At 33.8% G+C, this 57671-nt stretch carries 57 protein-coding genes, 2 tRNA genes and 1 riboswitch (2 of these 60 cut by a window edge); of the genes, 29 read left to right on the top strand and 30 right to left on the bottom strand.

Annotated features, from left to right (window positions below; translation table 11 throughout):
- Window positions 1-178 carry the end of a 4'-phosphopantetheinyl transferase family protein gene (locus ASF10_RS02880; RefSeq protein ID WP_056245152.1) on the top strand. The gene continues 473 nt to the left of window position 1, outside the view, so the window shows 178 of its 651 coding nt (coding positions 474-651); the start codon falls outside the window, past its left edge; its stop codon occupies window positions 176-178.
- Between the two features lie 117 nt (window positions 179-295).
- Here the strand turns inward: ASF10_RS02880 and ASF10_RS02885 are convergent, their stop codons facing one another.
- The 3 genes from ASF10_RS02885 to ASF10_RS02895 form a co-directional block, all read right to left on the bottom strand.
- Window positions 296-712, bottom strand: a complete 417-nt coding sequence (locus ASF10_RS02885) for a group III truncated hemoglobin (protein ID WP_056245154.1) — start codon at window positions 710-712, stop codon at window positions 296-298.
- Complete coding sequence (locus ASF10_RS02890) at window positions 709-996, bottom strand: hypothetical protein (RefSeq protein WP_056245159.1); 288 nt, start codon at window positions 994-996, stop codon at window positions 709-711. Before ASF10_RS02890 ends, ASF10_RS02885 begins: the two co-directional genes overlap by 4 nt.
- 81 nt (window positions 997-1077) lie before the next feature.
- On the bottom strand, window positions 1078-1674 hold the full coding sequence (locus tag ASF10_RS02895; protein WP_056245162.1) for a Crp/Fnr family transcriptional regulator: 597 nt from the start codon (window positions 1672-1674) through the stop codon (window positions 1078-1080).
- 82 nt (window positions 1675-1756) lie between these two features.
- Here ASF10_RS02895 and ASF10_RS02900 point away from each other — a divergent pair, with 82 nt between their 5' ends.
- The 5 genes from ASF10_RS02900 to ASF10_RS02920 all read left to right on the top strand — a co-directional run bounded on the left by ASF10_RS02900 (window position 1757) and on the right by ASF10_RS02920 (window position 8035).
- A complete protein-coding gene (locus ASF10_RS02900; protein WP_056245164.1) occupies window positions 1757-2485 on the top strand; it encodes a geranylgeranylglyceryl/heptaprenylglyceryl phosphate synthase in 729 nt (242 codons plus the stop codon).
- 27 nt (window positions 2486-2512) lie between these two features.
- Window positions 2513-3136, top strand: a complete 624-nt coding sequence (gene pnuC / locus ASF10_RS02905) for a nicotinamide riboside transporter PnuC (protein WP_056245166.1) — start codon at window positions 2513-2515, stop codon at window positions 3134-3136.
- Window positions 3097-5211: a DUF4301 family protein gene (locus tag ASF10_RS02910; protein ID WP_056245169.1), complete on the top strand. Its 2115-nt coding sequence runs from the start codon at window positions 3097-3099 to the stop codon at window positions 5209-5211. The genes pnuC and ASF10_RS02910 overlap by 40 nt, the downstream gene beginning before the upstream one ends.
- Window positions 5211-5615, top strand: coding sequence for an alternative ribosome rescue aminoacyl-tRNA hydrolase ArfB (arfB, locus tag ASF10_RS02915; RefSeq protein WP_056245172.1), 405 nt, complete (start codon window positions 5211-5213; stop codon window positions 5613-5615). Before ASF10_RS02910 ends, arfB begins: the two co-directional genes overlap by 1 nt.
- Window positions 5616-5872: 257 nt before the next feature.
- Window positions 5873-8035 carry a TonB-dependent receptor gene (locus ASF10_RS02920; RefSeq protein ID WP_056245174.1) on the top strand — a complete coding sequence of 721 codons (2163 nt, stop codon included), beginning with the start codon at window positions 5873-5875 and terminating at the stop codon, window positions 8033-8035.
- A 54-nt stretch (window positions 8036-8089) separates the two neighbouring features.
- On the opposite strand, the gene ASF10_RS02925 is transcribed toward ASF10_RS02920, so the two are convergent.
- Window positions 8090-8503, bottom strand: a complete 414-nt coding sequence (locus ASF10_RS02925) for a Rieske (2Fe-2S) protein (protein ID WP_056245176.1) — start codon at window positions 8501-8503, stop codon at window positions 8090-8092.
- A gap of 155 nt (window positions 8504-8658) precedes the next feature.
- On the opposite strand from ASF10_RS02925, the gene greA reads away from it, so the two are divergent.
- On the top strand, window positions 8659-9135 hold the full coding sequence (gene greA, locus ASF10_RS02930; RefSeq protein ID WP_056245179.1) for a transcription elongation factor GreA: 477 nt from the start codon (window positions 8659-8661) through the stop codon (window positions 9133-9135).
- Window positions 9136-9219: 84 nt separating this feature from the next.
- Window positions 9220-9609 carry an HIT family protein gene (locus ASF10_RS02935; RefSeq protein WP_056245181.1) on the top strand — a complete coding sequence of 130 codons (390 nt, stop codon included), beginning with the start codon at window positions 9220-9222 and terminating at the stop codon, window positions 9607-9609.
- A gap of 140 nt (window positions 9610-9749) precedes the next feature.
- Here ASF10_RS02935 and ASF10_RS02940 read toward each other — a convergent pair whose 3' ends face one another.
- Complete coding sequence (locus ASF10_RS02940) at window positions 9750-10898, bottom strand: sensor histidine kinase (protein WP_056245184.1); 1149 nt, start codon at window positions 10896-10898, stop codon at window positions 9750-9752.
- Between the two features lie 164 nt (window positions 10899-11062).
- Here ASF10_RS02940 and ASF10_RS02945 point away from each other — a divergent pair, with 164 nt between their 5' ends.
- From ASF10_RS02945 to ASF10_RS02960, 4 genes are all read left to right on the top strand, one after another.
- Complete coding sequence (locus ASF10_RS02945; RefSeq protein ID WP_056245187.1) at window positions 11063-11938, top strand: flavin reductase family protein; 876 nt, start codon at window positions 11063-11065, stop codon at window positions 11936-11938.
- Between the two features lie 31 nt (window positions 11939-11969).
- Window positions 11970-12341, top strand: a complete 372-nt coding sequence (locus tag ASF10_RS02950; protein WP_017497965.1) for a DUF3127 domain-containing protein — start codon at window positions 11970-11972, stop codon at window positions 12339-12341.
- Window positions 12342-12628: 287 nt separating this feature from the next.
- Entirely contained in the window at window positions 12629-13285 is a 657-nt protein-coding gene (gene aat / locus ASF10_RS02955) for a leucyl/phenylalanyl-tRNA--protein transferase (RefSeq protein ID WP_056245190.1), read from the top strand.
- Window positions 13269-14063: an MOSC domain-containing protein gene (locus tag ASF10_RS02960; RefSeq protein WP_056245194.1), complete on the top strand. Its 795-nt coding sequence runs from the start codon at window positions 13269-13271 to the stop codon at window positions 14061-14063. The genes aat and ASF10_RS02960 overlap by 17 nt, the downstream gene beginning before the upstream one ends.
- On the opposite strand, the gene ASF10_RS02965 is transcribed toward ASF10_RS02960, so the two are convergent.
- The 12 genes from ASF10_RS02965 to ASF10_RS03025 all read right to left on the bottom strand — a co-directional run bounded on the left by ASF10_RS02965 (window position 14060) and on the right by ASF10_RS03025 (window position 23989).
- Window positions 14060-14770, bottom strand: a complete 711-nt coding sequence (locus tag ASF10_RS02965) for a HesA/MoeB/ThiF family protein (RefSeq protein WP_056245196.1) — start codon at window positions 14768-14770, stop codon at window positions 14060-14062. The genes ASF10_RS02960 and ASF10_RS02965 overlap by 4 nt on opposite strands.
- 59 nt (window positions 14771-14829) lie before the next feature.
- Window positions 14830-15957 carry a 2-iminoacetate synthase ThiH gene (gene thiH, locus ASF10_RS02970; protein ID WP_056245199.1) on the bottom strand — a complete coding sequence of 376 codons (1128 nt, stop codon included), beginning with the start codon at window positions 15955-15957 and terminating at the stop codon, window positions 14830-14832.
- A gap of 149 nt (window positions 15958-16106) precedes the next feature.
- On the bottom strand, window positions 16107-16883 hold the full coding sequence (locus ASF10_RS02975) for a thiazole synthase (protein ID WP_056245202.1): 777 nt from the start codon (window positions 16881-16883) through the stop codon (window positions 16107-16109).
- Window positions 16864-17502 (bottom strand): thiamine phosphate synthase, encoded by a 639-nt coding sequence (locus tag ASF10_RS02980; RefSeq protein ID WP_056245203.1) that lies wholly within the window; start codon window positions 17500-17502, stop codon window positions 16864-16866. Before ASF10_RS02980 ends, ASF10_RS02975 begins: the two co-directional genes overlap by 20 nt.
- The gene (locus ASF10_RS02985) at window positions 17492-18247 is read right to left on the bottom strand and encodes a hydroxymethylpyrimidine/phosphomethylpyrimidine kinase (protein ID WP_056245205.1); all 756 of its coding nucleotides are present in this window, start codon (window positions 18245-18247) and stop codon (window positions 17492-17494) included. The genes ASF10_RS02980 and ASF10_RS02985 overlap by 11 nt, the downstream gene beginning before the upstream one ends.
- Entirely contained in the window at window positions 18220-18804 is a 585-nt protein-coding gene (locus tag ASF10_RS02990; RefSeq protein WP_056245210.1) for a thiamine phosphate synthase, read from the bottom strand. The genes ASF10_RS02985 and ASF10_RS02990 overlap by 28 nt, the downstream gene beginning before the upstream one ends.
- Before the next feature lie 33 nt (window positions 18805-18837).
- On the bottom strand, window positions 18838-20661 hold the full coding sequence (thiC, locus tag ASF10_RS02995) for a phosphomethylpyrimidine synthase ThiC (RefSeq protein ID WP_056245594.1): 1824 nt from the start codon (window positions 20659-20661) through the stop codon (window positions 18838-18840).
- 294 nt (window positions 20662-20955) lie between these two features.
- Window positions 20956-21162, bottom strand: a complete 207-nt coding sequence (gene thiS / locus ASF10_RS03005) for a sulfur carrier protein ThiS (RefSeq protein WP_056245215.1) — start codon at window positions 21160-21162, stop codon at window positions 20956-20958.
- 85 nt (window positions 21163-21247) lie between these two features.
- Window positions 21248-21345: riboswitch (TPP riboswitch) on the bottom strand.
- A gap of 108 nt (window positions 21346-21453) precedes the next feature.
- Window positions 21454-22017, bottom strand: coding sequence for a DNA-3-methyladenine glycosylase I (locus ASF10_RS03010; RefSeq protein WP_056245218.1), 564 nt, complete (start codon window positions 22015-22017; stop codon window positions 21454-21456).
- Between the two features lie 70 nt (window positions 22018-22087).
- A complete protein-coding gene (locus tag ASF10_RS03015; protein ID WP_056245222.1) occupies window positions 22088-22528 on the bottom strand; it encodes a lipocalin family protein in 441 nt (146 codons plus the stop codon).
- A 142-nt stretch (window positions 22529-22670) separates the two neighbouring features.
- The gene (locus ASF10_RS03020) at window positions 22671-23312 is read right to left on the bottom strand and encodes a hypothetical protein (protein WP_056245225.1); all 642 of its coding nucleotides are present in this window, start codon (window positions 23310-23312) and stop codon (window positions 22671-22673) included.
- Window positions 23309-23989, bottom strand: a complete 681-nt coding sequence (locus ASF10_RS03025) for a queuosine precursor transporter (protein ID WP_056245228.1) — start codon at window positions 23987-23989, stop codon at window positions 23309-23311. Before ASF10_RS03025 ends, ASF10_RS03020 begins: the two co-directional genes overlap by 4 nt.
- Window positions 23990-24170: 181 nt before the next feature.
- On the opposite strand from ASF10_RS03025, the gene ASF10_RS03030 reads away from it, so the two are divergent.
- A complete protein-coding gene (locus ASF10_RS03030) occupies window positions 24171-26288 on the top strand; it encodes a M3 family metallopeptidase (protein ID WP_082472370.1) in 2118 nt (705 codons plus the stop codon).
- 490 nt (window positions 26289-26778) lie between these two features.
- Here the strand turns inward: ASF10_RS03030 and tsf are convergent, their stop codons facing one another.
- From tsf to ASF10_RS03060, 6 genes are all read right to left on the bottom strand, one after another.
- A complete protein-coding gene (gene tsf, locus ASF10_RS03035) occupies window positions 26779-27741 on the bottom strand; it encodes a translation elongation factor Ts (RefSeq protein WP_055096895.1) in 963 nt (320 codons plus the stop codon).
- A gap of 136 nt (window positions 27742-27877) precedes the next feature.
- Window positions 27878-28669, bottom strand: coding sequence for a 30S ribosomal protein S2 (rpsB, locus tag ASF10_RS03040; protein WP_056245232.1), 792 nt, complete (start codon window positions 28667-28669; stop codon window positions 27878-27880).
- Between the two features lie 176 nt (window positions 28670-28845).
- Window positions 28846-29232 (bottom strand): 30S ribosomal protein S9, encoded by a 387-nt coding sequence (gene rpsI / locus ASF10_RS03045; protein ID WP_007808909.1) that lies wholly within the window; start codon window positions 29230-29232, stop codon window positions 28846-28848.
- Window positions 29232-29687 (bottom strand): 50S ribosomal protein L13, encoded by a 456-nt coding sequence (gene rplM, locus ASF10_RS03050; RefSeq protein ID WP_056245235.1) that lies wholly within the window; start codon window positions 29685-29687, stop codon window positions 29232-29234. Before rplM ends, rpsI begins: the two co-directional genes overlap by 1 nt.
- A gap of 193 nt (window positions 29688-29880) precedes the next feature.
- Entirely contained in the window at window positions 29881-30693 is an 813-nt protein-coding gene (locus ASF10_RS03055) for a ferritin-like domain-containing protein (protein ID WP_056245237.1), read from the bottom strand.
- Between the two features lie 26 nt (window positions 30694-30719).
- Window positions 30720-31466 (bottom strand): ferritin-like domain-containing protein, encoded by a 747-nt coding sequence (locus ASF10_RS03060; RefSeq protein ID WP_056245240.1) that lies wholly within the window; start codon window positions 31464-31466, stop codon window positions 30720-30722.
- A gap of 196 nt (window positions 31467-31662) precedes the next feature.
- Between ASF10_RS03060 and ASF10_RS03065 the strand changes: the two genes are divergently transcribed.
- Window positions 31663-32688, top strand: a complete 1026-nt coding sequence (locus tag ASF10_RS03065; protein ID WP_056245243.1) for a LacI family DNA-binding transcriptional regulator — start codon at window positions 31663-31665, stop codon at window positions 32686-32688.
- A gap of 213 nt (window positions 32689-32901) precedes the next feature.
- Here the strand turns inward: ASF10_RS03065 and polA are convergent, their stop codons facing one another.
- On the bottom strand, window positions 32902-35742 hold the full coding sequence (polA, locus tag ASF10_RS03070; protein WP_056245245.1) for a DNA polymerase I: 2841 nt from the start codon (window positions 35740-35742) through the stop codon (window positions 32902-32904).
- A 350-nt stretch (window positions 35743-36092) separates the two neighbouring features.
- Between polA and ASF10_RS03075 the strand changes: the two genes are divergently transcribed.
- From ASF10_RS03075 to ASF10_RS03105, 7 genes are all read left to right on the top strand, one after another.
- Window positions 36093-36290 carry a hypothetical protein gene (locus ASF10_RS03075; protein ID WP_056245248.1) on the top strand — a complete coding sequence of 66 codons (198 nt, stop codon included), beginning with the start codon at window positions 36093-36095 and terminating at the stop codon, window positions 36288-36290.
- 50 nt (window positions 36291-36340) lie between these two features.
- A complete protein-coding gene (locus tag ASF10_RS03080; RefSeq protein ID WP_056245251.1) occupies window positions 36341-36523 on the top strand; it encodes a hypothetical protein in 183 nt (60 codons plus the stop codon).
- A 189-nt stretch (window positions 36524-36712) separates the two neighbouring features.
- Complete coding sequence (locus ASF10_RS03085) at window positions 36713-37387, top strand: response regulator transcription factor (RefSeq protein ID WP_056245255.1); 675 nt, start codon at window positions 36713-36715, stop codon at window positions 37385-37387.
- 9 nt (window positions 37388-37396) lie between these two features.
- Entirely contained in the window at window positions 37397-38722 is a 1326-nt protein-coding gene (locus ASF10_RS03090) for a sensor histidine kinase (RefSeq protein WP_241774887.1), read from the top strand.
- 120 nt (window positions 38723-38842) lie between these two features.
- A complete protein-coding gene (locus ASF10_RS03095) occupies window positions 38843-39031 on the top strand; it encodes a hypothetical protein (protein WP_056245262.1) in 189 nt (62 codons plus the stop codon).
- A 177-nt stretch (window positions 39032-39208) separates the two neighbouring features.
- On the top strand, window positions 39209-40444 hold the full coding sequence (locus ASF10_RS03100) for a metallophosphoesterase (RefSeq protein WP_056245265.1): 1236 nt from the start codon (window positions 39209-39211) through the stop codon (window positions 40442-40444).
- 74 nt (window positions 40445-40518) lie between these two features.
- Window positions 40519-40821 carry a thioredoxin family protein gene (locus ASF10_RS03105; protein WP_007803883.1) on the top strand — a complete coding sequence of 101 codons (303 nt, stop codon included), beginning with the start codon at window positions 40519-40521 and terminating at the stop codon, window positions 40819-40821.
- 22 nt (window positions 40822-40843) lie between these two features.
- Here ASF10_RS03105 and ASF10_RS03110 read toward each other — a convergent pair whose 3' ends face one another.
- A complete protein-coding gene (locus ASF10_RS03110; RefSeq protein WP_056245268.1) occupies window positions 40844-41479 on the bottom strand; it encodes a polysaccharide deacetylase family protein in 636 nt (211 codons plus the stop codon).
- A gap of 92 nt (window positions 41480-41571) precedes the next feature.
- Entirely contained in the window at window positions 41572-44853 is a 3282-nt protein-coding gene (locus tag ASF10_RS03115; RefSeq protein WP_056245270.1) for a DUF2723 domain-containing protein, read from the bottom strand.
- Between the two features lie 245 nt (window positions 44854-45098).
- Between ASF10_RS03115 and ASF10_RS03120 the strand changes: the two genes are divergently transcribed.
- Together ASF10_RS03120 and ASF10_RS03125 are read left to right on the top strand one after the other, a co-directional pair.
- Window positions 45099-45169: transfer RNA gene (locus tag ASF10_RS03120), tRNA-Gln, on the top strand.
- 97 nt (window positions 45170-45266) lie between these two features.
- A tRNA-Gln gene (locus ASF10_RS03125) sits at window positions 45267-45337 on the top strand.
- 98 nt (window positions 45338-45435) lie between these two features.
- On the opposite strand, the gene ASF10_RS03130 is transcribed toward ASF10_RS03125, so the two are convergent.
- From ASF10_RS03130 to ASF10_RS03140, 3 genes are all read right to left on the bottom strand, one after another.
- The gene (locus tag ASF10_RS03130; RefSeq protein ID WP_056245275.1) at window positions 45436-46242 is read right to left on the bottom strand and encodes a helix-turn-helix domain-containing protein; all 807 of its coding nucleotides are present in this window, start codon (window positions 46240-46242) and stop codon (window positions 45436-45438) included.
- A 61-nt stretch (window positions 46243-46303) separates the two neighbouring features.
- A complete protein-coding gene (locus tag ASF10_RS03135) occupies window positions 46304-47719 on the bottom strand; it encodes an aldehyde dehydrogenase family protein (RefSeq protein ID WP_056245276.1) in 1416 nt (471 codons plus the stop codon).
- A gap of 203 nt (window positions 47720-47922) precedes the next feature.
- On the bottom strand, window positions 47923-48747 hold the full coding sequence (locus ASF10_RS03140; RefSeq protein WP_056245279.1) for a universal stress protein: 825 nt from the start codon (window positions 48745-48747) through the stop codon (window positions 47923-47925).
- 175 nt (window positions 48748-48922) lie between these two features.
- Between ASF10_RS03140 and rimP the strand changes: the two genes are divergently transcribed.
- From rimP to ASF10_RS03160, 4 genes are all read left to right on the top strand, one after another.
- Window positions 48923-49387, top strand: a complete 465-nt coding sequence (gene rimP, locus ASF10_RS03145) for a ribosome assembly cofactor RimP (protein WP_056245600.1) — start codon at window positions 48923-48925, stop codon at window positions 49385-49387.
- A gap of 13 nt (window positions 49388-49400) precedes the next feature.
- A complete protein-coding gene (nusA, locus tag ASF10_RS03150) occupies window positions 49401-50648 on the top strand; it encodes a transcription termination factor NusA (RefSeq protein WP_041516381.1) in 1248 nt (415 codons plus the stop codon).
- A 48-nt stretch (window positions 50649-50696) separates the two neighbouring features.
- Window positions 50697-53585 carry a translation initiation factor IF-2 gene (infB, locus tag ASF10_RS03155; protein WP_056245281.1) on the top strand — a complete coding sequence of 963 codons (2889 nt, stop codon included), beginning with the start codon at window positions 50697-50699 and terminating at the stop codon, window positions 53583-53585.
- Window positions 53586-53742: 157 nt separating this feature from the next.
- Entirely contained in the window at window positions 53743-54252 is a 510-nt protein-coding gene (locus ASF10_RS03160) for a DUF4920 domain-containing protein (protein ID WP_056245284.1), read from the top strand.
- Window positions 54253-54647: 395 nt separating this feature from the next.
- Here the strand turns inward: ASF10_RS03160 and ASF10_RS03165 are convergent, their stop codons facing one another.
- The gene (locus ASF10_RS03165) at window positions 54648-55037 is read right to left on the bottom strand and encodes an SPOR domain-containing protein (protein WP_056245287.1); all 390 of its coding nucleotides are present in this window, start codon (window positions 55035-55037) and stop codon (window positions 54648-54650) included.
- A gap of 219 nt (window positions 55038-55256) precedes the next feature.
- Here ASF10_RS03165 and ASF10_RS03170 point away from each other — a divergent pair, with 219 nt between their 5' ends.
- Together ASF10_RS03170 and ASF10_RS03175 are read left to right on the top strand one after the other, a co-directional pair.
- Entirely contained in the window at window positions 55257-56588 is a 1332-nt protein-coding gene (locus tag ASF10_RS03170) for a c-type cytochrome (protein ID WP_056245289.1), read from the top strand.
- Window positions 56589-56620: 32 nt separating this feature from the next.
- Window positions 56621-57671: the beginning of a TAT-variant-translocated molybdopterin oxidoreductase gene (locus ASF10_RS03175; protein WP_056245292.1), read on the top strand. It continues 2015 nt past the right edge of the window; only the first 1051 of its 3066 coding nucleotides appear in the window; it begins with the start codon at window positions 56621-56623; its stop codon lies off the right edge, out of view.

The following is a 57671-nucleotide window of genomic DNA, read 5'->3' on the forward strand; positions in this document are numbered from 1 at the left end:
AAAAGGAATCAGTTTTAAAGACCATATAAAAGTAGGAGACTTTTCTCTTACCAAAAATCAAACAGAAGCGAGTCTGCATTTTGATAATTTGGTCAAAGATTTTGATGTGCATTACAAAGAAATAAAATCAGATGCATCCGGGCAGGATTTTACTTTGGTATATGCTTTTGAGAAGTAGTTTTTATTCTCAGTTTTCAGTTGCAGTTTTCAGAGGTTGACCACAATCTTGTCATTTCGACCGGAGGGAGAAATCACACAAGAAGCTCTACAAAGATTGGCGATTTTGTTAACGGAATTAATTTAAACTATCTGTAGAAAACTCACTCATTTTCTTGCGATGCTCAAACATACTCATAAACAAAAACGTACTCATTTTTCTAGCGCGTCGTTTTAGCGTATCCGCATTTTCACCTTCAAAATATTCTTCGATAGTCTGAAACCAGTGATTCAGCCAGATTCCAAATACTTCTGCCGTAATATTACTTTCAAAATGAGCGTCTACTTCATTGTGTACCGTTTGCGGATTGCCTTTGTATTTTTTTACTGCAAATAAATTAGTTTCCCAAAAATCAGTAAGTTTTTCCAGATGCGTTTCCCAGTCTTTAATCATCGTATTAAAATAAAAGCCGATCTCTTCATCGGCTCTTATCTTAGCATAGAACTGATGCACTAAATAGGAGATGTCAGCTCTGTTTTCTATTTGTTTTCTCATAGTATAAAACTGTTCAGAAATATAAATAAAACACTTAATAAAGCGCTTAAAATAATAAGGTTAAAAACTACTTTATGTTTCATTTGTGCCAGGATTGAAGTGTTAGCAAAAACGCAGGCTAAAACAATAATCGCCAGTTGAATCATTTGAACAATTGAGGTTCCGTGTGAAAGAATATACATTGCGGCTGCACCGCCTAAACAGCTTTGACCAATTACAGCCATTGCTGCAGAACCCATGTAATTTTTATTGAAATTTTCGAATGTTGTTTGATATAGTGTCATGATATTGTGATTTTTATACCACAAAGGTACATGCACAATACAACTCCATTTTATGACTTTAATCATAAAACAAGAACTTTTTTATCGGTATACTTTTCTGTTTATAATCTTCAAAATACCCTTTTTTTCTAACGCTTTTATAGTTCTAATTACGGTTTCGACCCGTAAACCGGTTAAGTCTCCAATTTGCTGTCTTGTAAAATTGATGAGGTATCCGTTTTCCTCTTTCTTAAAATTAAAATAAGCGATTCCGTGATCGATTAGTTTTAAAATGCGATGTTCGGGTTCTTGCGTAGACATCTCTGCCGCCATAACCGATTTGTAATACAATCGTTGCGCTAAATTCTCGATTATTTTAATACTGACCGTTGCGTTTTCTTCGAGCAATTGCATAAAGCTGCTTTTAGAAAGAAGCAGGATTTGAGCATCTTCAACGGCAATTGCATTAGCAGGATAATTTTGATTTAAAAATAAAGGAGGTTCTCCAAAAGATTGGCCTTTATAGAAAATACCCTGAATAAATTCACGTCCGTCATCATTGTAATTGCTCATTTTTACTTCGCCGGAAATTATTTGATAGTAATGCGTTGGAAGATTGCCTTCTTCAAAAATAATTTCATTTTTATCGAAAGATTTTTTCAGGGCGCCATATTTTTCCAACAAATCAATTGCAATCATAATTTTGTTTTAGCTATAACACAAATATAATTCATTCAAAATAGTTCTTCTACATTAAAAAACTTTTACTTTTACGCCCGTTATGAGACAAAAAATACCCAATATACACCAACAAATTTTGGAAGCGAAAAAGGATGGACAAAAATTACTTGCCATACTTTTAGATCCTGATAAAATTGTTTGGGAAAATTTAGATCATTTATTGCTTAAAATAAATCAATCTCCTGCAACACATGTTTTTGTGGGAGGAAGTATTGTAGAATCTACAATTTTAGAGGAATTAATTGCAGCATTAAAACAAAAAACAAATTTGCCTGTTGTAATATTTCCGGGTAATCCATCACAAATTTCACCTCAGGCCGATGCTATTTTGTTCTTATCGTTATTATCAGGCCGAAATCCGGATTATTTAATAGAATATCAGGTTCAGGCAGCACCAATTCTTAAAAAAACAAATCTTGAGGTAATCTCGACAGGTTATATTTTAATCGAAAGCGGCAATGAAACTGCCGTAGCACGTGTAAGCAAAACGAAACCATTAAACAGAGAAAATTTTGATTTGGTTTTAGCCACTGCACAAGCCGGAGAAATGTTAGGCAATCAATTGATTTATCTGGAAGCCGGAAGCGGGGCAAAGCAACCCGTTCCGCTGGAAATGATAGCGTTAATTGCTCAAAATGTTGATATTCCTATTATTGTTGGAGGAGGAATTGTAGATTTGCACGGAATTCAAAATGCCTATAAAGCAGGCGCAGATCTGGTAGTTATAGGAACTGCTTTTGAAAATGACAGCCATTTTTTTGAATCATAATAGAAACAATCCAAAACAACCCAAACAATGATAGATTTTTTTCTCGAAAGTTACAAAAATGCTCCTCTATGGCATATTGCTTTAGAGTTTCTGGTTTTTGTTTGTGGGATATTAAGCGTTTGGTTTGCTAAAAAAGAAAACATCTGGGTATATCCAACAGGGTTAATTGCCACTTTAATCTCAGTCTATTTATTATATGTTGCGGGTTATATTGGCGATATGATTATTAATGGATATTTCTCTATAATGAGTATATATGGTTGGTATGTTTGGGCAAAAGGAGGAACTGTAGAAGATAATCTGCCTATTACGAGAACTAATACTAACGAAAAAATAATTGGAGTTATACTGTTTTTTGTTACCATTTTTGTAGTTTTCGGAATTTATAAATATTTTGATTATGAGATCAAAAACGACAATTATGTCGATATGATTTCGTCAGGAATATTTTTCGCAGGAATGTGGTATATGGCCAGAAAAAAGATCGAAAACTGGACGCTTTGGATCATTGGTGATATTATTGTAGTGCCTCTTTATGCTTATCGCGGCTTGGGGATGTTGTCGCTTCAGTATTTAATTTTTACAATTTTGGCTATTTCAGCTTATTTAGAATGGAGAAAAATCTTAGACAGCAAAAAACAGCTATCATAAAAATTGCTTTATTTGGTCCTGAAAGTACAGGTAAAACCACATTGGCAAAACAACTTGCGGAATATTACGAAACCGAATGGGTTCCTGAATTTGCACGCGATTATTTGCAGAAAAAATGGGAAGAAAACCAACATATTTGCGTTGCAGATGATATGTTGCCTATTGCTTACGGTCAGGTTGCTTTAGAAAATAAAAAGCTTTCATCAGCAAAAAAATATTTGTTTTCTGATACCAACTTAATGGTTACCAAAGTTTTTTCTGAGATGTATTATGGTTATTCTGATCCGCTTTTAAACGAAGCAGCATTAGAACATGAATACGATTTGTTTTTTCTTACCGATATAGATGTTCCCTGGGAGAAAGATGATATAAGAGATACGCCTGATGGCAGAGAAACGGTATTTTCAGTATTTAAACAAACCCTGATTGATGCCAAAAAGCCTTTTATAACTCTTTCAGGCAATAAGGAAGATCGCTTGGCAAAAGCAATTTCGATTATTGATAATCTATCGATTGCAAAACAACACGGTATTTCATCAGCAGATTTTGTTCAGATTTATGATCATGGAATTTCTTTTGATAAAATTTTGAAACAGTTAGAAGTTTTTAAAAACGGAATACTAAAAAGCAACTTAATTAGTCCGGCTACAATTAATCATGGTATTTTAAGTTTGTCAGAAGCTGAATTTGAAGAAAAAGCTCGTTTTTTTGATCTACAGAAAGAAAAATTTAAACTAAAGAAATTTGTTCCCGCTTCAGGCGCTGCAAGTAGAATGTTTAAGTTTTTAAGCGCTTTTTTAAATGATTTTGATCTTCAGACAGAAACGATCAACGCTTACATCAATAGAAAAAAAGACAGCAATTTGTCTATTTTTATTGTTGCAATGGATAAATTTCCTTTTTTCGAAGCTTTGGATAAAAAACTGAGAGAGATTTACCCTGACTTTGAAACTTTAGACAGAGACTATAAAAACTATTATTTTATAAAAACATTACTGGCTTCAGATTATTTTGATTTTGCAAATAAGCCAAAAGCGGTTTTGCCATTTCATCAATATAAAACGCATATTGCAAACCCCATAGAAGAGCATTTGAATGAATGTGTGCATTATGCCACAGCAAATAAAATATCAAATTTACATTTTACTGTTTCTGAAATACATCAGGATTTGTTTGAAAATGAAGTTGAGATTCTTAAAGGTAAAGTTGAGGCAGTTTCCGGAGTTAAAATAGATATTGGTTATTCTTATCAGCATAAAAGCACAGATTCTATTTGCGTAGATGTAAAAAATATTCCGGTTAGGGACAAAGAGGATAATCTGGTTTTTAGACCAGGCGGACATGGAGCGCTTATCGAAAATTTAAATAAACTTGATTCAGATATTATTTTTATAAAAAACATCGACAATGTAATTCAAAACCATATTGATAAAATTTCATTGTATAAAAAAGCTTTGGCTGGCGTTTTAATTGAAGTACAACAAAAAGTTTTTGGATATTTAAATGCAATCGAAAAGCAGGAAATAAAAGAGAAAGATGTAGAAGAAATTGTTGCATTTTTATTACAGAAGCTAAATGTTGAATTAAATAGTGATTTTAATAAATTTACTTTTGAAAATAAGATCAATAAAATCAAAGATTTACTCGACAGGCCAATTCGGGTTTGCGGAATGGTAAAAAATGAAGGAGAACCCGGAGGAGGACCATTTTGGGTAATGAATGACAAAGGTTTAGTTTCTTTACAGATAGTGGAAACTTCGCAAGTAGATCTTGCAAATAAAAAACAACAGCAAATTCTTGCCGAAGCAACCCATTTTAATCCGGTTGATTTAATTTGCGGAATCAGAAACTACAAAAACGAAAAATTTGATTTATTGAAATTTGTAGATCAAAAAGCAGGGTTTATTGTAGAGAAAAGTGTTGAAGGAAAAATTGTTAAAAGCTACGAATTGCCAGGATTATGGAATGGAGCAATGGCAAATTGGCTCACTATTTTTGTTGCAGTTCCCTTGATTACGTTTAATCCTGTAAAAACGGTAAATGATTTATTAAAACCGGCTCATCAGCCTCAATAATGGATATAGAAAAAATCATATCAGAGTTAAGTTTTAAAGCCGTAAGAAGTAGTGGCGCAGGCGGACAAAACGTGAACAAAGTATCTTCAAAAGTAGTATTGACTTTTGATTTAAATGCTTCTCAGGCTTTGTCTGAAGAGGAGAAACTGCTTTTGCTTACAAATATTGCATCACGTTTGACTACAGAAAATATCCTGATTTTAAATTGTGACGAAGACAGAAGTCAGCTTAAAAATAAAGATATTGTCATTAAACGTTTTTTAGAAATTATCAAAAAAGGATTGTTTGTCCCAAAAATTCGTAAAGCAACCAAAATCCCAAAATCAGTAATTAAAAAACGAATCAAAGACAAAAAGAATATCTCTGAAATCAAACAATCCCGCAGAAAACCAAATTTAGATTAAGGAACATTTTTTGATTTTAATTAAATTAAAAATCTAATTGCCAAACCATCTGAATATCTAAAAATCTTTCCTAAATTTGCCCTGTCTCAAAGGGGTGCTCTAAATAACGAGCTGAGATCATACCCAAAGAACCTGAGCGAGTAATGTCGCTAAGGGAAAAAACGACAATTTTAGCGTGCACACTATATTTTGTCGTGAAACATTTATTAATTTAACAAAAAGAATAATTCCCCCTTTTATTCGTAATTTTTTTACGGATGAAAACATTTTTTGAAAGTACTGAGGTACTAAGTTACAAAGGTTCTAAGTCTCATGAATCGACAAGAATCAAACCTATTTTCTTTCTTCTATTTTCTTTTCTCTATTCTCTTTCCTCTATTTCACAAGAACAGGATTCTACAAAAGTCAATAAACTTGATGATGTGTTAGTTTCTGCCGTTCGTGTTACTACAAAAACACCGGTAAGTTTTAGTAATTTGGATAAAAAAGATATTAAATATCGAAATCTTGGTCAGGATATTCCAATCTTGATGAATTATTTACCATCTGTTGTAACTACTTCTGATGCAGGAAATGGTTTTGGTTATACCGGAATCAGAGTTCGTGGAAGCGATGCAACTAGAGTGAATGTTACCATAAACGGAATCCCGTATAATGATGCTGAAAGTCAGGGAACATTTTGGGTAAACATGCCAGATTTTGCTTCTTCTGTAGAGAGTCTGCAATTGCAAAGAGGAGTAGGAACTTCTACGAATGGTTCATCAGCTTTTGGTGCCAGTTTAAACATGTTGACAGATAATTATGCTACTAAAGCTATCGGAGAAGTTTCAAGTTCTTACGGAAGTTTTAATTCGAATAAAAATACAGTAAAATTTAGCACAGGTTTGTTAAATGATCATTTTGAACTTGCGGGCCGTTTGTCTACACTTAAATCAGATGGTTATATCGACAGAGCAAGTTCTGATTTAAAATCATATTTTCTGCAAGGTACTTATGTGGGAAAAACAACTTTGATCAAAGCATTGGTTTTTGGCGGAACCGAGAAAACATATCAATCCTGGAACGGAATCGACGCTGAAACGTTAAATAGCAACAGAACTTATAATTCGGCAGGGCAATATACTGATGAAGCCGGAAATACGCGTTATTATGATAACGAGACAGATAATTACAAGCAAGATCATTATCAGTTGCATTGGAGCGAATCATTCTCTGATAAATGGAGCAGTAACCTGGCGATACATTATACAAAAGGAAAAGGGTATTACGATAATTATAAAGAAGATGCTGATATGGCTGATTATAATTTACAGCCGGTTGGTGCAATAACTACAACCGATTTAGTACGTCAGAAATGGTTAGACAATGATTTTTACGGAACTACTTTTTCTGTAAAATACAAAGAAGAAAAACTGGATGTTATCTTAGGCGGTGGTTGGAATAGATATGAAGGCGATCATTTTGGAAAAGTAATCTGGGCAAGATATGCTTCTCAGTCAGAACCGGGAGATCATTATTATGATGATTCATCGACTAAAACAGATGGAAATATTTTTGCAAAAGCCAATTATCAGTTTACTGAAAAGTTGAGTTTTTATGGTGATTTGCAGTATAGAAATGTAAAGTATAAAGCCAATAGTAATGAAACAGGATTAGTTGATGATAATTTTGATTTCTTTAATCCAAAAGCAGGTTTGAACTATGAAATCAATGGCAGGAATACACTTTATTTTTCATATGCCAGAGCCAATCGTGAGCCTAACAGAACGGATTATGAAGGCGGAAATGTGAAACCCGAAAAATTGAATGATTTTGAATTGGGCTGGAGATTCAATTCAGAGAAATTTCAATTGAACTCGAATGTGTATTATATGGCATACAAAGATCAGTTAATCCTAACAGGAAGACTTGATGATGTTGGAGCTCCCATTCGTGCAAATACCGAAAAAAGTTACCGTTTAGGATTTGAAGTAGATGCTACAATCAAGCTTTCGGAGAAATTTATTCTTAGACCAAACTTTACATTAAGCAGCAATAAAAACCTTGATTTAGCAGTTGAAGGAGAATATTACGGAACAACTAATATTGCTTATTCGCCAAATGTTATCGCAGGAAACATTATTGTCTACAGTCCTTTAGAAAGCTTACATATCTCTTTATTGCAGAAATATGTAGGAGAACAATACATGAATAACATCGAATTACCGGCAGCTAAATTAGCAGATTACTTTGTAAATGATCTGAATATATCTTATGAAATAAAACCAAAATCGATTTTTAAATCTATTATGATTACCGGTTTGGTAAATAATATTTTAGATAAAAAGTATGTTTCAAACGGATATATGTATGACGTTTATCCATACTATTATCCTCAGGCAGGAATAAATTTTCTGGCAGGATTAACGCTGAAATTCTAGAATATTCAAAAATTAAAAAAGCCTGAAAATCTAAACTTTCAGGCTTTTTTAATTTTAATTATATACGTGAATTACCGTTCCTATAACTTCGACTCTATATTGTTTTAACGGATATTCTTTTCCGCCAAGTCCGGTAAACAAACTATATTCTGCTTTATCGCAAGAGCAAATTGCATTTATACCATTAATTGTCATAGCTGTGCATGAAGTCAACGCCTGATTAGGACAAGCTGCATCAAATGCATTATAACCACTTCCTGCATTAAAAATAATAACTCCCTTTGCACCGTAATTTGGAATAATAACGCCGTTGCTTACAAATTTAAGATTTGAATAAGCAGGCAAATTCATATCAACTGATAAATTAACAGAATAACTAGGAATGTAAGGATTTTTATTCCTGGTGTCATTATCACTACAAGAAAAAAGGATAGAAACAAATACGATTAAGAGCCAGAATTTTTTCATTATTTTAATAAGAATTAGTGAAACAAAAATAATTTATTTAGATTTGATTTTTATATGATTAACATATAATTATGTACTATTAAAAATAATAGTATATTTGTAATACAAAATCCCGTTCCGATGGGATTTTTTGTATTTATATAAACGACGAAGTTATGAGTAAAGTATCTTATTATACAGCAGAAGGATTAAAAAAGTTAAAAGATGAGTTGGAGCATTTAAAAAGTGTAATGCGTCCAAAGGCATCTCAAGATATAGCAGAAGCAAGAGACAAAGGTGATTTATCTGAAAACGCCGAATATGATGCAGCAAAAGAAGCACAAGGTTTGTTAGAAATGAGAATTGCTAAAATGGAAGAAGTATATTCTAACGCAAGATTAATAGACGAATCACAACTGGATGTTTCAAAAGCATTGGTACTTTCGAATGTAAAAATAAAGAACCAAAGCAACGGAATGGAAATGAAATATACGCTTGTTGCTGAAAGTGAAGCGGACTTGAAAACTGGGAAAATCTCAGTAACATCACCTATTGGTAAAGGCTTATTAGGGAAATCTGTTGGAGAAGTAGCCGAAATTACAGTTCCAAACGGAGTATTAAAATTCGAAATATTAGAAATCACAAGAGACTAATTCCTTGCGAGGAACGAAGCAATCTCACTATTAAGATTTAAATCGTTAAACCGATTTAAAGAATAAACAAATAACGAACAAACAATGTCATCAATATTTACCAAAATAGTAAACGGAGAAATTCCTGCATATAAAATTGCTGAAGACGATAATTATTTGGCTTTTTTAGATGTAAACCCAAATGCAAAAGGACACACACTTTGTATTCCTAAACAAGAAATCGATAAGATTTTTGATATGGATGATGAGTTGTATTTAGGATTAATGAAGTTTTCTAAGAAAATTGCAATTGCCTTAGAGAAAACAGTTACTTGCAAAAGAGTTGGGATTGCCGTTGTGGGTTTAGAAGTTCCTCATGCGCACGTACATTTAATTCCGTTAAACGAAATGGATGAAATGCGTTTTCATAACAAGGTAAAACTTTCTAAAGAAGAATTTGAAGCTTTGGCTAAAAGTATTCAGGCGAATTTGTAGTTTGATAATAATTGTTTTGACGGAGTCAGGCTGAGCGAAGTCGAAGCCAAGTCCTGATTGAACATAAAGTGTTTCGACTTCGCTCAACTTGGCAAAAAGTTCAGAAAAAAAACATTAAAAGTGTAGCAAAGTAATTTTTGCTACACTTTTTTATTTAGTGAGATCTGAAAAGTAGTTCCTTTTCCAATTTCAGAATGCAGGACCTTTATTTTTCCACTATGATATTCCTCAACAATACGTTTAGTTAAAGAAAGTCCTAATCCCCAGCCACGTTTTTTTGTAGTAAAGCCCGGTTCGAATATCGTTTTGAATTGTTTTTTAGAAATTCCGGTTCCGGAATCTTTCACATTTATTTTCACATATTGTGCGTCTTGCTCAATTTGAAGATCCAGAGATCCTTTTCCTTTCATGGCGTCAATGGCATTTTTTACCAAATTTTCGATCGTCCAACTATGCAATGTTGGATTTATCATTGCCATAATAGGTTCTTTAGGGGCGTTTTGAGAGAAGGCAACTTGTTTAGAAAAACGCGACTGCAAATATTCATAAGTATCAAGAGTTGCTGCAACAATGTCTTGCTCTTCTAAAACCGGAACAGATCCAATCTTAGAAAAACGATCCGTAATAGTTTGAAGCCGTTCAATATCTTTTTCTATTTCTGTAGTTATCGAAGGATCAATTTCTTCGGTTTTTAATATTTCGACCCATCCAATTAATGACGATAAAGGCGTACCTATTTGATGTGCAGTTTCTTTTGCCATTCCCGCCCAAAGTTTATTTTGAGTCGCCATTTTTGTGCTTCTGTAAAAATTATAAATTAAAGCAGCAAATAAAAAGATAATCAATAGTAAAGCAACGGGATAATATTTGAGTTTATTAAGTAAGGCAGAGTTTCCATAATATACTTCCTGATGTTTTCCGGGAGCATATTCGATCATTATAGGCTCATTTTCGTTTTTCAAATTATTTAAATACGACATAGATTTCTTCTTGTCTGCCAGAATTTCTTCAGGAACATTTACAGAACTAATCACTTTGTCATACATCGTCAGCATAACAGGAACGGACGTGTTATTGTTTAAAATATTAAGTGGTAAATCTAAGTCTGTGTTTTCATCTGCGTTAACCAATGTTTTTTGTGCATTTGCCCAAAGGTTCATTTTTAGTCTTTCTTCATTTTTAAAAATTTGAAAAAAAGTATAAGTATTCCACAGAATCAGAGAAATGATTAAAAAGGAAATTGAAATAATGATCCAACGAGTTGTATTTCTACTTTCAGAAAAACGCATAAACTAATTTTTGAGGTATAAATATAACGAAATAAACACATTTAATATTTTGTGGGACTTTAAAAGATTTTTTTGTTTTTAAGTCCTAAACTATTTCTTTGGCAAAAACGATTTCTATACTTTTGTACTTGCCGAAATGAGATTCGGTTAAAACCAAAAAATTTATGATTAGCATCGATCCTAAAGAAATTACTACGGCAAAATTGCAAGGCTATCTGCAAAGTGCTGTCGGACCAAGACCTATTGCATTTGCCAGTACAATTAGTGCAAAGGGAATCCCGAATTTGTCTCCATTTAGTTTCTTTAATGTGTTTAGTGCCAATCCGCCAATTTTAGTTTTCTCACCGGCGCGTCGTGTTCGTGACAATACCGTAAAACATACTTTAATCAATGCCGAAGCAACTCGTGAAGTTGTGATAAACGTAGTTAATTATGATTTGGTACAACAAACTTCATTAGCAAGCACTGAATATGGAGACGGAGTAAATGAATTTATAAAAGCAGGATTAACACAAATTCCGTCAGATTTTGTAAAACCATATCGAGTAAAAGAGTCGCCCGTTCAGTTTGAGTGCAAAGTCACGCAGATTATTCCGTTAGGAGATCAAGGCGGAGCTGGAAATTTGATACTTTGCGAAGTAGTCAAAATTCATATTCACGAAGATGTTTTAGACGAAGACGGAGCTATTGATCAGCATAAAATAGACTTGGTTTCGAGATTAGGAAGTAATTGGTATTCAAGATCTAATCAGGGACTTTTTGAAGTGCCAAAACCCCTGACAACATTAGGAGTTGGTGTAGATGTTATACCAAATTATATCAAGGAAAGCCCCGTTTTTAACGGAAATGATCTTGGAAAATTAGGTAATATTGAAGCCTTGCCTACAAAGGAAGAAGTTAGTATATTTGTGAAAGAAAACTTTTCAGTAAAAGGAGTATTAAGCTCGGATGATCAGGAAAAGGTACATCTGGAAGCTAAAAAATACCTGAACAATGATGATATTTCATCGGCATGGAAAGTGCTTTTAGCAAAAAAATAGAGAACAGAAACAATAATTAATATAGAAGAAGATGGAAGTTACAGGAAAAGTAAAAGTGGTGAACCCAGAGCAACAAGTTAGTGCTGCATTCAAAAAAAGAGAGTTGGTTGTTACCACAGATGAGCAGTATCCACAGCATATTTTGATCGAATTTACGCAAGATAAATGTGATTTATTAAGTAGCTACAAACAAGGTGAGGCAGTAAAAGTTTCTATCAATTTAAGAGGAAGAGAATGGGTTAATCCACAAGGAGAAACCAGATATTTCAATAGTATTCAAGGTTGGAGAATCGAAAGATTAGCACCAGAAGGTCCTGGACAAACTCCTCCAATGCCTGCTGCAGAAGCTTTTGCTCCGGCAACTAATTTAAACGAAGACGAACCAGACGATTTACCGTTCTAATAAGTTTAAATCTCAAAAATTAAATTCCAAATTCCAATTCATAAATATGTAATTGGAGTTTGGAATTTTGTTTTTACTCTCGGTTTTTGTCAAATGCCAAGGTTGTAAGGAACTTTATTATTACACAAAACAACCATAATAATTGTCATTTCGACGAAGGAGAAATCTTCGCGAGGAGCTCGACAAAGATTGGGTTTTCGTTGCGGAGTTTCTTACGGAGATTTCTCCTTCGTCAAAATGACAATATGAATACAGATATTTAAGAAATTTGGAATTTTATCTAAAAAATGTACTACATAATCAAAGACTTATTTTTTCCTCCAGTTTCAGAGTCCGATGAAGAAGGAATTCTTGCCATTGGTGGCGACTTAGATCCGGAAAGATTGAAATTAGCTTACAAAAGCGGAATTTTTCCTTGGTTTAATGAAGGAGATCCAATTATTTGGTGGTCACCTGATCCAAGAATGGTTTTGTTTCCGGATGAATTAATTGTATCTAAAAGTATGCGGAATATCTTGAATAGAAATCAGTTTAAAGTTACGTTTAATCAAAGCTTTAGAGACGTAATTTCGAATTGTAAAAACATCACGCGTGATGGACAAAACGGAACCTGGATTTCCAACGAAATGGTTGATGCTTATTGTAAATTGAATGAAAAGGGAATTGCAAAATCTGTTGAAGTTTGGCAAGATGAGGTTTTAGTTGGAGGTTTATATGGTATCGATTTAGGTCATGTTTTTTGCGGAGAAAGTATGTTTTCGAAAGTATCAAATGCATCAAAAACAGCTTTCATTGCTTTGGTGAATTATTTAAAAAAAGAGAATTACAAACTTTTGGATTGTCAGGTTTATAATCCGCATTTAGAAAGTTTAGGCTGCCGCGAAATCGATCGTGAAGAATTTATGTCTATATTAAAAAGTAACAACAATGAGCGCAATTTATAGTGTAAAAGAGATTTATATCTATCCGATAAAAAGTTTAGCCGGAATTAGCTGTGAGAATGCCGTAGCACAAGAAATGGGCTTTGAAAATGACCGCAGATGGATGTTGGTTGATAGTGAAAATCAAATGATAACTCAAAGAGAACACCGAATCATGAGTCAGTTTTATCCACAAATTTCAAATGGAAAAATCAGCATTACTTTTCAGGATCAAAAGCATGAATTTTATATTGATGAACATCTAGAAAACTCATTAAATGTTAATGTTTGGGATGATAAAAGCGAAGTCGTTGAGGTAAATCACACCACTTCAAAATGGTTTAGTGAACACTTGGGATTTGAATGCAAACTCGTTAAAATTATTAGAATTGGAGACCGTAAACATGAAAGTTCTACATCAAAAGAAATTTTCAATGTAAGTCTGGCTGATGGATATCCGTATTTATTAATTGGAACTAAAAGCTTGGATTTTCTAAATGAAAAATTAACAGATAAAATTACCGTTTTAAGATTCCGTCCCAATATTGTAATAAGCAGCCAGAATCCTCATGAAGAAGATGATTTTGATACTTTTAAAATTGGAGAAGTTCAGTTTAAAAATATAAAACCCTGCGGAAGATGTATCATGGTGAATAATGATCCTGAAAATGGTAAATTAAAAAAAGAACCTCTTAAAACCTTAAGTAAATATCGAGTTGTTAATCATTCTGTTTTATTCGGGACAAATATTGTGAGTTTAAATTCTGGTATTATTAATGTTGGTGATGAAATTATTTTTTAGAAATTCAGTTTTGTAAAACTCCAGTTTAAGGTATTAAAAAGTACCAATTCATTTTTTAAAGTAGGTAATTCCAGAATTAACTTAAGAGTTTCGTGCGCCATCATGGTACCAATAATTCCGGGTAAAGTTCCTAAAACACCATTCAAATTACAATTAGGCACATCTTTTGGATCTGGCATTTCAGGAAATAAATCACGTAAATTTTTACTTCCATTATGATTGAAAACCGCAACTTGTCCTTCAAATTTTAAAATACTTCCGTAAACTAACGGTTTTTGTAAAGTCACACAAGTATCGTTTACCAAATAACGCGTTGTAAAATTGTCTGAACCATCTACGACAATATCATATTGTTCAATGATTTTTGATGCATTTTCTAAAGTCAGTTTCTCAGTAATAGCTTCAACTTTTATCAAAGGATTTAATTCTGAAAGAACTTCTTTGGCAACAACAGCTTTCAGTTGACCAATTTCGTTTTCGGTATATAAAATCTGGCGATGCAAATTATGAATTTCGATAGTATCAAAATCGATAATTCCAATAAAGCCAACTCCGGCAGTCGAAATATATTGTAGAATCGGACAGCCTAAACCTCCGGCGCCAATAACCAAAACTTTAGCTTTTTTTAGTTTTTCCTGTCCTTCGTCACCAATTTCAGGTAATATGGTTTGTCTGTTATAGCGAAGGAATTCTTGTATGATGCTCATTTAATAATTTTAGATTGTTGATTTTAGATTGTTGAAGTAGGATTTAAAAAATCAGAAATCTAAAATCTAAAATTTGAAATAAAATTTCTGTCCCAATCTTTCCAAACGGGTTCGTAACCTGAGTTCATTATAATTTGTGCGATTTCTTTAGCCGAACGTTCATCGCTGATTTCGAATTGTTCCAAAGATTGCGGATCTACCACATAACCACCCGGATTGGTTTTAGAACCCGCGCTCATACTTGTAACGCCAATAGGGATAATGTTGTTTCTAAATTTTTCGTTTTCACGGGTCGAAATAGAAATTTCAAGATCTTCATTCCACAAACGATACGCGCAAATAAGTTGGGTCAGATCTTTATCATCCATAATAAAATTAGGTTCGATAATACCTTCGGCAGGACGTAATCTGGGGAAAGAAACAGAGTATTTAGTCTGCCAGTATTTTTTTTGAAGATAATCCAGATGCAAAGCATTAAAAAAACTATCTGTTCGCCAGTCTTCCAATCCTAATAAAACGCCTAAACCTATTTTGTGAATTCCAGCTGTTCCAATTCTGTCAGGAGTTTCTAATCGATAATCGAAATTTGATTTTTTACCTTTTGTATGGTACTTTTTATACACTTCCTGATGATAGGTTTCCTGATACACCAAAACCGAATAAACACCTGCTTCATGCAAACGTTCATAATCTTGAGTAGAAAGTGGCTGAACTTCAACCGAAATAATCGAAAATTCTTTTCGAATTAAAGCAATTGCATTCAGGAAATAATTGATGTTAACGGTATAATTTGCTTCGCCTGTAACCAATAAAACATGATCGAAACCAAGATTTTTTAGAGCTTCCACTTCAAGTTTAATTTCTGAATCAGAAAGGGTTTTTCGCTTGATTTTATTGTCTAAACTAAAACCGCAATACGTGCAAATGTTTTGGCATTCGTTACTTAAATAAAGCGGTGCATACATTTGGATCGTTTTGCCAAAACGTTTTTTGGTTATTTCGTGGCATTCTTGTGCCATTTGCTCCAGATAATTTTGTGCAACAGGAGAAATCAAAACCAAAAAATCATCGAGATTTCGTTTGGTTTTAGACAAAGAACGTTCTACATCTTTTGATGTGGTTTGGTATATTTTAGATTGAATAGTATCCCAATCATGGTTTTCAAAAACCGATTTGAATGTTTTCATTGGATTGTGTTTTAGCTGCGAGTTTTTTTACCGCAAAGTGCGCTAAGATTTACGCAAAGTTCGCTAAGCTTTGTGTTCTTTATGTTTGTCTAAAAGTTCGCAAAGCTTAGCGAACTTTGCGAAAAAACCTTGCGAACTTTGCGGTTAAATTATTCGTAAAGAAATGATGTCAAAGGACTAGAAGCCACAGCATAATTCTGCTGATTCGCAATTCGGGCTTCAAAAGCTTTTCGACCGGCAATAACAGCTTCTCTGAAAGCTTCAGCCATTAATTTCGGATTTCCAGCGACAGCAATTGCGGTGTTTACCAAAACAGCATCGGCACCAATTTCCATTGCTTTTGCAGCGTCAGATGGAGCTCCAATTCCGGCATCTACAATTACAGGAACATTGCTTTGTTCTATTATAATCTCGAGGAAATCTATTGTTTTAAGACCTTTATTACTTCCAATTGGTGAACCCAAAGGCATAACGGCAGAAGTTCCTGCATTCTCTAAATGTTTGCATAAAACAGGATCAGCATGAATATAAGGCAGAACAAAAAAACCAAGTTTAGCCAGTTCTTCCGTAGCTTTTAAGGTTTCAATAGGATCCGGCATTAAGTATTTAGGATCCGGATGAATCTCTAATTTTAGCCAATTTGTTTCTAAAGCTTCTCTTGCTAATTGCGCTGCAAAAACAGCTTCTTTGGCATTTCTTGCTCCAGAAGTATTGGGTAGCAAATGAATATTGGGATGTTGCAAATGCGATAAAATAGCATCAGTTTCTGTTTCTAAATCGATACGTTTTAAAGCAACAGTCACCAACTCACTTCCTGATGCTAAAATAGCTTCTTCCATTTCAAGGTTCGAACCAAATTTTCCCGTTCCTAAAAATAGGCGGGAGGTTAAGGTTTTATCTCCAATTTTAAACAATGACGTTTGCATATAACTTTTCGTTTATTTGTTGAATTAATTTTTTCTTTTGATCGCTATTTGTAATCATTCCCGAAACTGCAATACCATGAATTCCGGTTTCCATTAACGGATTTATATCTCTTAAGTCGATTCCTCCAATAGCATAAACGGGTATTTGTATTTTATCCTTTTTCATTTTTTGAAGAATCTCAAAGTACCCTGACAATCCTAAAATAGGACTTAATTTTTCTTTCGTACTGGTAAACCTAAAAGGTCCTAGACCAATATAATCACAGCCGTTTTTTACATGGTTTTTAATATCATCAAAAGTATTAGCAGTTCCTCCAATTATTTTGGTGCTGCCTAAAATGGCTCTGGCTTCATCAATTTTCATATCTGTGAGTCCTAAATGTACCCCGTCTGCAGCAACTTGCTGAGCGAGATATAGGTTGTCATTTACAATAAAATTGGCGAGATATTCTTCGCATAAAAATTTTACAGCTTCTGCCAATGCAAATGTGTCTTTTTCAGTTTGATCCTTAAATCGCATTTGTACCCAATCGCATCCTGCATCTAATGCCTGATGAATGTTGTACAATTGTTCTTCGATCGTATTTCCTTGTGAGATGTATTGCAGTTTATGGTACATAGTGATATCCGATTAAATTTGAAGTTGAACTCAGGTATTTTTCAATATAGGTTTTAGCATTTTTACAAGAATCGGTAAGGGAGTAATTCAAAGCTAAATTTGCTGTAATTGCAGATGACAATACACATCCCGAACCATGTTTTTCAAAACATTTTTTTCTGGAAGGCAATAAATCAATAATTTCATTTTCAAGAAATAAACGATCCGTTCCAATCTCAGAAGAATTATGCCCGCCTTTTAATAAAACAGAAGTTGAAATTTGATTTTGTAACCAAAGTTTCTCTGAAATAAATCCCGGAAACAAAACTTCTATTTCGTTATAATTTGGTGTAATCAAATCGACTTTTGATAAAATTTTATTTAGATCCAATTGATCTTTCATTTTCATGAATTCGAATTCCGTGGTCGATTTTAAAACCGGATCCCAAACAATTTGAGTTTTTGGAGATAACAGTTTTATAGTCGAAAGAATTCGGTTTAAATAATGCAAAGAAGGCACAATTCCAATTTTCACTGTTTTGATAGAATAGCTTTTAAATAAAATTTCAATTGATCTAATTACAAAACTCAAATCTGTCCATTCAATAGTCTCAAACTTATTTTCGGTCTGGATGGTATTGGCAGTTGTAATTGCAAATCCGGTAACCTGATGTTGCTCAAATGTTTTGACATCAGCCAAAACACCAGCGCCGCCAGTTGGATCAAAACCGGCTATACTTAGCGCGAAAGGACGATTTTCTGACATAATTTGAATTGTTTTATTGGTTTTTCGCTATTCCAGATACTTCCTAAAAGAGCTACATCATCAAAACCATTTTCAAGTGCTTTTTGAATGTTTTTTGAATCAATTCCGCCTAAAGCAATGACTTTTATATTGTGGTTTGTTTTTAATTTTAAAGCTTCAAAAAGGTTTGCTTTTGGATGATAATTTTCTTTAGAAATACTTGTAAAAACAGGACTTAAAAAAGCATAATCAAAATCATTTTCTAAAGAATTGAAATCCTCAATAGAATGTGTTGATGTTGAAAATATCTTTCTCTCAGAATCAATTAAAGAACTATTTCTTCTTTCTTTTTCAGAAAAATGAATCCGATTAATTCCAAAATCTTCCGCCAATTGATGATGATGGTGTATTACCAAACGATCGCGATATTCTGGTTTTATCTGATCAATAAATTGAGTCATTTCAATCACAGTAAAGGCAGGTTTCCTAATATGAAGCAAAGACAAACCTTCTTTAAACAAGGAATCAATAATGCTGATTTCGTTTGCAATTGCAGAAGGATTTGTGATTACGATCATATCTATTCTCTTTATTCTTTCTTCTATTTTCTCTTAGATATAAATCTCTTTTCCTTGCTCGATAAACTCTTCTGATTTCTCTTGCATCCCTTTTTCGGCAGCAGCGACATCACGAATTTCCTGAGATATTTTCATAGAACAGAATTTTGGACCACACATCGAACAGAAATGCGCCACTTTTGCGCCATCAGCAGGAAGGGTTTCATCATGAAATTCTCTTGCAGTATCTGGATCTAACGATAAATTAAACTGATCTTCCCAACGGAATTCGAAACGGGCTTTACTTAAAGCATTGTCGCGATATTGTGCTCCAGGATGACCTTTGGCTAAATCTGCGGCGTGTGCAGAAATTTTATACGTGATAACTCCGTCTTTTACATCTTTTTTATTGGGTAAGCCAAGATGTTCTTTTGGTGTTACATAACACAACATAGCGCAACCGTACCAACCAATCATGGCGGCTCCAATTGCCGATGTAATATGATCGTAACCTGGTGCAATATCAGTTGTTAATGGGCCTAAAGTATAAAATGGAGCTTCATGACAATGTTCTAATTGTTTGTCCATGTTTTCTTTAATCATGTGCATAGGTACGTGACCCGGACCTTCTATAAAAACCTGAACATCGTGTTTCCAGGCAATTTTGGTTAGTTCGCCAAGAGTTTCCAGTTCGGCAAATTGAGCTGCGTCGTTAGCATCTGCAATCGAACCCGGACGTAAACCATCTCCTAGAGAAAAGGCTACATCATATTGTTTCATGATTTCGCAAATTTCCTCGAAGTGTGTGTATAAAAAGTTTTCTTTGTGATGAAATAAACACCATTTCGCCATGATCGATCCGCCACGAGAAACGATTCCGGTAACGCGATCTGCGGTTAAATGAATGTAACGCAATAAAACTCCGGCGTGAATGGTGAAATACGAAACACCTTGTTCTGCTTGTTCGATTAAAGTATCGCGGAAAACTTCCCAGGTTAAATCTTCGGCGATTCCTTTTACTTTTTCTAACGCCTGATAAATAGGAACGGTACCAATTGGAACCGGAGAATTACGAATAATCCATTCTCTGGTTTCGTGGATATTTTTACCAGTCGATAAATCCATAATCGTGTCAGCTCCCCAACGGCAAGCCCAAACGGCTTTTTCTACTTCTTCTTCGATGCTTGAAGTCACGGCGCTATTACCAATATTGGCATTTATTTTTACTAAGAAATTACGTCCAACAATCATGGGTTCACTTTCAGGATGGTTGATGTTGTTAGGGATAATGGCTCTTCCGCAAGCTACTTCGCTACGAACAAATTCCGGTGTGATTTTGCTTTTTGGCGTGTTGGCTCCAAAACTATGTCCGTCGTGTTGGCATCGCATCGCTTTGGTTTGTTCGTTTAACAATTCGATACGCTGATTTTCGCGAATCGCGATATATTCCATTTCCGGAGTTATAATGCCTTGTTTGGCGTAGTATAATTGTGTTACGTTGGCGCCTTTTTTGGCACGTTTTGGCTGATGTAAATACTCGAAACGAAGATGATTTAGGCTTTCATCTTTTAATCGGGTTTGTCCGTAATCTGATGTGATTTCGTTTAAGATCTCAACATCATTTCGGTTTAAAATCCATTCTTCTCTTAATCTTGGTAATCCTTTGCGAATGTCAATTTCGATATTAGGATCGGTGTATGGTCCTGAAGTGTCGTAAATTGTTACGGATGGATTTTTCTCGATTCCGCCATTAGAAAGCTTGGTGTCGCTAAGTATTACTTCGCGCATGGCTACTTCTATTGGATGAATTTCGCCTTTTACATAGACTTTCTTGGAATTAGGAAAAGGTGTTCTGGAGATTTGTTCTTCTGTAGTCATAAAGGGAAGTTTAAAGTTTTCTTGTTTCAAGTTTCAGGTTTTCTGTAGAGACGCAAAGTAGTGCATCTTTTTTCAGGTGTTTTTTATATGTATTTTTATTGGAATTTGGTTCCGAAGGATCGAAATAATTCTTGGAATTTGTTTTTCTGCCAGGGATAGAAGTGAAAAGCCCGTAAAGGAGAAAACCGTAAAAAATAAGGATTAGGAAAGCGACCAACGGAAGCTTTGCTAAGACTATATTTTTTGGGTTGACGACTGCGGACTTGAAACGGATAGCCCGTTTAGGCAGCCGTATTATCCTCCTTGTGTTGCTGAAATAATTAAGATTTCGTCGGTTTCGTGTACGAGATGTTGGCTCCAGTTTGTTTTTGGAACAACGGTGTTGTTGATGGCAACGGCGATTCCGTTTTGTTTGTGCGGAATTTCGAGATCGAGCAATGATTGAACGCTAAGCGATTCAGCATTGAAATGTTTTGTTTGTTGATTGATTTTTAGTTCCATTCCTTAGTTTTTTTGGTTTATATAAGATTCACTTGGGTGAATCTATACCTTAGGAATGGCTACAATTGCGCATAGAAATGCGCGCAGAAGTCATCTTACTTTTCCCTACGCTAGTATGAACTAGATCAGGTTCAGAGGGTAAAATCTCAGCCTACAAAGTTGTAGACACCCCTAAAGTGTGAAGCAAATATAATCTTTTTTTTAAAGTTTTCAGTTTTCAGTCGCAGTTTTCAGTCTTTAACTTAAAAATATCAGGTTTTAAAAATTGAAAACTGAGACTAAAAACTGCGACTATTTCCCTTTTCTGGTAAAGCAATCTTCGATATGATCGTTGACCATTCCGGTGGCTTGCATGTGTGCGTAAATTACGGTTGAACCTACGAATTTAAAGCCTCTTTTTTTTAAATCTTTACTTATTTCGTCTGAAAGTGGAGTAGTGGCAGGAACATCTTTTAATGTTTTGGGATTGTTATTTATGGGTTTGCCATTGGTGAATTTCCAGATATACGTGGAGAAACTGCCAAATTCTTCCTGAATTTTCATGAAAGACTGGGCGTTTGTAACAGCTGAACGAATTTTTAATTTGTTACGGATAATTCCGGTATCCTGAAGTAATGCTTCGATTTTTTCTTCGGGATAATTGGCTATTTTTTTATAATCAAAATGATCAAAAGCAACCCTGAAGTTTTCTCTTTTATTTAAAATTGTAATCCAGCTTAAACCTGCTTGAAAAGTTTCTAATATTAAAAACTCAAATAATGACTCATCGTCGTAAACGGGTTTTCCCCATTCTTCGTCATGATATTTTTTATATAAATCGCTGGCAGAACACCAGCCGCATCTTATTGGTTCCATTTTTTATTTCAAATGTATAAAAAAACCTCAAACCGTTAGGTTTGAGGTTTTGAATAAATGTATATAATTATTATTTTCTTTCTAAAAGAGTAATCATAATCAGACTATTTGTATTATCAATTTTTTCAGTATATTTTACTTTTAAAGTACTTTTAGTTAATTCCAGAACTTCTACTGTATTTACTTCAGTTTCACCATCATAAATTGTAGATAAAATATTGTCCTTTAACGTCCATGTTCCTTTATCAGTTAAAGGTGTACATTTGTTGTTTTCGAATTCATATTCAATGTCAGTGAATTTTCCGCCAGAAATATATTCAATTGTATTATTATCACATTTGCCATCATTAGGTATGTTAACTAATACTTCTTGTCCGTTTACAACGCTTCCCATTTTTACAGGTGTCCATTTTCCTTCAATAGATCCTGAGTTATCATCGTCGCTGCTACAAGATACACTTGCTAATCCTAATGCCAATACTGACAAAAATAAAATGCTTAGTTTTTTCATTTTTTTGTTGATTTTATTTGTTAAAAATTCGTTAACAAAAGTAAAATCTTTTTCTTTAAAACCAAAAGTTAAGCAGGATTTTTCGTGTTTATTTTTACTAGAAATTAACGTATTGAAAATGAGACTTTTTGTTTAAAATAATCTATTTCCCAATTTTCCAGTGATATCCTTTTACAGAAGGAATATAGGCTGAGTTCCCGATGATGATTAAATCGTTGTAAATCTTTTTATTGTATTTTATTCCGATTGCTTTTCCTGAGGTGTACATTTTGTTTGCCTCGAATTTAATTTTCATTCGTGCATCTGTGAATTTAGCATCAGAAATTTTTTCAACAAACCATGTCGATTTCCATTTAATGGCAATCTCGTCTTCGGCAGTTTTAGTGATGCTTTTAATTAATTTTACACCTTCTTTAGGAATGTTATGATCTTCGATTAATTCTTTTTGAGTTAACGTTTCTCCTGTCTTACAAGTCAAAAGTAGTTTTTTGAAATAGCTAAAACCTTTCAGTTTTTCAGTATCTGGATTTCCTATTTCAGTGCTGTCTTTTGCAGAACTTGCTTCTTCTGTAATGGTCTTGTTGTTTTTTATTTTCTTTGGAACAAATGTTTTCGCAATCGAATCTGTAACAGCTGTTATGGTTTCGGCCGTGCTTTTTGAAATGTCTTTTATTTTCTCAGAAATGCTTGTAGTTGATTTCAGCAAGTTTTCCCGATCATTTTTATTACAGTTAAAAAGACATAATGAAAGGATAATTACTAAAATTAAATTTTGATTTTTCATTCGTTAGTGCCTTCTTTTGTCTCTATAGCTTTGTCTTCTTCAAGATACTTTTTAATCAAATGATGACCTAAATATATTAATGGAGTTAATACAACGGCCACTGAAAGCTTAAAAAGATATCCTGTTAAACCAGAAGATATAAAAGTTTTAAAATCAATTTTTCCGGGTAGCCAAAATGCAATTCCTAACACAATAAAGGAATCAAATAACTGGGAAATTACAGTTGATCCTGTTGTTCTAAGCCAAATTTTTCTTTCTCCTGTTCGTCGTTTAAAGAACCAGAATATCCAGACATCGATTAACTGAGAAGCCATAAAGGCAATTAAACTACCTACAATTATCCACATACTTTGACCAAAAACAGCCTGAAATTGCTCGTCGTTTACGGGGCTAATTCCTTTTGCAGCAGGAATTACGATTGCCATAAATAATATTAAAAAAGCATATGCAATAAGACACGCCGTTATAAGAGATAGTTTTTTTACGCCTTTTTCGCCAAAATATTCATTTATCAAATCTGTGGTTAAAAAAACTATTGGCCAGGGTAATATACCAATACTCATTACAAACGGACCAATTTGAATTAATTTTCCTCCAATAAGTTCAGCAACGACCGCATTCGTTATAAAGATTCCTGCTAATATTACAAAAACAATTTCTTTTCTGGTTTTAAACATGTGATTTGGTAAATGATGTCCCAAATTTAAACTATTTCTCTATAACTTTTAAAGGATAATTTTAAATTAAACGATGGTTTATAGAGAATCTGAAAGTTAAAATTTTCATTTGAATGCTGATTTTTAGTTACATTTGGTACAATAACATGTAATATTTTTATATTAAATCAAATTAATGATAATGAAAAAATTAATGACAATTTTTCTCATGGGAACAACCTTATTCGCGGCCAACGCACAAACGACTTCCGATAATCCATTGCTTAAAAAATGGACAGGACCTTATGGTGGAGTTCCTGCTTTTAATGAGTATAAGGTTTCAGATTTTAAACCTGCAATTCAATTTGCGATTCAGGAAAAACTAAGTGAGATCGATGCTATCGTAAATAATCCAAAAGCACCAACTTTTGATAATACTATTGCTGCTTTAGAGCGCTCTGGAAAAACAATGTCCAGAATTTATACTGTTTACGGAATTTATGGTTCTACTTTAAGTACTCCGGAATTCGATGCAGTTGAAACCGAAATGTCTCCAAAATTATCTGAGTTTAGTGATAAAATTGTTCAAAATAAAAAGCTGTTTACTAAAATAGAAACTTTATATAACTCAAAAGAAAGTAAAAAACTTACCAGTGAGCAACAACGTTTAATTTGGTTGTATTATACTGATTTTGTTCGTGAAGGAGCTAAATTAAATGTACAGGATAAAGAAAAAGTTGCTAAAATTAATCAGGAATTAGCAAGTCTTTTTACAAAGTTCAGTCAAAATTTATTGGCAGAAGAACACAACCAATACGTAGCCTTAAAAACAGAAAGCGATTTTGATGGTTTGCCAACCGAGGTGAAAAATGCTGCAATAGCTGAGGCTAAAAGCAGAAAACTGGATGTTATGGGTTGTATTGCTAACACACGTTCGTCTATTGAACCATTTTTAACTTTCTCAACACGTAGAGATTTAAGAGAAAAAGCATTTGATATTTTTGTGAAACGTGGTGATAATGGTAATGCAAATGATAACAATTCAACTCTAGTTTCTATTTTACAATTGCGTACTCAAAAAGCAAAATTGTTAGGTTTTCCTACTTTTGCTGATTGGAGTTTGTCTAATAAAATGGCAAAAGATCCTAAGAAAACAATAGATTTGATGATGTCAGTTTGGGAACCTGCTGTAGAAAAAGTACATCAGGACGTTGCCGAAATGCAAAAAATTGTAGATGCTGAAGGAGGTAAATTTAAAATTCAACCTTGGGATTATCGTTACTACGCTGAAAAAGTTAGAAAAGCAAAATACGATTTAGATCAAAATGAGGTTAAGCCTTATTTGCAATTAGAAAACTTACGTGAAGGTATGTTTTGGGTTGCAGGTGAATTATTTAATTTGAGTTTTAAACAAATTACGACTGTTCCTGTATATCATCCGGATGTGCGTGTTTGGGAAGTAAGTAATAAGCTTACTGGAAAAGTAGTTGGATTATGGTATTTTGATCCTTATGCGCGTACAGGAAAACGTTCTGGTGCATGGATGAATGCTTATCGTGATCAACAAAAAATGGATGGAGACGTTCTTACTATCGTTTCTAATAATTGTAATTTTATAAAAGGAACTGCAAACGAGCCGGTTTTGATTTCCTGGGAAGACGCTACAACTCTTTTTCATGAATTTGGACACGCCCTTCACGGATTATGTTCTAATGTAACATACCCAAGTTTAGCGGGAACGAGTGTTGCGAGAGATTACGTAGAGTTTCCTTCTCAGTTATTAGAGCACTGGTTAGCGACTCCAGAGGTATTGAACAAGTTTGCTTTGCATTATAAAACAAATCAGCCATTACCACAAGCTTTAGTAGACAGAATCGAAAAAGCATCTACTTTTGGTGAAGGTTTTTCTACAGTAGAAACTATTTCAAGCTCTTTGATTGATATGAAATTACATTTAACGACTTCTCCTATCGATCCTCATAAATTCGAAAAAGAAACTTTAGATGCACTTCATATGCCGTCAGAAATTGTAATGCGTCATAGAATTCCACAATTCGGACATATTTTTTCAGGAGATGGATATGCAGCTGGATACTACAGTTATTTATGGGCTGATGTTATCAATGCAGATGCTTATGAAGCTTTTACAGAAGGAAAAGGGCCTTATGATAAAGAAGTTGCTAAACGTCTTTATGATAATGTTTTTAGTGTAGGAAACACTATAGATCAGGAGAAAGCTTATGAAAACTTTAGAGGCAGAGCTCCTAAATCTGATGCTTTAATGCGTGCTAGAAATTTTCCGATTAAGGATAAAAAATAGTAGATTAAATCTTTAATGAAATCCCTGCATAATGTATTTTATGCAGGGATTTTTTTGTGAAGTTTAGAGTTGAGTTTTAACTACAGATTTTAAGGATTAAAAAGATTTTTACATTCTTTTCATTATTATAGTAATAAATTCGAATAACCGATTTGCCAGATTAGCTGTTGGTTTTTGTTAAATTTTTATGTCAAAATTGTAGATAAGATTATTTTTAGGCAAAATAACCACAATCATTGTCATTTCGACAAAGGAGAAATCTTCGCAAGAAGCTCGACAAAGATTGAATTCTTATTGCGGAGTTACTTAGGAAAATTTCTCCTTTGTCGAAATGACAAAAAATGAGCAGATCAACTTAAAATTAGGGTTTTATAAAAAAACTTCTCGGATTCAAAGTTTTAAACTTTGATCAAGTTCTATTCGAACTATTAAAACAAAAAAAGCCCTGAATAAATAAATATTCAGGGCTTTTTTATATTGAAATAATATATTAACCTAAAGTAACTCTTTTGAAACCTGTGATTTCAACGTTGTATCCTTTAACGTAATCACCAACTTTTTTACTATCGTCTTTGATAAAGTTTTGATCTAACAAAGCTTTCTCTTGATCTAAAGTAGTGTTATCAGAGATAAAACGTTGAACTTTCCCTGGGATAATTTTGTCCCAAATTTGCTCTGGTTTACCTTCAGCTTTTAATTCAGCTTTAGCATCTTCTTCAGCTTGTTTTAAAACTTCTTCAGTTAATTGAGAGAAAGAAATATATTTAGGAACATTTTTTAAAGTTTTTCCTAAACGTTTTGCTTCTTCATTATCTTTTTCGATTACAGCAATACGAGCAGCAAGTTCAGATTCAACGAAAGCAGGATCAAAATCTTTGTAAGATAATGTATCAGCTCCCATAGAAGCTACTTGCATAGAAACATCTTTAGTTAAAACGTCAGCGTTAGGAATTGCAGCAGAAATTGCAGTTAATGCAGCAATTTTGTTAACGTGAACATAAGATCCAACGAAAGCACCTTCTAAAATTTCAAAACCACCGATTTCGATTTTTTCTCCGATAACTCCAGTTTGCTCGATTAATTTTTCAGCAACAGTAATTCCGTTGAAATCTGAAGCTAAAAATTCTTCTTTAGAAGAGAAGTTAATAGCTCTTTCTACTAATTCTTTAGCTAAAGTTACGAAAGCCTCATTTTTACCTACGAAATCAGTTTCGCAATTTAAAGTGATGATAGCTCCTTTAGTATTGTCAGCATTGATAAAAGAAACAGCAGCTCCTTCAGAAGACTCACGGTCAGAACGGTTAGCAGCAACTTTTTGTCCTTTTTCTCTAAGAACTTGTATAGCTTTATCGAAATCTCCGTCAGCCTCAACTAAAGCTTTTTTACAGTCCATCATTCCGGCACCTGTAGATTGTCTTAATTTATTTACGTCTGCAGCAGTAATTGTTGCCATAATATTTTGAATTTTAATGTTAAAAGTAAAAATTCCATCTTTTAAATTCTAAACTCCAATTTTATTAAATTATCAACATAACGTTTTTAATTTGTGTTTGGATTTTAGAATTTAAAATTTGGAATTTAAATTTGATTTATTCTTCAGTTGCAGGAGCAGCAGCTTCAACAGCTGGTGCAGCTTCTACAGCAGGAGTAGCAGTAGCTTCTTCTGTTGTAGCTTCAGTTTCTTTTTCAGAACCTCTGTCAGAAAGACCGTCGATTACAGCAGCAGTAACTAAAGATAAAATTTTGTCAATTGATTTAGAAGCATCATCATTTGCAGGAATAACGTAATCAACCTCTCTTGGGTCAGAATTCGTATCAACCATTGCGAAAACTGGAATGTTTAATTTTTGTGCTTCTTTTATTGCGATATGTTCAGCTTTGATATCTACTACGAACAATGCAGCTGGTAGTCTAGACATGTCAGCAATTGAACCTAAGTTTTTCTCTAGTTTCGCACGTAGACGATCAACTTGCAAACGCTCTTTTTTAGATAACGTCATGAAAGTACCATCTTTCTTCATTTTATCAATAGAAGACATTTTTTTAACTGCCTTTCTGATAGTTACAAAGTTAGTTAGCATTCCACCAGGCCATCTTTCAGTGATGTAAGGCATGTTTGCAGCTTTTGCTTTTTCAGCAACGATGTCTTTTGCTTGTTTTTTGGTAGCTACGAATAAGATTTTTCTACCTGATGCAGCGATTTTTTTCAAAGCTTCGTTAGCTTCTTCAATTTTAGCTGCAGTTTTATATAGATTGATAATGTGAATACCATTACGCTCCATATAAATGTAAGGGGCCATATTTGGATCCCATTTTCTAGTCATGTGTCCAAAGTGAACACCTGCTTCTAGTAAGTCTTTTACTTCTATTTTGTTTGCCATTTTTGTACTAGTTTACGTTCTGTTGATTAGCAATGTGTAAATGGCGGTTTCCCAGGCTTTATACATTTAGATGCTAAACTATTTCCTACCTCGATAGGAGAGCAACAACAACTGTGTTTTTTAATTTCAATAAATAATTGATCATGTCTTGTCCTAATTGAACAAGACAGGTAATATTAACGTTTAGAGAATTGGAATCTCTTACGAGCTTTCTTCTGACCGAATTTCTTACGTTCAACCATTCTTGGATCTCTTGTTAATAAACCTTCTGGTTTTAAGATAGCTCTGTTTTCAGCATTTACTTCACACATAACGCGTGCTAATGCCATTCTTACAGCTTCTGCCTGACCAGTTGAACCACCTCCGTAAACGTTTACTTTAACATCAAAGTTGTTTACATTTTCTGTCATAGACATTGGTTGTAAAACTTTGTATTGTAAAGTTGCAGTTGGAAAGTAAGTTGCGAATTCTTTTTTGTTTACAGTGATTTTTCCTGTTCCTTCAGAAACATATACACGTGCAACAGCGGTTTTTCTTCTACCGATTTTGTGAATAACTCCCATTACTTAAGATCGTTTAGGTTAACAGTTCTAGGTTTTTGAGCTCCTTGTTTGTGCTCAGGTCCTACAACAACATTTAGATTTCTAAAAAGTTCAGCTCCTAATTTATTTTTAGGTAACATTCCTTTTACAGCTTTCTCTACTAATAATGCAGGGTTTTTAGATTGCAATACTTTAGCAGTTAAAGTTCTTTGTCCTCCTGGGTAACCTGTATGACGCATGTAAATTTTGTCATTCATTTTTGTACCTGTAAGGTTAATTTTTTCTGAGTTGATAACAATTACGTTATCTCCACAGTCAACGTGCGGTGTGTAACTTGGTTTGTACTTACCTCTTAAGATCATAGCAACCTTTGAAGCAAGACGACCTAAGTTATGACCTTCAGCGTCTACAACGATCCACTCTTTCGTTACAGTGGCTTTGTTAGCTGAAATTGTCTTGTAGCTTAATGCGTCCATAATATTATTTTAATTAAACATTCCATCCCCAATAAAGGGGATGCAAAAGTACAATTAATTATTTTAAAACCAAATACCTTAAAAGAATATTTTATCTGCTGAAAATCAGGGCATCAGTTTTCTATTTAAAACAATAAAAAAAAACCACCTTCACAATAACGCGAAGGTGGTTCAATATTTAGAATTGTTTTTACTAAACAATAAATAAATTTGCAATGTCAACGACTTGTTGTGTCGTAAGTGGTTCATCATAAGCTTCTGAGCCTGCAGCAGGTCCAAATGCAGCAGAGGTATTAAATCCTGCCTGCACAGTTACTCCCTCGCCATCATAAACGGCTTGGGTTGCAGGAGGCATTCCTGTGCCTCGTTCACTATTCGAAATCCAGCCTTTTAATCCTCTTAATCTTCGTACTTCAGATGCATGACGTGCTTCTACAGAATGAATTTGCAATGCAGCTGTTAATAAGTCCGGTGCTGTGATTAAATTTGCTGCCTGACCTTTATAAGCTCTTACGCCTGTATCTTCAAAAGCTTGTGCCAATGCTAAAAAGGTTTGATAGTTGCTAAACGGGTCAAATGCTCCGCCAACGGTGAAATCAAAAGTAGGTTTAGCAACGAAGTTTGCGCTTCCTGGTCCTCCCAATCCTGCAATTAAAAATTTAACATGACTAGACTCATGCGCTGCTATTTGCTGAAAAACTTTTAAATCACGACCTCCATTTTCAGATGCAGGAATTACCCCTGAATCTAATGCCATTGCATAGAATTCGTTTTCCAGGTATTCTAATGTTAATGCAAATTGCAAGGCTCCAATAGGTGTAGCCGGCGTTGCAGTAATATCTTTTGCTAATGCTTTATTTGCCATAGCTGATAATCCAAATGGGATTGATGCATATGCCAGTGTTTTTCCTATGTTTCCAAACTGATTAAAACTATCTCTTCGAGAGCTGGTGCTTCTCATTAAGCTATCATCAGTAAATGTTTCTATAAATTTTAAAATATTCATAATTTCTAAGTTTTAGCTAGTTAAGATTAAGGTAAATATTTGGCAGTAAATTTTGTGGTAATAAAACCTCCGGCAATTGGCAGAATTTTAGAAGGGTCTTTAGCAACATCTAAACCAGTAGATGCACTAATGATATCGTCACCGGCAAAATCCTTAGAATTAGGATTAATCAAACTTCTAATAGCTGCTGCATGTCTGGCTTCTACTGAGACAATTTTTCCTGCTAATAGTAAGTAATCAGCACTTTTAATTAATTTTCCGGCTCCGTTATAAGCAGCAACTCCTGTGTCTTCTAGTGCTTTTGCTGTTGCAAGAACTTCGGTACGGCTATTAAAGTTCAGAGAACCATAATTAAAAGCTAGTGTAGGAAGTAATTGTGAGCTTGGATTTGGAAGTGCTCCGGATAAAGCAGCTTTAAAAAAGTCTCTGTGAATTACTTCGTGATGATACAAATCAGTTAAAACCTGACGTTCAGTATCATTAAAGGCACTGTTAAAACTTGTAGAATTTACAACTTTAGTATAAAAGTCGGCTTCTAGTTGTTCAAGAGCATAAGCATAAGTTAATACTCCAAAATCTCCAGAGCCTAAATCAAAAACACCATTTCTAACTCCTGGCAGCGACGTATCTTCAGGTCCGTTGTCATTATCATCATTGCTGCAACCAGCTATTACGAGACCTGCGCCTGCTAATGCCAGACCGCTGAGCTTAAGAAAGCTCCTTCTGTTATTCAATGAAGGGTCAACCTCATGAATTTTAACTTCGTTTTTCATAATCAAGGTTTTTTAAAAAAGGTTAATAACATGTATTAAGGTATTAACGAAATTTTTGTAAGTGCGGTTTTGAGAAATCGAGTTATTTTTATTTTATTTCGGAAAGACCTTATATTTTTAAATACTGGTAGGTGATTTTTGTTTTATTTTAGGTAATTCTACTATATTTGTATTAATTACATAAAATTATTTTTAAATGAAAGCTAAAGCAACTCTAAAACAAATTGCGAAAGAATTAGGTGTTTCTGTGTCTACGGTTTCTAAGGCATTAAACGATAGTCCGGAAATTAGTGAGCAAACGAAGGTGAAGATTAAGGAGTATGCCAAACTCAAAAATTATAAACCGAATGTTATTGGTCTGAATTTAAAGAATCGTAAGACCAAAACAATTGGTGTAATTATACCTAATATATTAAACTCCTTTTTTGCAAAGGTTTTTAGTGGTATCGAAAAAGTAGCCGATAAAAAAGGATATAATGTAATTACCTGTATTTCGAATGAATCTTTAGAGAAAGAAATTCATACACTTGAAATGCTAAGCAACGGAACAATCGACGGATTTATCCTTTCTGTTTCTGAAGAAGCTCAAAAATTGCAAGATTACAGTCACTTTTCGGCGATTATAAACGACGGAACTCCAATTGTAATGTTTGATCGTATTGCAGATGAAGTAGAATGTGATAAAGTTGTAGTTGATGATTTCGATTCGGCTTTAAACTCTACTCAGCATTTAATTAATTTAGGATGTAAAAATATCGCCTTGATCTCTTCTGTTGATAATTTAAGCGTTGGAAAATTAAGAGCAGATGGATATTTGAAAGCTTTGGCTGATAATAATATTCTGGTAAACGAAAAGATTATTCTTCGTACCGATTCTGAGGATGATATGAAAGCTAAAATTGATGCCATTTTCGATCATAAAATTGATGCTATTTTTGCTTTGGATGAAAATGATTCAGTTGCTGCTTTACGCGTAAGTTTGAAAAAAGGGTATAAAGTTCCTGAAGATATATCAATAATAGGTTTTGCTGATGGAATCTTAGCTTCAAGACGTTTATCGCCAAGTTTAACAACAGTAAGCCAACACGGAATCGAAATTGGAGAAGTTGCTGCCAAACAATTAATCAAACGTTTAGAAGAATCAGAAGAAGAAACTTCCGATTATGAAACCATTGTTATCAAGACGAAGTTGAAAGAACGAGAATCAACAAGAAAAGTATAAATATCTATATAGATTATAAAAAAAAGACTGTCCGAGAAGACAGTCTTTTTTTTGTTTATACAATTTTTGTCATTTCGACGAAGGAGAAATCACACTCGGGATTCGACAAAGATTGTCGATTTTGATTGTAGAGTTTCTAGTGTGATTTCTCCTTCGTCGAAATGACAAGATTGGGTAGAAATCTAAAATCTACAATCAAAAATCTTAAATAAATTAATGCGCTGCCAGCCAATCCAGACCTAAACCAAGTTCTACATCTAAAGGAACACTCATCATAAATGCGTTTTCCATTTCATGTTTAATCATAGGTTGGATTTTTTCGAGTTCGTCATTATGAACATCGAACACAAGCTCATCATGAACCTGAAGTAACATTCTGGATTTCCAGTTTTCTTCTTTTAGTTTTTTATGAATGTTGATCATTGCGATTTTAATAACATCGGCAGCACTTCCCTGAATCGGTGCGTTTACAGCATTTCTTTCGGCAGCACTACGAACTACAGCATTTGCAGAGTTGATGTCTTTTAAATATCTACGACGTCCAAGGATAGTTTGTACATATCCTTTTTCGCGGGCAAATTCTATTTGCTCATTAATATAAGATCTTAATCTTGGATATGTTTTGTAATACGCTTCGATCAAAGCAGCACTTTCGCTACGTGATAATGAAGTTTGATTGCTTAGTCCAAAAGCAGAAACACCGTAAATAATACCAAAGTTTACTGTTTTAGCATTACTTCTTTGTTCGCGTGAAACTTCTTCTAAAGGAACATCAAATACTTTTGCAGCGGTTGCTTTATGAATGTCTTCTCCGTTCTGGAAAGCGGCAATCATGTTTTCTTCGCCACTTAATGCGGCAATAATTCTTAATTCTATTTGCGAGTAATCGGCAGATATTAAAGTATGGTTTTCATCGCGGGCAACAAATGCCTTACGAATCTGACGGCCTCTTTCTGTACGAATTGGAATATTTTGCAAGTTCGGATTATTAGAACTCAAACGGCCTGTAGCCGCAACAGTTTGCATATAATCCGTATGAACGCGTAAAGTCTTTTTGTCTACTTGTTCCGGCAAAGCAAGGATATAAGTGCTTTGCAATTTTACCATTTGACGCCAATCCAGAATTTGTTTTACAATTGGGTTGTCATTTGCTAAATATGTCAAAACTTCTTCGCCAGTTGCATATTGACCCGTTTTGGTTTTCTTTTGTTTTGCTCCGCCAATTTTTAGTTTATCAAATAAGATATCTCCTAATTGTTTTGGAGAAGCCAGATTGAATTTTTCTCCTGCAGTTTCGTATATTTTTTCTTCCAGAGATTTAATCTCGATTTCCATTTCTTTAGACATTATGCTTAAAAACTCAACATCTAAACGAATTCCTTCGGTTTCCATATCGGCCAAAACACTAACTAACGGAATTTCGATTTCATCGAATAATTTTTTAGTCTCGGTTTTGTCTAATTCAGCAGTAAAAATCTCTTTTAATTGTAATGTAATATCGGCATCTTCGGCAGCATATTCCTTGATTTCTTCAAGTGCAACGTCGCGCATTGTGAGTTGGTTTTTTCCCTTTTTACCAATTAAAGTTTCAATTGATTTTGGAGAATACTTCAAATAGGTTTCGGCTAAAATATCCATATTATGACGCATATCCGGATTGATTAGATAATGCGCAATCATGGTGTCAAAAAGCTTTCCTTTTACGACAACTCCATAATTAGAAAGGATTTTTAGGTCATATTTTAAGTTCTGACCAATTTTTTCGATGTTTTCATTCTCAAAAAACGGCTTGAACTTATCTACTAAAGTCTGAGCTTCTTCCTGGCTTTCCGGAAACGGAACGTAAAATGCTTTTCCTTTTTCATAAGCAAAAGACATTCCAACCAATTCAGCATGCAAAGCATCCAGACCAGTAGTTTCAGTGTCAAAGCAAACAGAAGTCTGTTTTTGTAAATTTTGTAACAATAATTTAATTCCTAAATCACCTTCTACAGCTTGATAGGAGTGAGGTGTGTTTTCTAAGGTATTATAAAACGAAGTTCTTTCTTCGGTATTTTCATCTATAGTTGCACCGCCGCCAAAAAGATCAAATTGATCTTCGTTTTTAGGTTGTGGTTTTTTGTATAATTTGGCTTCATCACCTTTATTGGCTAATTCGTTTCCACCACCAAATTTAAACAGATTATCAAATTGTTCTGCCATTCTTCTAAATTCCAATTCCTGAAAAATAGCATCTGTCTTTTCGATATCAGGACGTGAAAGTTCATAATCATTTTCATTAAAAACAACATCGCAATCACATATAATAGTAGCCAGTTTTTTAGATAAAATACCTTTTTCTTTATTGGCTTCGATATTCTCTTTCATTTTGCCTTTTAGTAAATGGGTATTTTCTAAAAGATTTTCCATCGAACCAAATTCTTTCAAAAACTTTTTGGCAGTTACTTCACCAACTCCTGGTAATCCCGGAATATTGTCGACAGCATCTCCCATCATTCCAAGAAAATCAATTACTTGTTCCGGTTTTTCGATTTCGAATTTTGCCAAAACTTCTGGAACTCCCCAGATTTCTATACCATTTCCCATTCGGGCTGGCTTATACATAAAGATATTTTCAGACACTAATTGTGCAAAATCCTTGTCCGGAGTCACCATAAAAACTTTGTAGTTTTCTTTTTCGGCTTGTTTCGCAATTGTTCCAATCAAATCATCGGCTTCACAGCCTTCTATTTCGATAATAGGAATATGCATTGCTCTTAATAAATCCTGTATATAAGGTATAGCAATTTTAATTGCTTCTGGAGTAGCATCCCGATTGGCTTTGTATTCAACAAACATTTCAGTTCTTACATGGCTTCCTCCTTTATCAAAAGCTACAGCCAAATGGTCTGGTTTTTCACGTTTAATAACATCCAAAAGCGAATTCATGAATCCCATAATCGCTGATGTATCCATTCCTTTAGAGTTAATTCGCGGATTTTTTATAAAGGCATAATAACCACGAAAAATTAAAGCGTAAGCATCGAGAAGAAAAAGACGTTTTTGAGTTGACATAAAAAAAAATATTAGTGTGTAAAAATAAACAATTGGGTTTTAAAAATGATTCGGTTCTGAAAAATAAACGCAAATTTAAAATGAGATTGGTTTTCTATCCTAATATGTAGAGGCGCACAGCAGTACGTCTATGGTTTAGGAGAATTTTAGTATGATAAGAGTTAAATTATTTGTTTGTATCCTAATAAAAGACGCATTGCTGTGCGCCTTACATTGTAATAGAAAGCACATCAATAGTTAATGTCAAGTTAAAATATTTAGCGCCAGGGATTTCTTCATTTTGTCTTCATATTACAGAGGTACATTTGATCTGTAAAATAAAAGGTATTAATTTTTAAATAGTAGAAATCATGAGAAATTTATTGATGTTATTAGTAGCAGTTTTAGGTACAAGTGTGATGGTAAGTGCTTTTCCTGCAAAAGATGTTAAAGCAGCTCCTGCAAAAGAAGTTAAAGCGACAAAACACCCAAAAACCAAATCTGATAAAAAAGTGAAATCAGAAAAAAGCGAAGCTACAAAAGTAGAGAGTGCTAAAGTAAAAAAATAAGAAAAGGTTGTTGTAAAATAAAAGGTTAATTAATTTAAAATTTAAAAATCATGAAAAATTTATTGATGTTATTAGTAGCAGTTTTAGGAACAACTGCAATGGTGAGTGCACAAACAACTCCAACTCAGGCTGCCCCTGCAAAAGAAGTTAAAGCTACAAAACACCACAAAAACAAAGGAGATAAAAAAGAAAAAGCGGAGGCCCCAAAAGCAGAAGCGACTAAAATGAAATAATAAAAGTTGGTTTTGTTTTGCTTTCAAAGAATTGTAAAGGAGGCAAAACAGAAGTAATGATTATTAGAATGCAGATGGAGAAAGCTGGTAAAGAAATTTATCAGCTTTTTTTGATTCGTTAATTTTTTAATAATGCGCAATAATTTTTTTTAGAATTGCTTAAATTTATTTGCGCTTAAACGCTGTATTATGAATATTCTAATTGTTGAAGATAATAAGGAGCTTGCTGTTGAAGTTTATGATTTTTTATGCAACACAGGTTACGTTTGCAAGATTGCCCATACTTGCAGCGATGCTCTTGAAGAAGTGAATAGTAACGATTATGATGCGATGCTTCTTGATCTTGGTTTGCCTGACGGAGATGGATTTGAGGTTTTAAAAACGGTTCGTAAATCAAAGTCAAAAATGGCCGTTATTGTACTTACGGCACGAGGCGAATTAGATGACAGGATAAATGGTTTGCATCTTGGTGCAGATGATTATTTGACAAAACCTTTTGCGCTGACAGAACTTAGCGCACGATTATTTGCTGTAATTCGCAGGATTCATGGATTTACTTTGAATAGTTTGAGTATTCACGGATTTTTATTGCAGCTTCAGGATTATAAAGTGAGTTATAGCGAAACACCTATTAGTCTTACCAAAAAAGAATTTGATATTTTTCAATATCTGGTTTTAAATAAAAACAGGGTAATTACGAGATTGCAATTGACAGAGCATATCTGGGGAGACATTCTGGAAGTGAATTCAGACTCTAATTTTATTGATGTTCATGTTCGAAATCTTCGAAAAAAACTGGACAAACATACCGCAATAGAGTGGTTCGAAACAGTAAGAAATGTTGGTTATCGTATAAATGAGTAAACAAATATTGTGAAGATAAAACATCAACTGGCGATTTTTAATGCACTAACAAGATTGTTGGTAATTTTAGTATTATGGCTTATGTTGCCAATATTGGTCGAAAATGTTGTTTACAGACATATTAATAATGGATTGCTGGAGAAAAAGCAAAAATTTATTGAGCATTTAGATCAAAATGAAATTAATGATTTTATCGAAAACTCAGATGATTCGACAGAAACATATTCGCAGTTTTCTACACTGCACAGTGAGTTTCTGGTGCTTTCGAAATCTCCTGTAAAAGCCAATCAAAAAAAAGCTGTTTTTAATAATGAATACCGCATTATCGAAGGTGAAGAAAATGAATACAGAATTCTTCAATATCATTTTATTTACGAAAATCAAGGTTATCAACTCGAAATAGGGAGTAGTCTTAGTGAGGTAAATGATCTTACTTTTATAATCAGGTTTTTTATTATAATTGTATTTGTGGTCATATTATTCATAACTTTTCTGGCAGATACTTTTTACATAGAATACCTGCTGAAGCCTTTTTATAAAATCATTGATACAAAAATAAGGCGTGTTAACGAACCTGAAGCTTTTGATCATACACCAATAAAGGCCAGATCGAGGGATTTTAGGGAACTAGATTTTGTTTTAAATCAAATGATGGATCGTATCACGGAGCTTTTTAAAAAAGAAAAACAATTCATATCAAATGTTTCTCATGAATTGCTTACACCAATTGCCTTACTTAAAAATAAGTTCGAGAACCTGCTTCAAAACGATTCGTTAGATGATAATGCTTTTGATAAAATTGCAGGTTCGTTAAGAACATTGGATATGCTGAAAAAAATAATCAATAATTTATTGTTGATTTCCAGAATCGAAAATAATCAATACGAGGCAAATGAGAATATAAATTTTCATGAGATTATTACTGATCTGCAAGAAGATTTACAAGATCGTATTGATGATAGGGAAATTCGGTTTTTAAATAAAATGGATCATGATTTTACCTTTACAGGAAATAAAACGCTTATTCATATTCTGATTTATAATCTGGTTACCAATGCCATTAAATACAATAAACCAAAAGGAAGCATTGAAGTAGCAGACGGTGTTTTAGAAAACAATTATTTTATTTCTATAAAAGATTCCGGAATAGGAATGACTACTTCTCAAATTGAAAACATATTCAACAGATTCGCCAGAATTAGTTCAGATCAGGAAGGGCAGGGCTTAGGGCTTGCTATTGCAGCCAGTATTGCTTCTTTTCATCATATTGAGATAAAAGTGGTTTCCCAGATAAACGAAGGAACAACCTTTATGTTATTGTTTCCTGAAGCCTAAAAAATACAATTAAAAGTTAATTTTTTCAAAGTCGTATAATCTTCATTTTGTCTTCATTTAACGAATATATCTTTGAGGTATAATAAATGAAAATAGTAATAATCATAAAAACTTCAAATCATGAAAAAATTAGTAATGTTAGTAGTATTAGTTTTAGGAACAACTGGAATGGTAAACGCTCAGACTACTCCAGTTCAAACAACTCCTGTAAAAGAAGCTAAAGCGCCTAAGAAAGACAAAAAAGCAGATAAAAAAGCTAAAAAAGCCGAAGCTAAACCAGAAGCAGCTAAGCCAGAAGCTAAAAAATAAAACAGCACATGTTTGTGAAGGCAAACCGTGTTGTGGATTATAAAGGTTTTAAAAAATTTGGTAGAGAAAAAGCTGGTAGAGAAATCTATCAGCTTTTTGTTTTATTTCAGTTAAAATTTTGATAATAAAAAGCAATAAAAAATTCATTCTTTGTTACTTTGCTTAAAACTATAAATAATGATCTTACGTTTTGTAATTCTGTGTGCTCTTTTTTTATTTATTGAGTTCTATTCTTATCAAGCCTTTCGTACCTTAGTAAAATTGAGATGGGTTTTGGTGAGTTATCAAATTATAAGTTTACTGCTTTTAATTTTTATCATTTACTCTTTTACACAATTTGATCGTTCTGTTGGACAGACCAAACAAACCATGTTTACAATGGGTTTGATGTTATTGGTATATGTTCCTAAAATAGTTTTGACGCTTGTGATGTTTGGTGAAGATATTTTTAGGATTGGAGCAAGTATTTTGAATTATTTCATGTATAATGTTCCAAGAAAAGACATTATGCCGGACAGAAGAAAGTTTATTAGTCAAGTGGCATTAGGGTTGGCTGCCGTTCCTTTTTTATCATTGCTTTACGGAATTTTTGAAGGTAAGTATAATTTTAAAGTTTTTAAGCAGACTATCTATTTTCCTGATTTACCGGATGCATTTGATGGTTTTAAAATTACTCAGATCTCAGACGTTCATAGCGGAAGTTTTGATAATCCGGATAAAATAAATTATGCCATTGATTTGATTAATGAGCAGGAAGCAGATATGATTTTGTTTACAGGCGATATTGTAAATACTCATGCCAAAGAAATGCATCCATGGCTGGAGACTTTCAATAGAATAAAAGAGTATAAATACGGAAAATTTTCAGTTTTAGGAAATCATGATTATGGCGAATATGTAACATGGCCTTCTGAAAAACAAAAAGACGAAAACTTTCAGGAAATAAAAAGCCTTTACGGGCAGATAGGTTTTGAGCTTTTGCTTAATGAACATACTTATATTCAAAAAGGCGATGATAAAATTGCTTTGATTGGAGTAGAGAATTGGGGTCAGAATTTTAAGAAAGCAGGAGATTTAAATAAAGCGTCTCAAAACGTGCATCAGGATGATTTTAAGGTGTTGATGAGTCATGATCCGAGTCATTGGGAATATGAAATAAAAAACCACCCTAAAAACTTTCATTTGACTTTGTCAGGTCATACGCATGGTATGCAATTTGGAATTGAAATTCCGGGATATTTCAAATGGAGTCTGGCTCAGTATATTTACAAACAATGGGCAGGTTTATATGAAAACGTTGGCCGTTATGTTTATGTAAATCGCGGATTTGGTTTTCATGCTTATCCCGGTAGAGTGGGTATTATGCCCGAAATTACAGTGATTGAACTAAAAAAAGGGAACAATGTGGCTTAATTCGTTAAAAATGCTACATTTGTATATAACTATCTCTTTTTAACAGAATAAAAAAGAATTAAATTTTTGGTTTTATGTCAAAATTTGGAGAACTTATAAATGCTCAAGTCCCAGTGTTAATTGATTTTTACACGGATTGGAATGAATCATCGGTATCGATGCATCCTGTAATTAAGGATGTTGCGGCTGCACTAGGCGATAAAGCCAAAGTGATTAAGATAGATGTAGATAAAAATCAGGAATTGGCAGAAGCGTTGCGTATAAAAGGATTACCTACTTTAATGATTTATAAAGAAGGGCAAATGATATGGAGACAATCAGGTGAACTTGATGCAAATACAATTATAGGAATTGTTCAGGAACAATTCAGTTTATAAATACTACCCTTTGTGATGTTATTTAGTGAATAATGTCAAATGTATAGCCGTTTTCCTTTAAAAAATGTAAAGTTTTAGGCAATGCAAATTTTAAATTAGGTGAAGCTTTTATGCTGTCATGAAATACAATTACACTTCCTGATTTTACGTTTTTAGTAACGTTTTCAAGGCACTTTTCAGGAGTAATAGTCTGATCAAAATCAGCGCTTAAAACATCCCACATAATTATTTTGTACCCTAGTTTTCTTAGGATTTTGGATTGTGCTTTTTTGATTTTCCCGTAAGGCGGGCGAAATATCATGTTGCACGTTTTTTCTTCTTCTAAAATAGCAGCACAGTTTTTTACATTCTCAATATAATCATTGTTATTGCTTTTCCATCCATTTACATGGTTCATGGTATGGTTTCCTATAGAATGTCCTTCAGTAATTAATTTTTCGAATAAAGCCAGGTTGGCTTTTATGTTTTTTCCTATGCAGAAGAAAGTAGCTTTTGCATCAAACTTTTTCAATTCAGATAAAACCCAATCTGTAATCTCCGGAGTTGGGCCATCATCAAAAGTCAGGTATATTTTCTTTTCGTTGTTTGGAATATCCCAACAATATTTAGAAAATACCCTTTTGATAAATGAATTAGTTTTTACCCAATAAAAGCTCATTTTGATTTGATTTACAGATATGTAAAAATAAAAAATGCAACGCTATTTATCAAATTGCGCTGCATTTTTTTAATTGCTATGTTTTTCGTATATTATTCTTTTTCTCTTCCAAAACGTTCAAAAACATTAACATAAGTATTAAATGTCGTTTTCTGTTTTTCGTAGAAACCAAGATCTTTATTTTCTTTCATAACTTGTAATAAACTTCTGTAACGCTCAATATCTGTAATGATATCAATTGCAAGGTCAGTTTGATCAACAGGCGTTAATGTTGCATAATAATTTAGTTCCTCTTTATATTTCTGAACTAGCTTGTTTAGTAAATCTTGTGCTTTTGCAGTATCTCCAACTTTATAATATCCTCCGGCAAATGGCTCTACTAAAGAATAGTATCCAAATTTATCCAAAGGCATTTTTGTCATCGCTAAATTGATAATGTTTTTGGCTTTGTCAATTTTACCTTCTGCAATAAGCTGGTTCATTAAACGAGATAAATTCGTGCGATAAGTTATGCTGTTTCTTCTGGTTTCCGGATCGTGATAAATTTTATCACTTTCGCTATTACCCCAATCCCATTTCATTACAATATCATACATCTTGTCGGCATCAATTTGTCCCATATCCATTGGTCCGCCATCTTTTGAAGGCGTATTTTTTACAGGAACTAATTTATAGACCATTCCGTCTAATTGTAAATAATCCTTAAGCCATAAATAATCCTCATCGTCAAAAGCACCTCCGCTAAAATAAATTGGTCTTTTCCAATTGTTGTTAGCAAGAATGTCCAGCATCATTAAACGATTTTTGTATATAGCGCTTCCTTTAATGTCAATATCCATGTAGGGTACGATAGAATCGTTATACTTAGGGTTCACAACTTTGTTTTTGATAATTGTATTTTTATCAACAGGAACTCTGATTTTATTTGTTGGATAAAAGTGAATTGTCTGTCCGTTTTGTAAACCTACAGTCGATTTTGGGTTTTTAATGAAGCTAATAAAGTCATTAATGTTCCAACGAGTTTCAATTTTTGGTATGTGAGCTACATAATCCAGTTTATCTCCAACATATTCATCGTGTGTAAAAGATATTGGTAAAGGATCAGATTCATAAGCTTTTGCTTTCATTTGATCAATGTACCAATCTGTCATAAATAAACTCGTATTTACAATCTTAACATCTGTTCTAATGCCTTCAATTTCCTGCGCATACCATAACGGGAACGTATCATTGTCTCCAATGGTAAATAAAATTGCATCTTTATCACAGGAATTCAAATACGCTTTTGCCATTGCAACCGCAGTATATTTTCCTGATCTGTCGTGATCGTCCCAGTTTTGAGCGGCCATTAAAACAGGAGCTGCTAATAAACTTGCGCCAATAATAATTGGTCCTGCAATTTTAGGGGCAATATATTTCTGAATACTTTCATAGAGCGAATAAACCCCAAATCCTATCCAGATCGCAAATACATAAAACGATCCTACAAGGGCATAATCTCTTTCACGAGGCTCAAAAGGTCTTTCGTTCAGGTATATTTTTAAGGCAATTCCGGTAAATAAAAATAAAGCTAAAAGCACATAAAAGCTTTTAAGATCTTTATTAGCATGATACATTAGTCCTATAAGACCAAGAATAAAAGGCAGGAAGAAATAAACGTTTCTTCCTTTGTTGTTTAAAACATCTGATGGTAAGTTGTCCTGAGAACCAAGGTGTAATGAGTCAAGCGCTTTTATACCGCTAATCCAGTTTCCGTCAAGATTATCATATTTACCCTGAACATCACTTTGACGTCCAACGAAATTCCACATTAGATACCTCCAATACATATATCCAAATTGATATTCGAACATAAAACTGAAATTATCAACAGCCGATGGCTTTTCGATAATTAAATAATCACCGTAACTTTTCAAGAATTTTGTATAGCCTTCGTTGTCAATTTGCTTTTGAGCATATGCTTTTCTGAATTCAGAAACTGTTTTTTCAACTTCATTGCGCAATTGCGCTGTCGCTTTATTGTATTCTTCTTCGCTTAACTGGCTAGGATCAATTCCGTATTTGCCTAAATCCTGTTCATAATCATAGTTAGGATTTATTTTAAATTTAGGAGGATTTGTAAAGCTAATATAGTTTTGAATGTGTCCTGTTTCAGTGCTCCACATTCTTGGCAGAATCGTTTTTTGGTTATCGTCAGTATTTTGTTCTGCGTTTTTGAAATTATTGGTAATGATATATTTACCAGTTTTATAATCTCTCTCGTAGTTAGGTTTTTTGTCTAAATAAGGTGTTTTTGCATCAAGACCAGAGAAAACTTCTGTGTATTGAGGGCCGTAAAACAAAGGATTTACTCCATATTGCTCACGATTGTAATAAGCTAAAACCTCTGCAGCATCTGATGGTTTGTTCTCGTTAATTACTGTGTTTGCGTTAGCACGAACAGGTAACATCATCCAGGTAGAGAATCCGATAAAAATAAATAAGATGCAAAGAATTATGGTGTTATAGAAAACCAGGCCTTTTTGTTTGGTGTATTTTAATCCAAAATAAAAGAATGCAATTAATATTAGGGCTACAAATATAGTTCCGGAGTTAAAAGGCAATCCAATACTGTTAACCATAAAAACTTCAGTATCTGCAAAAGCTTCCATTGTTAGCGGTAAAAGCAGTTTGAATATAAATAGCAAAATACCAATTACTACAACATTGGCAATAAGAAAGTTTTTGATTGTAACTTTTTCGTAATGTTTGAAATAGTAAAGAAAACCTATCGAAGGAATAGTTAAAAGTGCCATAAAGTGAACTCCAAATGAAAGTCCTACTACTAATGAAATAACCAATAACCATTTGTTTCCTTTTGGTTTATCCATATCTTGTTCCCAGCGTAAACCAAGCCAGAAAAGCAATGCAATTAATAAAGAAGCCATTGCATAAACTTCGGCTTCAACTGCATTAAACCAGAAACTGTCAGAGAAAGTGTAGGCAAGAGCCCCAACAAAAGAGCTTCCTAATATAACAATCGAATTGTTTTGATTGATTTCTGAAAAACGCTCTATAATCTTTTTCAAAATCATAGATGAAGACCAGAATAAAAACAAAATAGTAAAAGCGCTTGAAAAAACAGACATCATATTAACCATCACGGCTACATGTTGGGCATCGATAGCAAACATGGCAAAAAATGCGCCCATCATCTGGAATAAAGGTGCTCCCGGAGGGTGACCAACTTCTAGTTTAGCTGCTGTGGCAATATATTCGCCACAATCCCAAAAACTCATAGTGGGTTCAACTGTTAATGTATAGGTAATTAATGCGATTGCAAATGCAAACCAACCAATAATTGTATTCCATTTATTGAAATTGAATTGTGCCATATTTAGGTGTTATAATTATGTATGTTTTCTATCCTACAAAGAAAATGTTTTTTTGTTGAAAGAGAAGAGCATTAACATAAAATTCTGCAAAAGTATTTGTTTGTAGTAATGCGTTGTTTGTGAAATACTTGTAGAATTATTACGGATTGTTGAGATGGAAAAATGAAAAAAAATGATTTTTTTTTGTCAAAAAGTTTGCGCAAACTAAAAAAAGCTTTAAATTTGCACTCGCTTAACAGCAACGCTGGTCTATGGTGTAATGGTAACACAACTGTTTTTGGTGCAGTCTTTCAAGGTTCGAGTCCTTGTAGACCAACATAAAAAGCCTCTCAATCGAGAGGCTTTTTTATTCAAAAATAAAGTTGTGCAAACTAAAAAAAGCTTTAAATTTGCATTCGCGTAAGCATTCTTATTGGTCTATGGTGTAATGGTAACACAACTGTTTTTGGTGCAGTCTTTCAAGGTTCGAGTCCTTGTAGACCAACATAAAAAGCCTCTCAATTGAGAGGCTTTTTTTATGCAATAAACTTTTTTATTGGTGTTTTTTATTTCTAAGATCTATTTTGTTGATTTTGAATTGGCTTATTTCGTAAATAAAGAAGATGGGACAATTCCGAATTTCTTTTTAAATGAAAATGAAAAATGCGATAAGTCTTCGAAGCCCACGCCAATATAGACTTCTGATGGAGATTTTCCCTGCTTGATTAAGTAATATGCTTCTTGCAGTCTTTTGTTTAAAAGCCATTTTCCGGGTGTTTCCTGAAATGTCTTTTGAAAGTCTCTTTTAAAAGTAGCTAAACTTCTGCCGGTGAGATATGCAAAACGGGTAAGATGAACGTTGAAATGAAAATTCTTATTCATAAAAGCTTCAAGATCGATTTTGCCGGGCTCATTAAAATCAAATAAGATATCTTTTAATTCTGGATTTACTTTAAGTAAAAGATGTACGGCTTCTTTTATTTTTAAATTAAATAATCCTTCGTTATTTTCTTGTTCTACTTCGAGGTAAGATATCAGTGATTCCATAAAAGCTTTATAAAGAGGATTTGGTGTTAATGAAATCATGGCTTTAGAATCTGTTTTCTTGCTGATTCTAAAGTCGTACTCTTTGCTTATTTCACGTAAGATTTCCTGATCTAAGAAAAGAGAGATTGTTTTGAATTCACCTCCTTCGGGTGGAATTTTAATAAATTTTGCTAAATGGTTTCTTTTGCTAAAACGAAAATCACCTTCTTTTGAAATGTAGCTATTCTTGCTGTCAGAAGCGATCATTTCTCCTGAAATCTGGTAACTAAATACATGTTCCGGTATAAAGTTTTCTCCTTCACGACTTCTTGCGTAGTAGCAGGAGTAGAGTATTTTGGGTTTTGTGATTGGTTTTGCTGTCATAACGTAAAGTTACTAAAAGATCCGGAAATCTTACTTGTGAAGGCTTCCGGATCCGGTTTATTTATCGAATTAATGCTTTTGGTTCAAGATATGCTTCAAGACCAATTGTTCCAAATTCCCTGCCTATTCCTGATTGTTTAAATCCTCCAAAAGGCGCCATGGGATCATGACCTATTCCGTTTATTTGTACGCGGCCAGCATTTATTTGTGAGGCAACGCTATGAGCTCTTTTTTCGTCTGATGAGCTTATATATGCTTGTAGTCCGTAATTAGTGTCATTGGCAATTTCAATGGCTTCTTCTTCGGTTTTGTAAGTTATAATAGATAAAACAGGACCAAAAATTTCTTCTCTTGCAATTCGCATTTGATTGTTTACGTTTGCAAAAACGGTTGGTTTTACAAAGTTTCCTTTTTCTAATCCTTCTGGTTTACCTAAACCTCCAATTAGTATTTCGGCACCTTCATCGATTCCAATCTGGATGTAATTTTGAACGCGTTCATATTGTTTTAGGCTTACCATTGGGCCAACTGCTGTTGTTTTGTTTTTTGGATTGTCAACAATAGTATTTGAGACGACTTCTTTTATTAATTTTTTTACCTCTTCGAATCGATTTTCCGGAACTAACAATCTGGTTCCGGCAATACATGCCTGTCCGCTATTCATATAAGCGGCAATGACGGCAAGCGGAATTGCTTTTGAAAAATCAGCATCATCAAGAATGATATTAGGTGATTTTCCTCCAAGTTCCAGTGTAACACGCTTCATGGTTTCTACTGCTTCTTTAGCGATAATTTTTCCAACATTTGTAGATCCGGTAAAAGAGATTTTTGCAACATCAGGATTTCGGCTTATTTCTGCACCAACTATTTCGCCTAATCCATTAACGATATTAAAAACTCCTTTTGGCAATCCTGCTTCGTGAAGACATTCTGTCATTAATTGAGTTTGTTGCGCGCTCATTTCGCTTGGTTTAATCACTGTAGTGCATCCTGCGGCAATTGCGGTTGATAATTTGCTGGCAATAAAACCATTGCTGGAATTCCAAGGAATAATTATTCCAACTACACCAATCGGCGTCATCTGAACCTCAGATTCTCCCATGGTTTTGGTGAAACTGTAAGTATTTAATAAGTTTATTGCCGAGTCGAAGCTTTTTAACATATAATCAAAACTTATAGTCGAAAATTGTAATGTTCCGCCGTATTCTTCAATCATAACATCGATAAAATCTTCTTTTCTTTTTTCGATAGAAGCCTGAATGTTTTTTAAATACTGAATTCTCTCTGTTGTTGTGGTTTTAGAAAAACTTTTAAAAGCTTCTTTAGCTGCGGCTATCGCGTTTTTAGTATCATCCTCATTTCCTAAAAGCACCTGTCCTAATTTTTCATTTGTGGTTGGGCTGATAAGGTCAAAATATTGTTTTCCTTGTGGAGTTATAAATTCTCCGTTAATGTAAATTTTGTCTATTGATTTCATGTTGTATTTTTTATGAATTTTATTTGACAAAGATCTGGATTAACGGGACGGTCAGCTTTGTTGTAAAGCTCAAATAAGCTTTGTTAAAAAGCTCATTATTTAAGTAGTTTTTAATAATGAGAAATTGAAAAAAAGAAAAAGTGGTGTATATAAAAAAACCTTTCGGCTGAAAGGTTTGTGTTTGAGAGTTGAAATAATGTTATTTAAATTTTAAAAGTTATCACAGGTTTTACAGCATGATTTACCAGGCCTTCACTAATGCTTCCGTTAAAAAAATGAGCAAAACCGGTTCTTCCGTGCGTGCACATTCCGATAATGTCTGTGTTTATACTGTTCGAAAAATTGATAATTCCTTTTTCAATATTAGTGTCGTTATAAATGTGGGTTTCGTAGTTAACAAGGTTGAATTCAGATACGAATTCATTCATTGTTTTTTCTATTGTATGAGTTGGTTTAAAGCTGTTTGGCGTGCAAATGGTTACCAAATGTATTTTAGATTCAAAGAATTTGGTAAAATTTAAAAGTTTTTGAAAAGGTTTTTTAGCTTCATCTGAAAAATCAGATGCAAAAACGATATTTGACGCGTTAAAATTTGCAGCGTCTTTTTTAATAACTAAGACAGGAATTTCAGAATTACGAACCACTTTTTCAGTATTAGAGCCAATTAATAGTTCTTCAATTCCTGAAGATCCGTGAGATCCCATTATTATTAAATCAACATCATAATCTTTGCTTACTTGTGAAATTCCATGAATAGGCTTGTCCATTTTTACGATTTCAGTTACCGGAATCCCGTCTAAATACGGTCGTGAAGAAACTTCGTCAAGCATTTCATTGGCTTTTTTCATAAAAAGCATGGTTTCGGGAATACTTGCGCCACCAAGTACTGCATCGTTCATTTGGCTTGGTAATTCAAGCATGTGTAAAACGATGATTTCAGAGTTGTTTTTTTTAGCAATTTGCGCAGCAACTTTTAGGGCGTCTTCAGCATGTTCTGAGAAGTCGGTAGGTACTAGAATTCGTTTCATAGTTTTTTGGGTTAAATAATGTGAAATTCTATTGTTTTAATGCTCTTATAAAGATAAGAAATATTTTTAGAGCAATCTATTTATTTTGATTTATAAAAAAAACACTATATTTGCACCGTTATTTATTAAAATCTAAATAATGAGGGGACTAAGTGTCCCCTCTTTTTATAAAATTATGACATTTAAAGAAAAAGTAAACGGATTAATTGCGGAGGCTCTTTTAGAAAAGCCATCAATCTTTTTGATTGATCTGGCTATTTCAGATTCTTTCAAAATTAGTGTAGGTTTAGATGGGGATAATGGAGTGGCGTTGCAGGATTGTATTGATGTGAGTCGTGCAATCGAGAATAATCTGGATCGTGAAGAGCAGGATTTTTCGCTTGAAGTTGCATCGGTTGGAGTAGGATCGCCATTGAAATTGACAAGGCAATACAAGAAAAATATTGGTAGAACATTGATTGTTACTACAAATACTGAAAAAATTGAAGCAGAATTAGTAGAAGCTAACGATGTTTTTATAATTTTGTCTTGGGAAGCAAGAGAACCGAAAAAAGTAGGAAAAGGAAAAGAAACAGTTCAAAAAGAGCAACAAATACCTTATACAGAAATTAAAGAGGCAATTGTTACAGTAACATTTTAATTAAAGAATTCGCATGGAAAATTTAGCATTAATCGATTCATTCTCAGAGTTTAAAGATAATAAACTTATTGATCGTGTAACGCTTATGGCAATTTTAGAGGACGTGTTTAGAAATGCATTAAAGAAAAAATACGGTTCTGATGATAACTTCGATATTATTATTAATCCTGACAAAGGAGATATGGAAATATGGAGAAGAAGAGTAATTGTTGCTGATGAAGATCTTGATTTTGAGAACGAAGAAATTACGTTAACAGAAGCTAGAATGATCGAAGCGGATTTTGAAATTGGTGAAGAAGTTTCTGAAGAAGTTAAATTGATTGATTTAGGAAGAAGAGCTATTTTGGCATTGCGTCAAAACTTAATATCTAAAATTCACGAACACGATAATACAAATCTTTACAAGCAATTTAAAGATATTATTGGTGATATTTATACTGCCGAAGTACACCATGTTCGCCCAAGAGTTGTAATTTTGGTCGATGATGAAGGAAATGAAATTGTTCTTCCAAAAGAAAAACAAATTCCATCTGACTTTTTCCGTAAAGGAGATAACGTTCGAGGAATTATTGAAAGCGTTGAATTAAAAGGAAATAAACCTCAAATTATTATGTCAAGAACTTCTGAGAAGTTCTTAGAAAAATTGTTTGAACAAGAAATTCCAGAAGTATTCGACGGTTTGATTACAGTGAAAAATGTAGTTCGTATTCCGGGTGAAAAAGCAAAAGTAGCTGTAGATTCTTATGATGACAGAATTGATCCTGTTGGAGCTTGTGTTGGTATGAAAGGATCTCGTATTCACGGAATTGTTCGTGAGTTAGGAAACGAAAATATCGACGTAATCAACTACACAAGTAATATTCAGTTGTTTATTACGAGAGCATTAAGTCCTGCTAAAGTTTCTTCAATCAAAATTGATGAAGAAAATAAAAGAGCTGAAGTGTTCTTGAAATTAGAAGAAGTTTCTAAAGCAATTGGTAGAGGTGGTCATAATATAAAATTAGCAGGTCAGCTAACAGGCTACGAGCTAGATGTTATCAGAGAAGGTGATGTTGCTAGTGGCGAAGATGATGACGTTGAATTAACTGAGTTTTCAGATGAAATTGAAGGCTGGGTTATCGAAGAATTTGCAAAAATTGGTTTAGATACAGCTAGAAGTATCTTAAAGCAAGAAGTAGAAGATTTAGTAAGAAGAACAGATTTAGAAGAGGAAACTATTCTTGATGTTATGAAAATACTAAAAGAAGAGTTTGATAGCTAGTTATCTGCTCTAACAACACAACGAAAAAGGTAATAATAAAAAGGTTATATGTCTGAAGAGAGAGTAATAAGAATAAACAAGGTTTTAAGGGAATTAAATATTTCGTTAGAAAGAGCTGTTGATTATCTAAAAGATAAGGGAATTGCTATTGATGCAAATCCAAATGCGAAAATTTCTGATAGCGAATTTAATATCCTACAAAGCCAATTTGCGGGCGATAAGGGGAATAAAGAAGCTTCTAAGGAAGTGGGGGAAGAGAAAAGAAAAGAAAAAGAAGCTTTACGTGTAGAGCGTGAAAAAGAAATTGAAGACAAACGCAGACAAGACGAGGAACGCCAAAAACAACAAGAAGTTATAAAAGCGAGAGCTGTTGTAACCGGACCTGTTCAGGTTGGTAAAATTGATTTAAATCCTAAGAAACCTGCAGTTGTTGCTACTCCTGTTGAGGAGCCTGCTAAAGTTGAAGAACCAAAAGCAGTTGTTGCTCCAACTCAACCAGAAAAACCTGTTCAAAAAGAAATTGTACAGCCTGAGCCACCAGTGGTTCCTGTAGTTTCTGAAGAGAAAAAGGTTGAAAAACCTATTATTACTGAGAAAAAAGAAGTAAAAGAAGTAAAAGTGGAAGCTCCTAAAGTTGCTCAGGAACCAGTTGTTTCAACTGATCCGGCAACAGCTGAAGAAACTATTACTACGCAATATCAAAAATTATCCGGAACTACCCTTACTGGTCAAACAATTGATTTATCTCAATTTAATAAACCTAAGAAAAAGAAGGAAGATCCAAAAATTACTCCTAATAAACCGGGAGCTCCAGGAGCTGGAAATAACGCTAATAAAAATAAGCGTAAAAGAATTGCTCCTAAGCCTGGTGCGCCAGGTGCGCCAAAACCTGCTACAGGTAATGCACCGGGAACTCCAAATCCTAATAAAATTACGCCAAATACTGGTGGTGGAGGATTTAATGCTAACAGAAGCGCAAGACCTGGTTTTGTAAAAGGAAACCGTCCGGCAATTGTAGCAAAAGTAGAGCCTACTGAAGAGGAAGTAAAAAACCAAATTAGAGAGACTCTTGAAAAACTTCAGGGTAAAGGTGGAAAATCAAAAGCTGCTAAATACAGAAGAGATAAAAGAGATACACACCGTCAGAAATCTGATGAAGAGCAAAGAGCGCTTGACGAAGGAAGTAAAACTATTAAAGTTACTGAGTTTGTTACTGTAGGTGAAATTGCAATCATGATGGATGTGCCGATTACTAAAGTAATTGGGACTTGTATGTCTCTTGGTATCATGGTAACCATGAACCAGCGTTTAGATGCTGAAACATTAACTATTGTAGCTGATGAATTTGGTTACGAAGTTGAGTTTATTACAGTTGATATCGAAGAAGCTATTGAAGTAGTTGAAGATAAAGAAGAAGATTTAGTTGTAAGAGCGCCAATTGTTACTGTAATGGGTCACGTCGATCACGGTAAAACATCTTTGCTGGATTATATTCGTAAAGAAAATGTTATCGCTGGTGAGTCTGGAGGTATTACACAACACATTGGAGCTTACGGAGTAACTTTAGATAATGGTCAGAAAATTGCATTCTTAGATACACCGGGTCACGAGGCGTTTACCGCGATGCGTGCACGTGGAGCTCAAGTTACCGATATCGCTATTATTGTTGTTGCTGCGGATGATGATATCATGCCACAAACAAAAGAAGCAATTTCTCACGCACAAGCGGCGGGAGTGCCAATTATATTTGCAATCAATAAAATTGATAAACCAAATGCTAATGTTGAGAAAATTAAAGAGCGTTTGGCTAGTATGAACTTACTTGTTGAAGATTGGGGTGGAAAAATTCAGTCACATGATATTTCTGCAAAAGTTGGAACAGGTGTGAAAGAATTACTAGAGAAAGTTTTATTAGAAGCAGAAATCTTAGATTTAAAATCGAATCCAAACAAAGCGGCTCAAGGAACAGTTGTTGAGGCGTTCTTAGATAAAGGAAAAGGATATGTTTCTACAATTTTAGTTCAACACGGAACTTTAAAAGTAGGAGATTATATGTTGGCAGGTAAGCATCATGGTAAAATTAAAGCTATGCATGACGAACGTGGACATATTGTTAAAGAAGCTGGTCCTTCGACTCCTGTATCTGTTTTAGGTTTAGATGGTGCAGCTACTGCAGGTGATAAATTCAATGTATTTGAAGATGAAAAAGAAGCAAAACAAATTGCATCTAAACGTTCTCAATTAATGCGTGAACAATCTGTACGTACACAAAGACATATTACACTTGATGAAATTGGTCGTCGTATTGCACTTGGTCAGTTTAAAGAATTGAACGTGATCCTTAAAGGAGACGTTGATGGATCTGTTGAAGCATTATCAGATTCGTTCTCTAAATTGTCTACTGAAGAAATTCAAATTAATATTATTCATAAAGGTGTTGGAGCAATTACTGAAACTGACGTTATGTTGGCTTCTGCTTCTGATGCGATCATTATTGGATTTAACGTTCGTCCTGCTGGAAATGCGAGACAACTTGCAGATAAAGAAGAAATCGATATCCGTTACTATTCTATTATCTACGCAGCTATCGATGACTTGAAAGATGCAATGGAAGGAATGTTAGCTCCTGAGATGAAAGAAGAAATTTTAGGAACTGCTGAGATCCGTGAGATCTTCAAAATTTCTAAAGTGGGTTCAATCGCTGGTTGTATGGTTATGGACGGTAAAATCATGAGATCTTCTAAAATTAGAGTTATCAGAGAAGGAGTAGTAGTGCATACTGGTGAACTTGTTGCATTGAAACGTTTCAAAGATGATGTTAAAGAAGTTTCTAAAGGTTATGATTGTGGTATTCAAATTAAAGGCTACAACGACATCGAAGAAAGAGATGTTATTGAAGCATACCATGAAGTTGCAATCAAAAAGAAATTGAAATAATATTCAATAATTATAATATAAAGTCCCAATGAAAATTGGGACTTTTTTTATGGCAGTATTTTAAGGTTATAATAATTGTATGAGTTAATTTGGAATAAAAAAAACAGACTTTATCTATTTCAAATTTTAATGTTATTTTTGTTCAAATTATTTAAATATGAAACGATTAATATACTCAGTTATTTTGATTATTGGTATTTCAGTTCAGTCTTTTGCTCAGGAAGATGTGGAAAAAAAATCGCCTCCTGTTGGAAATGCGCTGGCAGGTGATTATTATGGGGCTGATATATCTGGTGTTTCTGAGAGTAAAGCGATTTCGATTGCAGAGCTTGATGGTGTATTGAGGAAGGAAAAAACAGTAAAGAATGTTGCTGTAAAAGGAGTTGTAACTGACGTTTGTAAAAAACGTGGATGTTGGATAACTCTCAAAACTGCTGATGGTTCTTCTTTCTTTGTTAAAATGAAAGATTATGCCTTTTTTGTACCTGTTGCCTTAAAAGGAAAGAATGTTGTTTTGGAAGGTAATGCTGAAAGAGAAGTTACATCTGTCGATGAGTTGAAACATTACGCTAAAGATGCTAAAAAACCGCAATCTGAGATAGATGCAATTACTTCTCCAAAAGAAGAGATTAGGTTTTTAGCGAATGGAATAAAAGTTGTGGACTAATTTAATAATCCAATTTAATAGTATCAAAGTCCCAATGTATCTGGGGCTTTTTTTTATTAAAACAAATCTTATAGATTTTTATCTTTTTTTATCACAGGTTTGAAAGTTGTTTTGCAGTAAAGCTTTGTATTTGGATATGTAGTGTGTTGAATTGTGGATTAATTGTAGTGCTTTTGTATTGTTAATTGTCAATTTTGCCTTTTCTGTAAGGTGTAATTCCTGATGGAGAAGTGTAATATAAGACTTGTTTTGAGTGATGTTTATGTGGAGTTTTTTGTTTTATAATTACCTTTTACTGTTTTATGTGGTTTAAACAAAGTTCGTTCTAAAGCTTAGTAATGACATAAAAAAAAGCGAGATCTAATCTCGCTTTTTTTATATCGTTAAGACATGTTTTATTTGCTGGGTTTGATTAAAAAGACACTTTTGTATCTCTTTTTGATCTCAGCTAAATTACGTTCTGCCTCTATTCTTGTTTTGAAATTCCCAACCATTACTTTATAGTTTGGTGTATTGAAAATTATTGTTCCGTCGATATTGCTATATTCTCTTTTAAAATCAGACAGCGTTTTTTTTGCTTCTTCGCTTTTTCCGCTAAAGATTTGAATTTTATAAGTATCGTTTGTGTTTATTGACGTGTTAATTTTGCGTTTGTCATTGAGTAGTTGATCAAATTTGGGGTCTTGATTGAGTGTTAAATTTTGGTCTTGAGCATGAATATTATATGCTAAAGTAAACATTGTTAATGTTAAGAAAACTCTTTTTGAAGGGGTTAAAATTCTCATAATGTGATGGTTTTTATGCAAAAATAGTATTTAAAATTTGTATGGAAAATATTGATATTATTTAGAATTGATATAAATTGATATTTAAGAGTATTTTAAGGTTTTGAGAATAGTTCATAAGTCGTATTTTTGTGCAAGTTTTAAAAGAAGGTATTAGTTTTTCGTTGATTTACTACAGAAAAAATCATACCAAAAATTAGTAGATAATTATTATACTATATGAAAAAGGTGGGTAACCATAATTCGATCTCAAGAAAATTACTACTTAGCTTATCGCTAACGTTAATTTTCTCCCTAACTTCATTTGCTCAAGATGCTGCTGCTCCGGCGGCGCCTGAAGCTGCTGCTCCGGCTGCTGCTGCGGGTGGTGATCCAGTAAAAGGGAAAGAACTTTTTAATGCAAATTGCGCTGCATGTCACAAATTAGATGCTAAATCAACTGGTCCTGCCCTAAGAGGCGTTGCCGGTAAACATGATATGGCCTGGATTTACAAGTGGGTGCATAACAGCTCTGAAATGATTAAATCAGGGGATGCTGTTGCAGTTAAATTATTTGAAGAAAACAATAAGTCTGTAATGACTTCTTTTCCTCAATTGTCTACAGGTGATATTGATAATATTATTGCTTATACTTCTGAAGTAAAAGCTGAGCCTGCTCCTGGTCCTAATGGTGCAGCAACTCCTCCTGGGACTAATGTTGAAGGTGGCGGAATTTCTAATAACATTATTTTAGGAGCTCTTGCTCTTGTAATGGCTATTTTGGTTGTTATGTTGTTCATGGTGAACAAAGTGTTGACTAAAGTGGCAAGTAATAATGGTATTGTAGTTGCTCCAAAAGAAGCAAGGACTCCAATCTGGAAAGCATTTGCTAAAAACCAATTTTTGGTTTTAGTAACTTCTATATTTTTGCTTTTGGCAAGTGGTTATTTCGTGTATGCATTCTTAATGCAGGTAGGTGTTGATCAAAATTATGAGCCAATTCAGCCAATTCACTATTCTCACAAGATACACGCTGGTGATAACGAAATCAATTGTAAATATTGTCACTCTGCTGCCCGTGTAAGTAAGAATGCTGGTATTCCTTCTTTGAATGTTTGTATGAACTGTCATAAAAACATTTCTGAAGTTGCTGAAACTACAGCTACTGCTGAATATAGCAAAGCTTTTTACGATGCTCAAATCCAAAAATTGTATGATGCAGTTGGTTGGGATAAGGCGAAACAAGCTTATACCGGAAAAACGCAGCCTGTAAAATGGGTTCGTATTCATAATCTTCCTGATTTTGTTTACTTCAATCACTCTCAACACGTTTCTGTTGCAGGAGTTGAATGTCAAACTTGTCACGGTCCAGTGCAGGAATTTGAGATCATGAAGCAATATTCTAAATTAACAATGGGATGGTGTATTGATTGCCATAGAAAAACTGATGTTAAGATGGAAGGAAACGCTTACTATGATAAAATTCATGCTGAACTTTCTAAAAAATACGGTGTAGAAAAATTGACTGCAGCGCAAATGGGAGGTTTAGAATGCGGTAAATGCCACTATTAATCGAATTATTAAGATTTTAATATTTATATACAATGTCATCAAACAAAAAATACTGGAAAAGTGTTGAAGAACTAGAGAATAGTTCTATTGTTGAGGCGCTTAGAAATAACGAATTTGTTGAAGAAATTCCTACTGAAGAATTTTTAGGAAATGCAGATGCTTTAGCTTCATCTGGAACTTCACGTCGTGACTTTTTAAAGTACGTAGGATTTAGTACTGCAGCGGTTACACTTGCTGCCTGCGAAGGTCCTGTTCACAAGTCTATACCATATGTGTTACAACCAGAACAAATCATTCCTGGTGTTGCGGATTATTATGCAACAACTGTTTTTGATGGTTTTGATTTTGCTAACTTATTAGTAAAAACTCGTGAGGGTCGTCCAATTAAAATTGATAACAATACTATTTCTGGAGCTAAGTTTTCAGCCAATGCTAGAATTCATGCGTCTATCCTGTCTTTATATGACAGCATGCGTTTGAAAGAACCTAAATTGGACGGAAAAAATGGTAGCTGGTCTGCTGTTGATTTAAGAATTAAATCAAGTCTTGCTGATGCAAAAGCAAAAGGTGGGCAAGTGGTATTGTTGACAAATACTTTAGCGAGTCCGTCTACTGAAAAATTAATAGCTGAATTCATTGCTAAAAATCCTAATGCAAAACATGTTGTTTATGATGCAGTTTCTTCATCAGACGCATTAGATGCATTCGAAACAGTTTATGGAGAAAGAGCTCTTGTTGATTATGATTTTTCAAAAGCATCTTTAATTGTTTCTGTTGGAGCTGATTTCTTAGGAGACTGGCAAGGTGGTGGATATGATTCAGGATATGCGCAAGGAAGAATTCCAGCAGGACCTAACGGATCTAAAAAAATGTCTCGTCATTTTCAGTTAGAGTCAAACATGACATTGTCTGGAGCTGCTGCTGATAAGCGTATTCCTATGAGTAGCGCTAATCAAAAACAAGCTTTAGTTCAAATTTATAATATAGTTACAGGATCTTCTGTTGCTAATTCTTTAGATGCTAAGTTTAAACCTGAAGTAGTTAAAGCTGCTCAACAGTTAAAACTTGCTGGTACTAAAGGAG

Origin of the sequence: Flavobacterium sp. Leaf82, assembly GCF_001422725.1 — a bacterium.
Taxonomy (GTDB): Bacteria; Bacteroidota; Bacteroidia; order Flavobacteriales; family Flavobacteriaceae; genus Flavobacterium.

What these genes read in the sequence shown, in the direction of transcription:
- rpsB (WP_056245232.1), bottom strand. Translation starts at nt 28,669, where the DNA reads ATGGCAAACAAAATAGAAGTAAAAGACTTACTAGAAGCAGGTGTTCAC.
- tsf (WP_055096895.1), bottom strand. Translation starts at nt 27,741, where the DNA reads ATGGCAACAATTACTGCTGCAGACGTAAATAAATTAAGACAATCTACA.
- ASF10_RS03130 (WP_056245275.1), bottom strand. Translation starts at nt 46,242, where the DNA reads ATGACAGCAAAACCAATCACAAAACCCAAAATACTCTACTCCTGCTAC.
- greA (WP_056245179.1), top strand. Translation starts at nt 8,659, where the DNA reads ATGAGTAAAGTATCTTATTATACAGCAGAAGGATTAAAAAAGTTAAAA.
- thiC (WP_056245594.1), bottom strand. Translation starts at nt 20,661, where the DNA reads ATGACTACAGAAGAACAAATCTCCAGAACACCTTTTCCTAATTCCAAG.
- rimP (WP_056245600.1), top strand. Translation starts at nt 48,923, where the DNA reads ATGACATTTAAAGAAAAAGTAAACGGATTAATTGCGGAGGCTCTTTTA.
- ASF10_RS02990 (WP_056245210.1), bottom strand. Translation starts at nt 18,804, where the DNA reads ATGATCGTAATCACAAATCCTTCTGCAATTGCAAACGAAATCAGCATT.
- ASF10_RS03140 (WP_056245279.1), bottom strand. Translation starts at nt 48,747, where the DNA reads ATGAAACGAATTCTAGTACCTACCGACTTCTCAGAACATGCTGAAGAC.
- ASF10_RS03015 (WP_056245222.1), bottom strand. Translation starts at nt 22,528, where the DNA reads ATGAAAAAACTAAGCATTTTATTTTTGTCAGTATTGGCATTAGGATTA.
- ASF10_RS03055 (WP_056245237.1), bottom strand. Translation starts at nt 30,693, where the DNA reads ATGAATATTTTAAAATTTATAGAAACATTTACTGATGATAGCTTAATG.
- ASF10_RS03030 (WP_082472370.1), top strand. Translation starts at nt 24,171, where the DNA reads ATGAAAAAATTAATGACAATTTTTCTCATGGGAACAACCTTATTCGCG.
- polA (WP_056245245.1), bottom strand. Translation starts at nt 35,742, where the DNA reads ATGTCAACTCAAAAACGTCTTTTTCTTCTCGATGCTTACGCTTTAATT.
- ASF10_RS03020 (WP_056245225.1), bottom strand. Translation starts at nt 23,312, where the DNA reads ATGAAAAATCAAAATTTAATTTTAGTAATTATCCTTTCATTATGTCTT.
- ASF10_RS02935 (WP_056245181.1), top strand. Translation starts at nt 9,220, where the DNA reads ATGTCATCAATATTTACCAAAATAGTAAACGGAGAAATTCCTGCATAT.
- ASF10_RS02900 (WP_056245164.1), top strand. Translation starts at nt 1,757, where the DNA reads ATGAGACAAAAAATACCCAATATACACCAACAAATTTTGGAAGCGAAA.
- ASF10_RS02890 (WP_056245159.1), bottom strand. Translation starts at nt 996, where the DNA reads ATGACACTATATCAAACAACATTCGAAAATTTCAATAAAAATTACATG.
- ASF10_RS03115 (WP_056245270.1), bottom strand. Translation starts at nt 44,853, where the DNA reads ATGGCACAATTCAATTTCAATAAATGGAATACAATTATTGGTTGGTTT.
- ASF10_RS03085 (WP_056245255.1), top strand. Translation starts at nt 36,713, where the DNA reads ATGAATATTCTAATTGTTGAAGATAATAAGGAGCTTGCTGTTGAAGTT.
- rplM (WP_056245235.1), bottom strand. Translation starts at nt 29,687, where the DNA reads ATGGACGCATTAAGCTACAAGACAATTTCAGCTAACAAAGCCACTGTA.
- nusA (WP_041516381.1), top strand. Translation starts at nt 49,401, where the DNA reads ATGGAAAATTTAGCATTAATCGATTCATTCTCAGAGTTTAAAGATAAT.
- ASF10_RS02940 (WP_056245184.1), bottom strand. Translation starts at nt 10,898, where the DNA reads ATGCGTTTTTCTGAAAGTAGAAATACAACTCGTTGGATCATTATTTCA.
- ASF10_RS03170 (WP_056245289.1), top strand. Translation starts at nt 55,257, where the DNA reads ATGAAAAAGGTGGGTAACCATAATTCGATCTCAAGAAAATTACTACTT.
- ASF10_RS02960 (WP_056245194.1), top strand. Translation starts at nt 13,269, where the DNA reads ATGAGCGCAATTTATAGTGTAAAAGAGATTTATATCTATCCGATAAAA.
- ASF10_RS03075 (WP_056245248.1), top strand. Translation starts at nt 36,093, where the DNA reads ATGAGAAATTTATTGATGTTATTAGTAGCAGTTTTAGGTACAAGTGTG.
- arfB (WP_056245172.1), top strand. Translation starts at nt 5,211, where the DNA reads ATGGATATAGAAAAAATCATATCAGAGTTAAGTTTTAAAGCCGTAAGA.
- ASF10_RS03110 (WP_056245268.1), bottom strand. Translation starts at nt 41,479, where the DNA reads ATGAGCTTTTATTGGGTAAAAACTAATTCATTTATCAAAAGGGTATTT.
- ASF10_RS02920 (WP_056245174.1), top strand. Translation starts at nt 5,873, where the DNA reads ATGAAAACATTTTTTGAAAGTACTGAGGTACTAAGTTACAAAGGTTCT.
- thiS (WP_056245215.1), bottom strand. Translation starts at nt 21,162, where the DNA reads ATGGAACTAAAAATCAATCAACAAACAAAACATTTCAATGCTGAATCG.
- ASF10_RS03165 (WP_056245287.1), bottom strand. Translation starts at nt 55,037, where the DNA reads ATGAGAATTTTAACCCCTTCAAAAAGAGTTTTCTTAACATTAACAATG.
- aat (WP_056245190.1), top strand. Translation starts at nt 12,629, where the DNA reads ATGTACTACATAATCAAAGACTTATTTTTTCCTCCAGTTTCAGAGTCC.
- ASF10_RS02910 (WP_056245169.1), top strand. Translation starts at nt 3,097, where the DNA reads ATGGAGAAAAATCTTAGACAGCAAAAAACAGCTATCATAAAAATTGCT.
- ASF10_RS03105 (WP_007803883.1), top strand. Translation starts at nt 40,519, where the DNA reads ATGTCAAAATTTGGAGAACTTATAAATGCTCAAGTCCCAGTGTTAATT.
- ASF10_RS02950 (WP_017497965.1), top strand. Translation starts at nt 11,970, where the DNA reads ATGGAAGTTACAGGAAAAGTAAAAGTGGTGAACCCAGAGCAACAAGTT.
- ASF10_RS03025 (WP_056245228.1), bottom strand. Translation starts at nt 23,989, where the DNA reads ATGTTTAAAACCAGAAAAGAAATTGTTTTTGTAATATTAGCAGGAATC.
- ASF10_RS02965 (WP_056245196.1), bottom strand. Translation starts at nt 14,770, where the DNA reads ATGAGCATCATACAAGAATTCCTTCGCTATAACAGACAAACCATATTA.
- ASF10_RS03100 (WP_056245265.1), top strand. Translation starts at nt 39,209, where the DNA reads ATGATCTTACGTTTTGTAATTCTGTGTGCTCTTTTTTTATTTATTGAG.
- ASF10_RS02980 (WP_056245203.1), bottom strand. Translation starts at nt 17,502, where the DNA reads ATGTACCATAAACTGCAATACATCTCACAAGGAAATACGATCGAAGAA.
- ASF10_RS02895 (WP_056245162.1), bottom strand. Translation starts at nt 1,674, where the DNA reads ATGATTGCAATTGATTTGTTGGAAAAATATGGCGCCCTGAAAAAATCT.
- ASF10_RS03010 (WP_056245218.1), bottom strand. Translation starts at nt 22,017, where the DNA reads ATGGAACCAATAAGATGCGGCTGGTGTTCTGCCAGCGATTTATATAAA.
- ASF10_RS03060 (WP_056245240.1), bottom strand. Translation starts at nt 31,466, where the DNA reads ATGAAAAACGAAGTTAAAATTCATGAGGTTGACCCTTCATTGAATAAC.
- ASF10_RS03080 (WP_056245251.1), top strand. Translation starts at nt 36,341, where the DNA reads ATGAAAAATTTATTGATGTTATTAGTAGCAGTTTTAGGAACAACTGCA.
- infB (WP_056245281.1), top strand. Translation starts at nt 50,697, where the DNA reads ATGTCTGAAGAGAGAGTAATAAGAATAAACAAGGTTTTAAGGGAATTA.
- ASF10_RS03135 (WP_056245276.1), bottom strand. Translation starts at nt 47,719, where the DNA reads ATGAAATCAATAGACAAAATTTACATTAACGGAGAATTTATAACTCCA.
- rpsI (WP_007808909.1), bottom strand. Translation starts at nt 29,232, where the DNA reads ATGGGAGTTATTCACAAAATCGGTAGAAGAAAAACCGCTGTTGCACGT.
- ASF10_RS03065 (WP_056245243.1), top strand. Translation starts at nt 31,663, where the DNA reads ATGAAAGCTAAAGCAACTCTAAAACAAATTGCGAAAGAATTAGGTGTT.
- thiH (WP_056245199.1), bottom strand. Translation starts at nt 15,957, where the DNA reads ATGAAAACATTCAAATCGGTTTTTGAAAACCATGATTGGGATACTATT.
- pnuC (WP_056245166.1), top strand. Translation starts at nt 2,513, where the DNA reads ATGATAGATTTTTTTCTCGAAAGTTACAAAAATGCTCCTCTATGGCAT.
- ASF10_RS02975 (WP_056245202.1), bottom strand. Translation starts at nt 16,883, where the DNA reads ATGCAAACGTCATTGTTTAAAATTGGAGATAAAACCTTAACCTCCCGC.
- ASF10_RS02885 (WP_056245154.1), bottom strand. Translation starts at nt 712, where the DNA reads ATGAGAAAACAAATAGAAAACAGAGCTGACATCTCCTATTTAGTGCAT.
- ASF10_RS02925 (WP_056245176.1), bottom strand. Translation starts at nt 8,503, where the DNA reads ATGAAAAAATTCTGGCTCTTAATCGTATTTGTTTCTATCCTTTTTTCT.
- ASF10_RS02985 (WP_056245205.1), bottom strand. Translation starts at nt 18,247, where the DNA reads ATGTCAGAAAATCGTCCTTTCGCGCTAAGTATAGCCGGTTTTGATCCA.
- ASF10_RS02945 (WP_056245187.1), top strand. Translation starts at nt 11,063, where the DNA reads ATGATTAGCATCGATCCTAAAGAAATTACTACGGCAAAATTGCAAGGC.
- ASF10_RS03095 (WP_056245262.1), top strand. Translation starts at nt 38,843, where the DNA reads ATGAAAAAATTAGTAATGTTAGTAGTATTAGTTTTAGGAACAACTGGA.
- ASF10_RS03160 (WP_056245284.1), top strand. Translation starts at nt 53,743, where the DNA reads ATGAAACGATTAATATACTCAGTTATTTTGATTATTGGTATTTCAGTT.